Genomic DNA, 56,548 nt, shown 5'->3' on the forward strand with positions numbered 1-56,548 from the left:
CGTACTGATGGGCGGGAGACTCAACGAAGCCATGGACGGCAGCGATGTTCCAATTGATGTTACGGATAAACTGATCAAAATGGGCGTCAATGCGGACAACGACATCGATACTATTGTTGGCACAGTCGGTTCCTATGCAGGAATCAGCTTTAAATCGGAGTAAAGCCTGATAAGCTCGCTTAATCAGGCGGCGACGATTGCAACCGCCGCAGGGGGCTTTGACATCTGCGGCAGGTTATCATAATATATTTGCAAAGGAGAAAATGAGAATGGCAAAGAAAGGTGACTGGGTGAGAATTCATTCAATCGTATTAAAAGCGGACGAAAGAACAGCAAAGCTGCCCGAGGATACACAGAAGTGCGATCTTCAGCAGTGGACAAAGGGTTATCTGCAGGAGGAATCGGCAGAAATCGGTGACGAAGTATCTGTAGAAACAGCAGTGGGCAGAATTGTAAAGGGTACCTTGCTGGAAGTAGGACCTTATTACACCCACAGCTACGGAAAATTCGTACCGGAAATTATAGAAATTGACAAGCAGCTCAGAGAAACAATGAGTGGTACAATGGACGGAGGTGACAGATAATGACATTAGCAAAAGACTACGATTCCGTAATGGCAAGATCCAACGAAATCAACTTGAAAGCCCTGGGAATCGACTACAGCGAATTTGAATCAGGATCAGTAGCCTTCGACTATGAAGCCCTGATGTCCTCGACAGGATATACCCTGGAGGAAGTGGCAAAGATTCAGTCAAGAACAGCGGTCGGCAATACACCGCTGATCGAGCTTCGTAACTTGACGGAACTGGCGAGGAAGTGTGCCGAGCCAGGAAAGGGCGCGAGAATCTTTGCAAAGGATGAAGCGGCAAACGCTTCTGGTTCGTTCAAGGCGAGAAGAGCAGCTTGTGCAGTCGCCCATGCTAAGAAACTGGGCTATAAAGGCGTTATGGCGGCAACTTCCGGCAACTACGGTGCTGCTGTGGCATCCCAGGCGGCAATGCAGGGACTCAAATGTATCGTCGTGCAGGAATGCTATGACTCTCATGGAGTCGGCCAGCCGGAAATCATCGAAAAGGCCAGAAAGTGTGAAGCATACGGCGCAGAGGTCGTGCAGCTGACTGTGGGACCAGAACTGTTCTACTCCTTCCTCTCCATCATGGAGGATACCGGTTTCTTCAACGCTTCTCTGTATTCTCCATTCGGCATTGCCGGCGTGGAAACCCTGGGCTATGAGATTGCTGAGCAGTGCAGGGCAATGACAGGAAAGAATCCGGACATGGTTGTATGTACCACAGCAGGCGGCGGCATGATTACAGGAACCGCAAGGGGACTGATCAAAGCTGGCGCTGCGGACACAGAAGTGGTCGCCGCATCTATCGACTTGACTGGTCTTCATATGGCTTCTGATACACAGTTCAACAAAAAATCATGCACTACTGGACATACGGGCTTCGGCGTGCCTCACGCAACCGGTCCGGATCATTCTGATACACCGCGTTCTGCCGCAAGAATCTTGAGATATGCAGATAAATACGTGACAGTCAAGCAGGGCGAAGTCATGTATATGACAGAAGCCCTTGCAAACCTGGAGGGAATTGAAAGAGGACCAGCAGGCAACACTGCATTGGCAGCAGCCTTCTCTCTGGCACAGGAACTGCCAGAGGATGCAATCGTCGTCATCAGCGAAACAGAATATACAGGTGCAGGAAAGCACATCCAGCCACAGTTGTCTTTCGCAAGAGACAACGGCATCGACCTCAGATTTGGAAATCCGCAGGAAGAGGATCAGCCGGGCGAGAACATCATCTTCCCGGCAAGTCCTGCCATGATCAAACACCAGGTGGCAGATATCAACCGTTTCAGACAATCCATGATCAGAAGAGCGTGCAAAGAAGCAGGCGTGTCACCGGAAAATCTGACAGCGGAGGACATCGCATATCTTGCAGAAGAAACAAAGACATACGAAGCCTTTGTTAAAAATACACTGGAACTGAAATAGGAGTGAAAAAAATGAGCAAGAAAATCGTATTCTGCGGCGGCGGAAATATGGCGGAAGGCGTCATGAGAAGCCTGATCCAGAGAGAAGTAGTAAAAAGTGAAAATATCTCTGTCAGCGAACTGAACCCGGCCCGCTGCGAATATCTCAAAGAAACATACGGAGTCAATGCCATGGTGGACGCCAAGGAGGCCATGAAAGAGGCGGACATGATTATCATCGCCGTGCTTCCGAAAATCGTACCAGTGGTGGCAAAGACAATAAAGGAAGCGGCAAAGGCGGAGACGGTTGTTCTGTCTATTGCAGCAGGCGTCACCATCGCATCCATGGAAGAGATGCTGGGCGCTGACAGGAAGATTGTACGCGTCATGCCCAACACACTAGGGCAGTCAGGCAACGGGCACAGCGCGGTCTGCCTGAACGGCAATGTGAATGAAGAAGAAAAGGCTTTTGCCCTGCAGGTGTTGGAGGCACTGGGGCAGACCATCCTCCTGCCGGAGAACATGTTTGGCGAGTTTACAGCATATAGCTGTTCCGGTCCGATGTGGCTCTATCAGATGGCGGACGTTCTCATCGATGCAGGCGTTTATGCCGGCTTCAGCCGCAGCGACGCCAGAAAGATGGTCATTAAAAACATGCTGGGCGTCGCCATGATTCTCGATGAAAGCGGCGACGAGCCGAAGTCGAGAGTCAGCGAGATGTGCTCTCCTGGCGGCGTAACCATCGAAGGCTACAAATCCCTCGTAGACGAAGGGTTTGCTTCTGCTGTCATGACTTCTGTCGATAAGGCGGTAAAGAAAGCAAATGCAATTTAGTAAATAATCAATCAGATCCGGCGCAAATTCCTTGTTTTCAGCATATGCGCGCCGGATTTTTTTCTTAATAGGAGTCTTATTATGACAATACAGAAAACACCAGTTGTCGCTGTCCTGGCTCTGTTTTGCTGCCTTTTATGGGGAAGTGCGTTTCCCTGTATCAAAATCGGCTATGAATGGTTCGCCATCGAAGGCGCGGGCAGTCAGATGCTCTTTGCCGGATGGAGATTTTTCTGTGCAGGTGCAATGACCTTTCTCTTGTTCAGCTTCAAAGAGAGAAAACCTCTGCAAATGAAGAAATCGTCCATCCCTTTTGTCTTCGGACAGGGGGTGCTGCAGACGACGATACAATACTTTTTCTTTTATCTGGGTCTTGCCAATACGACAGGAGCCAAGGGATCGATCATCACCGCATCCAACGCGTTTTTTGCCATCATCATCGCCCATTTTCTGATGAAAGAGGAGCGTTTTACCTGGAAAAAAGCAATCGGATGCATCGTCGGCTTTTCCGGTGTAGTCGTGGTAAATCTTACGCCTGGAGCCTGGGACAGCGGCTTCGCATGGAACGGCGAAGGCTTTGTCCTACTATGCGCGATCGCCTACGGTGCCAGCACGGTGACGACAAAGCTGATCTCAAAGAGGGAAAAACCGGAGACCATCACCGCATACCAGCTGATGATGGGCGGTGCGATTCTGATCCTCATGGGCTATCTGGCGGGAGGGACCATGGGCGAATTTACGCCAAAGTCGGCATGCTTGTTTTTCTATCTGGCGTTTCTGTCCACGATTTCTTTTACCATCTGGGCGATTCTACTGAAGCACAACCCAGTCGGCAAGGTGGCACCCTTTGGTTTTACCATTCCGGTATTCGGAACGGCATTATCGGGACTGCTGCTCCATGAGAACATTCTGACGTGGAACAACCTGGCGGCGCTGCTCCTGGTTAGCAGTGGCATTCTTTGGGTAAATAGGAGGGAACCATGACAAAGGAACAATTTTATGAATCGCTTGACGGCAAGTTTGACGCGCGGCAGCGTCCCGAAGAAATTTTGAAATGGCTGGAAGACGTGTACGAACAAAGCCAGGATAGTGGAGAAGTACATATCGCCTGTACCAGTGAGCTGGCAGCGTTTTGCCGCAGCGTCAGCGACTACCAGAACTCTGTCAAGTATTACGAAGAAGTTTTAGAGGCTCTGCGCCCGGCTTTTGGGGAGGCCTCTTTCGAATATGCGGTGAGCGTGAACAACCTGGCGGGCACCTACAGGCAGATGGGAGAGATGAAACAGGCAGAGGAACTGTTTCTGCAGGCGAAGGCACTTTTTGAAGCGTGCCAGGGGGAAAAGCATTTCCTGTACGCTTCTGTCCTCAACAACCTGGGGCTGCTCTGTATGGACACACAGCGAGAGGAAGAGGGGCTTGCACTGATGCAGCACTCCATGGCGATTCTGGAGGAACTGGGCGGACATGAAGAGGACGTGGCCACAGGGCTTTTGAATCAGGCCTATTATTATGCGGGGAAAGATCAGGATCAGAAAGCGATGGATTTGCTGATGAAATCGATTCGGATGTTTTCTGCCCTTTCTTATCAAAATCCGCACATGATTTCTGCCAAAATGCTGTACGGACAGCTACTGGCGCGAGCGGGTAATGAGAGAGAAGCGATAGACTGTCTTCGCCAGGTGCTGGAGGAGATTGAAGCGGTTTTCGGAAAGAACAAGGATTATTTCACTGCGCAGGAGATTCTGAAAAAACTTTGCAGAAAGTAAGGAGGGATTCATGGGAAAAGGAATGGAATTGGCAAAAGGATATTATCTGGAATACGGCGCGCCGATGCTGGAAAAGAAATTCCCAGAGTACGTATCCCGGATTGCCTGCGGCTTTGCCGGGGAAGGCTCCGATGCCTTTGGTTTTGACGATCAGCTCTCCCGCGATCACGATTTTGGACCGGGGTTCTGCCTCTGGCTCGCCGATGAGGACATGGAGCGAATCGGCCCCGCGCTGCAGGAAGCCTATTTGGCGCTGCCGCAGACCTTTCAGGGTTTTGAGCGAAAGCGGGACGAGGGGATGGCTTTGGGCAGAACCGGCGTCATGAGGATTTCTGACTTTTATGCCAAATATACCGGCATGGCGGAGGGGCCGATCGAGCAGGATCAGTGGATGCGGATTCCAGAGCAGTTTCTGGCGACCGCCACAAATGGCTCGGTCTTTACCGATCCTCTGGGGGAATTCACGAGAATCAGAGAGAAGCTGCTGGAATTTTATCCAGAGGACGTGAGGATAAAGAAACTGTCCTGCAACTGCCACAAGATGGGGCAGGCTGGCCAATACAACTACCCACGTCTTCTGCAGAGAGGTGATTTCGTGGCCGCGATGCTGGCGCTGTCAGAGTTTACAGAGGCAGCCATGAAAGCGGTGTATCTTCTCAACAGGCGATATACGCCCTATTATAAGTGGACGTTCAGAGGAATGGGCAACCTGTCCAAGCTGACGAATATCGCGCCGCTTCTTTCTCGGATCTGTAAAGATCCATGCCGAGAGGAGAACGTGCAGCTCATCGAAACCATCTGCATCGCAATCAGAGAAGAACTGATGGAACAAAAGCTTACAGAGACGACCAGTGATTTTCTCTGTGATCAGAGCTTTGCTTTGCTGAAGCATATCGAGGACCCGCATATTGCCGGATTGCCACTGACTGTGGGCTGAGGAGAGAAAGGGAATGCTATGGATATCATAGAAAGAATTATTGAAAAAGAATACAGAATGTTTGACAAGGTCAATGAAGGAGGATCCAGAGCTTCCTGTCAGGACGACAGAGAAACTTTCTACGCCATGCGCAGATGCCAGTTTGCAGCTTGGAATGAGGAGATGCGTGAATCCTACCTTGAGGATCTGACCTGTGCTGAGGAGGATGGGTTTAACCTGATAACTGAAAAATATGCACGGATGATGAAATATACGGCACCGGAGGAATACGCCGAGATGGAACCGTTTCTCCGTCCGGTGACTTGCGAAAAAGAAGCGCTGGTGGAGCAGATTCATGGGATTTCTATGGACTGGAGCCGCAAGCTGCGTGACCAGTATCCCCATATCGCCTCTGGCGGGCGCAGCCTGGAAGACGATGAGGCCTCTCAGTTTGGCGGTACATCGATTTCTACGTATCTTCGGGGAGAACTGCTCACCTATTCGGAAAAAACCCTGAGCGCTTATCTCAAGTGGCAGCAGGAGCTGCTTGCCAAAGGTGAGAATATGGATCTGACGATTCTGGAAGAGACGGTAAAACTTTATGGATTTGCCTCCCTTGAAGAAGCGGAAGCAAATACGCAATGTTAAGTTATATGACTAGGAGGTAAAAAAATGTTCAACTTACATGTATTTTATACGGCAAAAGATAAGGCAACTTTAAACCAATTTTATGATGAGGTCTTAAAGGCTGGCATCATCAAAGCAACCCACGAGGAAGAGGGTAATATTCGATATGAATATTATTTCTCTGCAGAGCGAGACAACGAGATTCTGATTGTGGAACAATGGAAGGACAGAGCATCCCAGGAATATCATGATACACTGCCCCATCTCGTCAAACTTGGCGAAATAAAGAAGAAGTATGGAATTGAGACAGTTATAGAAGAAATCAAATGAGTAGAGAACGAGAAAATACATTTTTGATGGCACTTGGCGTTCTTTTGGTAAACATCTTCGTATTGCTCGCTGGTGTGGTTTTTCTAAAGCTGGAGCCCCATGTCCCTATTTTGGTGAACATCGGCATAGTTCTCTGCTTTGGCATTTTTCTCAGGATTCCATGGAAGGAACTGATTGAGGGCATGCACAAAGCGGTGGCAGATGCAGTGGGCGTGTTTTTGACGATTCTCATGGTAGGCGTGGTCGTTGGAACCTGGACCATGTGCGGTACTGTGCCGGTGGTTATCTACTACGGGCTAATGCTCTTCTCACCGCAGTGGTTTTTGATATCTATTATGGTCTTGTGCTTCGTCATGGCTTTTGTCACCGGGTCGTCCTGGACGACGGCAGGGACCATCGGCGTCGCCTTTATGGGGGTCGGCATCAGCCTTGGCATTCCTGTGGGGCTGACTGCCGGATGCATTATATCGGGGGCCATGTGCGGCGATAAGCAATCACCCCTTGGCGCTGCGACCAATCTGACGGCGGCAATTTCTAAGGTGGACTTGTATGAGACCCTGCATTCCCTGGTTTATGTGACGATCCCTTCTATTGTTGGATGCGGAATCATCTATACGGTTCTGGGCTTTCGATACGCAGAGGCGTCAGCGGATACCAGCCAGGTGACGAAAATCATGAATGGGCTTGCAGAGACTTTTCACCTGAGCCCGATTCTGCTTCTGCCAATCATCGTTTTGCTGGTTCTGATCTTCCTCAAGATCCCCACTGTGCCGACGCTGATTGCCGCTTCCCTGTGCGGGGTGGCTTTGTCTGTCTTATATCAGGGCAATTCCCTTTCGGAAAGCCTGACATCGATGTATGCGGGTTATGTTTCGGATACGGGAATCGAGCTTCTGGATACGCTTCTCACGAGGGGCGGGCTGATGGCGATGGCATCGACGATTCTGCTGATCATCCTGGCGTTGGCTTTGGCAGGGTGCCTGGAGCGGACAGCGATTATGACTTCTGTCGTATCGAAGATCAGCGGGATTCTGCAGAAACGTTTCTCTGTGATTACGGCGTCTTATGTGATGAGTACAGTTTTAGGATTCTTTTCTGCGGACTGTCACATGGCCATCGTACTGACGTCAAACGCTATGGGGCGCCGCTTTGATGAACTCGGAATTCACAAATGCGTGCTGGCGCGAACTGTCCATGATGGGGCGACAGGCCTTGCGCCGCTGGTGCCGTGGACCACGGCTGGCGTTTACTTCAGCGCAACCCTGGGCGTTGCTGCCGCAGAATATGTGCCATATTATATGCTGGCGCTGACCATGACGGCGGCGACCTTGTTTTTCGCAGCGACAGGCATGACGATTCGCTACAGTAAGGAGTGAAATCATGATAGGATAAAAAAGAGAAGCGTCTGCATAATACACAGACAGCCTCTCTTTTTATGGCATTTGCAGCGCGACCATAATTCTTTCTCAAAATCTTTACTAAAATCGATGGCGAACTGAATCATTTCTTTAATAATCGGAATCTGCAGTTTGTGCTTGAGTACTCCTATCCCCATGGTCCGGTAAACCGGTTCTTTAAATTTTATTTTCTTTGTGTTATTTCCAAGCCGTATGCATTGGAGTTCAGAGATGATATATGACCCAAGCCCCAGGTCGACCATTGAGATTGCACCCACATCACTGTGCACACTAAATGGTGAAGCAAATTTAAAGTCGTAGACTTTTTTAACTGCTTGAATTACGTCGTTCCCGATGTCTGGGATATATATTAAATCGCACCCGTCCAGTGACTCAGCAGAAATTTCGTCATTGGACGCCAAAGGGTGGTTCGATGATACGATTAATCGAGCGGGATATTTGAACAGAGGAATAAAAGCAACGTTTTTATCGGAAAAGACACTGGTAATACCTAAATCAACATGTCCTTCAACGATAGAATTGATGGGACTGGTAGCACTTGCCTTTATCAACTTTGGAGGGATTTTCACGGTAAGACGTGTTCCAATTCTGGCGTCACTGCCAGTATACGTCATTACCGCAGTTGCAATCTACTCTTTCGTCAAGTTGTTTTTCACTAAGAACAACCATATCCTGACCCATGAAGGGGTATATCAGGTATCTGAAAGTGCGGAGGATAATTAGTAAATAAGCAATCTGTTATGGTAAAGCAAAGGAGTAGTTATGTTTATCAATGGAAAAGTATTTACAGAAGAACAAGCGAGATAAATTCATTTTAATGCGCTTGAGCTTTTTGCAAAGGAAGGTATGTTAGTTACCGAAAAACGCACAAGAGAAGATTTTCAAAAAGCGGGATGCTCGGTAAGAGAAGAGAGAATATATATTCCTCACTACCTTGTCGAGGAAACCATTAAGTATACACCAAGAAAATTCAGCATGTACGACTCTTACGGCAAACGATTTCTCAGCGTCGGTGGAGAAGAAACCAGCTTTGGACCTGGCGGATTCAAGGCCCCGTATTTAGACTGGCGTGACGGCCAGGTGAAAGATAGTGATTATCAAGGTCTTGCAGACGAAGCAAAGATTGTAGAAATGACGGATGAGATCGGCTGGATGAAAACCTCGGTACAGCCTGTTGAAAAACCTGCGTGCGTACAAGATCTTTGGATGGCTAAGGGTGGATTTGTATATTCTCGTAAGCCCCTTCACACAAGTCCGTTCGGACAGCTGGGCGCTCAAGGATTGATTGAAATGGCGGCGGAAATAATGGGCGGAGCGGATGTGCTGAGGGAAAAACCGCATCTCATGTTCAATATGTGCACATTATCACCGCTCACAATGCGTAAAGATATGAGCGAGGCGGTCAGAGAAGCAGCGGCCTACGGCGTTCCGTGTTTTTTTACTTCTGGGCCTATGGCTGGAGCCACAGCGCCGGTAACTTTGGCAGGAGAACTAACCCAGGCCTGGGCAGAGATTCTGGGACATAATACATATCTGCAGATCTGTAAGCCGGGTTCTCCAGATGTTTTCGCCAGCTGGAGCAGAATTTTTGACATGAAAAATGCCACTTGTACGGTGGGCACACCTGAATACGCCCTCATGAGGCAGGCGATCACCCAATTAGGAAAAAGAATTGAAGTTCCAACGGGCGGAGATGGCTTCCTTACGGATTCCAACACCCTTGATATGCAGTGCGGCTGGGAAAAGTTTATGAACGGTCTGGGAGATATGAGAGCAAATCAGAACTTGATCTATGGTCTGGGTCTAATTTCGCAGATGAATATTTTTAGTCTGGAATCAATGGTGATCGATTGCGAAATGATCGGTGTGATACAGCGGCTTCTGCAAGGAATTGAAGTAGATCCAAGTCACCTTGCATATGATGAAATTGCCGCCCACAAGGTGGATGGACGTTTCCTCAGCAGCAAGCATACAAAAGCAAATTATGTAAGTGAAGTCTATTGGCCAAAGTTCTCTGATAGAAGGACTTATGGAACCTGGGAAAAAGATGAGCGCAACAATGATATAAGAAAGAGGGTTCGTATTAAGATTGAAGAGATGCTTAACCAATACAGTTACAGTCTGGGATTGGAAAAAGAAGCGGAACTGGACAGAATTATAACAAAGTATGAGGCTTTCCACCTTTAATAGGAGCATTCAAAGATTGAATAAACCTCCAAACTGATGTAAGACACAATTATCCAGTTTGGAGGCTTTATTGACATCGGCAGAAATTTCTGTATAATGCAGCTAGAGGACTAATTCTCTGCAACTTGCAAGAACCCCATGTATCGGTATTCCAGCAAGAGATGATGATTGAGGTGAATTATATGGATATTACGAAATACGAAGTGCTATTGAAGGTGGTCGACCGTGGCGGTCTCAGTCAATCTGCAGAGGACCTGGGCTATACAAGATCAGCCCTGTCAAAAATGATTGCCAGCATGGAGAAGGAAATTGGGTTTCCCCTGGTTAAGAGAACGAGAAAAGGAATCGTCTTGAACAAAGAGGGGGAGCGGGTCGTCCCTTTAATTCGAGAACTGCTGAAGGTGAATACGATATTAGAAGAAGAGTATCTGATGATTCGAGGGATGTCTCAGGGGAAGCTGCGAATTGGCAGTTTTCCGACAATGGCCTATTTGCTGATGCCAGACATTCTGAAGGGTTTCAACGAAATTCATCCCGGCATACAAATCGAGGTTGTGGAAGAGCATAGCCTGCACCAGTTGGAGACTTGGCTGAAACAGGGCATTATCGATGTAGCGCTTTTCAGTAGGGAATCATATCACGAGTTCGATTGGATTCCGTTTATGGAGGAACCATATGTTGCATTGATTCCAAAGGCCTGCACTTTAGCAGAGAAAGAAGTGATTTCTGTCGAGGAGATGTTTGATCATAAGCTGATTTTATTTAAGACACAAGAGGGCTATGATCAGGATATGATGAAATTTCAGGAAATCACAGCAGGAACTAAAGAAGCGGACTATAATACAAACTCCATCTATTTGGTGCAGAAGATGGTTGCTTACGATAACTGTGTGTCCATCATCCCTCTGTCAGTTGCTGAAGATACGGCAAAATGGTTTCCGGTGGAATTCCGTAAGCTTAATACGGAAGTAAAGCGAACAATAGGTTTTGCCGTGAAGCATAAAGAAAATGTCTCTCTGACACTGCGCGAGTTCCTGCGATATGTGAAGAAGGCACGACAGATGTATATTGGAAAATAAAAAGACTGTCACAAAAAAGACTTGCCAATTAAGTAGACAAGCCTTTTTTGTATGTTAATATCTCTGCTAAAAATTAATAGAAATAGACTGGCGATGCTAAGTTGTTTAAGAAAGACACAACGCTCCAACCCGTTAAGATCTGGTTCTTGGAATATATCTTAAACTTCATGTCAATATGCTCTGAATGGACTCTGATATTCACATCATCGTCATTGTGCGGCATATCGGGATCTCCTGTGATTTTAATATATGTATTTTCGGGACCGATGGTTGCCAGTGAAGTGGCGACGCCGATATTGATCATCCTTGGCAGTAATTGAATGGCTTCTGCTGCAGTGCCCTCAAACAGGGTATCTTTTACGCCCGTCGCTTCGATTTCGGGCTTGTAAACCGGCGTATCCTTGTAGGAACCTGCCCAGCGGTTCAGGGTTAATTCTGCTTTGGCGCCGCCTATCAGAGTGATCGACTGCATTGCGTCAAATGCACCAATGGTTCCCGAGGAAAAATAAATTTTTACATTATTCTCGGAAGCGGCTTCTTTGGCTGTTTCATAAAAGTGAGAGTCAGCAAATGCCCCGATGGAGAGTGCCATGAAGGAAACTCCGCTTTTTAGCACGTCGATACAATATTCCTGTACCGCTTCAACGGCAGCCATTTCTGCGACGATTTCAGGCTCAGTAGCGAGAAGTGCATCAAGAGTCTTTACGGCTTTGCAGTTGCATTTTGTTGACAGTTCGTTAAGCCTTTCGTCAATTCGCCCGAGAATGCAAGTCAGTTCGTAATTTGGCATTTTGCCGTGAGCATACGCATCGGCAACGTTTGCTGCTAAGAAGCCATCTCCGATGATTGCGAATTTTTTCTTTATCATAATATTTCATCCTCCATAATCTGCATTGCGGCACCTTCTTCAGGCGGTCTCGCAGTTGCCTGGTAAAGTGCCAGCAGCCCTGATTTTACTTTTGGTTCCGGTTTGATCCAGTTTCTCTTTCGCTCTTCTAAAATTGCGTCATCTACGTTAAGGTTAAGATAACCTTCTGTAATGTCGTATTCAATAATATCGCCGTCTTCAATGAACGCCAGTGGTCCGCCGATATATGCTTCTGGTGAGACATGGCCGATAATGGAGCCATGGTTAAACCCGGAAAAGCGACCATCGGAAATAAGGGCAACTTTTGATTCAAGCCCTTTAGCGAGAAGACTGTCGGTAGCCTTCATCAGTTCATTCATACCAGGAGATCCTTTGACACCTTCGTACCTTAACACGACGACTTCTCCACCTGTAATTTCGTCATTTATAATGGCGTCACGTGCGGCTTCGTCCGAGTTGAATACTCTGGCAGGGCCGCTAAAGTGCCACATGGATTCAGGAATCCCCGTAGGCCTGCATACAGCGCCTTTTTTTGCCAGGTTTCCATGAAGAATTCTCATGCCGGGAAGTACGCTGATTGGGTCGTCTAAAGACTTTATTACATCGTGATCGATAGGCGATGGAACAGCCGCCAGATATTCTCCCCAAGATACATCGAGAAGTGTCATAGTATCGGTATAAAGCTTGTTTTGAATCTGTTTCATGACAGCGGGTACGCCGCCGGCGTTATATAAATCCACTACTGAATAGGAGCCGGTAGGAATGACGCCTACGATACACTTGATTTCATTAGCCAGTGCATCAAAATCGTCAAGCGTAAGTGGTATGCCCAGTTCTGTTGCATAAGCGAGAATGTGAATGACTGCATTGGTGGAACCGGCAATTGCCATGTCAACCATAATCGTATTCAGCAAAGATTCTTTCGTAACGATATCCTTTGGTGTAATGCCCTTCTTTGCCAACTGCACGATATACATCCCGGCTTCCGTACATTTACGAAGTCTGAGACTGTCTCCGGCAGGGATTGTCGCAGTACCGGGAAGCACCATGTTAAGCGGCTCGCCAAGAATCTGCATGGTGTTTGCTGTGCCCATAGAAGGGCATGCACCAAAGGAAGGGCATCCAAATTCTTCGGCCATTTTGAGAATTTCTTCATCGCCTCGGATGGAAGCAATATCCACCTCGGCCTGAACGATCTTACGACCGTCGCAGCTGCCTTGATACATGGGACCACCGGTCACAACGATACAAGGGATGTTAAGGCGCATTGCGGCGAGATATGCACCAGCAATAATGTTATCACAGGATGCAAGAATGACGAGTGCGTCGAAACTGTGAATCTTTGTAACGCCTTCGATAGACATCGCGACGACATCCCGCATTGCAAGCTCATAACGAAGGCCTACTGAGCCTGTTGCTACATTGCCGCAAGTAGCCGGAACTCCAAATTCTAAGGGCATGCCACCTGCTGCCCAGATTCCGTTCTTAACGTGATCTGCAAGTTGCCTGAGATGACCTGTTCCGGGAGATCCTTCAAAAAAAGTATTTGCTACGCCGATATGCGGCTTTTCCTTTATATCGTAATCACCAAAACCAGCGGCTTTGTACATGGTCCTTCTGTTACCGGCCTCGGAACCTTTCCAATAATTTCTATTTGAATCCAGGTTATACATGTTTTCCTCCCAATTCCAAGAAATGCGTTAACACGACTCATAAATGATTTGTGATAATATATTAATATCACAGTAATTCACGGATGTCAACTGTTTTTTGAGAATTGACAAATGAGTTATGATGTATTATCATGTATATGAGAAATAAGTTGTGGTGACGCAATGGTGATATAGGGAATATTAACGATGAAAAAATTAACAATGACAACATTACTAGAGACAATCAAAGAGTGTATTTCTCCGGTAGGAGCGGCGTACCTGAGCAAGCAGTTAGATGCATCTGTGGCGACGATAGGACGTATGCTGAAACAGGCAGAAGAGAACGGCTACATTACGAGTATAAGTAACAAGGGACGTATCATTACCCCAAAGGGCGAGACATTTCTTGAAAGCCAGATGACGCAAGTGGAGCTTCTGCAGAATGCAGAAGAAGTCATTGCTTTAGCATTTAGCGAAGATCCAAAACATTCAAAAGATATTTTGGAATTTCGTAGATTAGTTGAGCCTTATGCAGTTCGCTGCGCAACGATCCGTGCGACAGAAGAAGATCTGCATGAGATGAGAGATTTAGATTTTGAACATAGATACGTTACGAGGAAGGGCGAATCCGGATCAGAGCAAGATTTAAAAATGCATTTAAAATTTGCGGAACTTTCCGGAAATAGTGCGCTGTTCCAAGTGCTTCGTCTTTTGCTTACGGAAAACAATGTGTACCAGTATTTTTCGGCAATTACGACAATGGGAGAGGCTGGATCGTATAAGGATCATGAGGTGATTCTCAAGGCAGTTTATGAAAGGGATGCAGACGCTGCTGCGGCGGCAATGGAAGAACATCTCGACAACCTGATAAAGATCGTATCAAAAAGTATGGAGAATTAGAAAAGCAATAGGAATAAGGGCAGTTGTGTGATGGATACACAGCTGTCATTTTTTTATGCAGGCAGAAAAGCGAGCCACAACTCAAAATCAAAAATGAAGAAAATGCTAAATATTGCGAAAACAGAACCAAAATTCATTTGACAGAAAAACAAAAGTGTGGTATACATAATATAACATAAATCATTAATGAGCTGTGATTGATCCTTTTGTGGATAAGTGTGAGACTAATTGGCAAATCATAAACGTATGATGTAATAGGAGTGACTATGGATATCAAATTTAACAGGAGGTTTCATGAAAAAGAGCTTCCGGATATGAAAACAATCAGAAACGATGCGAAGAAAATCGCAGATGGTATCGAGATAACGGAAACGCTATTTATGAAAAAGTACGGTGTAAAATCAGAGACTGAATACAAACGTAAGATGATGAAAGCCGGGAAAATAATGAAACACGGCGTCATCGGCTGGAATTCCTGGCAGGCAACAGCGGAAGGCGTCAGAACGGTATATGAAACTTTGGAAAAAGAGGGTTCCCATATTGATCGGTTAGGCATGATTTGCGACTGGATAATGGGTGTTCCAGAGGAATACCGGAATCGTTTTCAGGCAAGCGGCAGTTTGATTTTCAACAATCCTGATGAGTGGAAGCAGATTGGACAGATCGCCCCCATCAATCCACACCTTGGCGACCATATGATTGGGTCGTTGAACAGCGTGGAAAATGTAAAAAATGGTTTAGGTGCAGGTGCTACTTCCATCGGGAATCTTGCCCAGTACTTTACTTATGAATATCCAGGACTTGATATGGAAAGCTACCGTACAGAAGACTACATTAAAGCGATGGCTGTCATGGGTGAATTTAAGGATCGGGGAGTCTGTATGCACTGCAATCTTGACGATGGATACGGCGCTCAGTTTCATGATGTTGCCAACCTTCTCGGATGGGCCAAGCTGGAGCGGTATATGGCAGAGGAACTGGCGGGAGGAAGAGTGGCTCATTGCTATGGTAACTTGTTCAGCGACCCGATGCTGAGGATTGTCTTTAACAGAGGCATAAGCAAAATCGACAAATATCAGACCCCGGGGACTTTTGTAAATGGAAATACTATTGATTATGGTATGAGTATGGCAAAAAACTATTCGGTTATGCCGACTTACGCACTGGCTGATATTGCATGTCAGTTGAAATATCCGACAGGGTATGCGATTAATGCGATACCATATTCAGAGGCTTTGAGAATTCCCAGCGCCGAAGAGATCATTGAATGTCAGCTTTCCATGGACATGGTAATCGAAAAGGCTCCGTATTATGCAGAATACATTGATTGGGACAGAATTGAAGAGGAAGCTGACCAGCTCGTTGCCGGGGCAAATGTATTTTTTGAAAGAGTCATCAATGGATTAGATGATTTAGGCGTCGATATTGAACACGCAGGTGAGGTAGCAGCCGTATTGAAGGCCATAGGGCCAGAGCAGCTTGAAACAAACTTTGGTGCAGGCGAAGCAAGGGAAAATGCAATGCGAGGCAGAGTGCCGATCAGAGGAACAAGCATTGTACAGACAATTACTGCGATCAAAGACGACGTTCTATCAAAGATGAGTGCAGAAAATCTAACTGCGCTGAAGGGAATCAACGTGGTAGTGGGAGCTTCTGATGTACATGAATTTGGTAAAGAAGTTGTAAAGAATGTGCTGAGCGAAGCGGGCGCTAACATTTTTGACTTAGGCACATCGGTTGCAATTTCTGAGGTTATCGATACGGTTACAGAATCTGGAAGCAGGGTCGTATGCATCAGCACCTATAATGGTATGGCATATAGTTTCGGCAAAGCGCTGATCACTGCGCTGAATGAGGCTGGCATGGATCATATAAAAGTGCTCATGGGCGGCAGGCTCAACGAGGCGATGGATGGAAGTGATGTTCCCATTGATGTCACAGATAAACTGATTGCGTTAGGGATCAGCGTGGACAATGATATCGACAAATTAGTGGATACTGTTGTGAAATTCAATGATGAAGCGAATAGATAAGGAGGAAAGACATGAGTAAAAAGGTTCTATTCTGTGGCGGAGGAAATATGGCAGAGGGAGTACTTCGCAGCGTTTTAAAAAAGGGAGTAGTGGAGCGGGAGCAGGTGACGGTGAATGACCTTGTTCAGGATAGATGTTCCTATCTGGAAGCTACATACGGGGTAAAGGCTGTGGTAGATGGAAGAGCCGCGATGATGGAAGCGGATGTTATCGTGGTCGCGGTGCTGCCGCAGATTGTTTCCGTCGTGGCGGAGAATATAAAGAAGCACGCGAAAGAGGATGCACTCGTGATATCTATTGCTGCAGGAGTAACCATTGCTACGCTTGAACGATTCCTGGGCGGTAATAGAAAAATTGTCAGGGTCATGCCTAACACTATGGGACAAGTGGAAAATGGGCATAGTGCTGTAAAATTGAACCACAATGTTGAGACCGATGAGAAGAGTTTCGTCAATGCCTTTCTCAGTGCGCTTGGACAGGTGATGTACCTTGACGAAGATCAATTCGCAGAGTTTACTGCTTACAGCTGTTCCGGACCGATGTGGATCTACCTAATGGCAGATGCTTTGGTGGATGCCGGCGTCTATGCAGGCTTCAGTCGTGCACAGGCAAAGGAGATTACAATAAAGAATCTGCTGGGGGTTGCAATGATCCTAGATGAAACAGGTGTGACGCCAAAATCTCGTGTAGACGAAATGTGTTCTCCCGGCGGGGTTACCATTGAGGGGTTCAAATCGCTGCAAGAAAATGGTTTCACCTATGCTGTAATGGAATCGGTAAATGCAGCGGTACAAAAATCAAAGAAAATACAGGAGGAAAATAATAAAAATGAAGGCTAAAAAAGTATTTAGAACCATTGAAACACATACCCTGGGACAGCCAACAAGAAATGTTGTAAGCGGCTTTCCAAGGGTACCGGGAAAGACAATGGAGGAAAAGATGTCATACATGAAGAACAATGCCGACTGGTTCAGAAAAGTTCTGATGTTTGAACCCAGGGGCAATGACATTATGTCAGGTACTCTGATCACCGACCCGTGTACGCCGGGTACTGACGTAGGTGTGTTATATTTTGAAGCAAGTGATTGGATGCCTATGTGCGGACATGACACGATGGGCGTTACAGTGGCACTGATTGAAGATGGCCTTGTAGAAGTGGAAGAACCGATTACCCGAATCAAGCTGGATACAGCGGCAGGGGTTGTGAGCGTGGAAGCAAAGGTCACTGATGGTGTTGTGGAAGAGGTATCCTTTACCAATGCGCCTGCTCTTGTTCTCAACAGAGCGGTGACGGTAGATACAACGGAATATGGCAAGCTCACTATGGATATCTGTTGGGGCGGAAATGTTTATGCGATTTTATCTGCGAAAAGTGTCGGTGCCGAAATTTGTACGGAGAATTGTGGTAAATTTATTGAGATTGCGAACTCTATTGCAAAGGATATTAACGAACAGATCGAAGTCAAACATCCGACCCTTTCGTTTGTAGATAGGGTAACTCATGTCGAGTTTGCAGGACCTCCGCAAACGGAGGGTGCGGATATTCAGAATTGCGTAGTGGCGCTGCCTAAGGTCGTTGACCGATCCCCTTGTGGCACGGGAACCTCTGCCAAGTCAGCACTTTTATTTGCTGAAGGAAAGCTAAAAGTCGGGGAGCACTTTGTGCATGAAAGTGTGACGGGATCCCTGTTTAAGTGTGAAATTGTAGAAGAAACCCAGATCGGCGGCGTGCAGGCAGTTATTCCGAAAGTAACAGGAAATGCGTGCATTATCGGATTTGCAACATGGATTCTGGATCCGAAGGATCCGTTCCAGGAAGGCTTCCTTCTGGGCGTATAATTTTGTTTTAACGAAGTCTCACAGCAGCCTCTAGGCTACTCCTATAGGGGGGATAGGGGCTGTTTTGGATGTGCAGAAATAGCTAACACAGCTCAAAATAGAAACGAGAATTGTTATTGTTATAAAGTTGATTAAATACGTAAAATTTTGAAAATTTTTCAGTAAAAACTGATTGACATAGATATAACAATGTGGTATAAAGAATATAACACAGACCATAAGTGAGTTGTGTTAGCTCTGAGATGAAAGGGCGATGCGAAATTATTTTACCTGCTGAAAAATAAAAGGAGGCTAATATGTCAACAATCACTATTGTAATGTTGCTAGTATATCTAGTTGCATTTGGCGGCGGCGGAATCTACATGATTTCTAAGTCAATGAATGGAGGAAAGTCAGGCGCTATCGAAGGAAAATCTGAAGGATTTGGGTCGAGATTTGGATTTGTCCTCTCAACAATCGGAATGTCCGTAGGTGTAGGCGCTATGTGGAGATTCCCGATGATGTGTGCAAAGTGGGGCGGCGGCGCATTTGTACTTGCCTTTGTCGCTATCTGTATCTTAATCGTAATACCTGCAGGTTTTGCTGAGATCGCAATGGGGCGTAAACTGCGTGAAGGAAATGTAAGTGCTTTAGGCAGCGTTGCAAAAACCCCTGGTAAAGTTCTTGGCTGGGCATGCTCGCTGGAACAGACGATACAGTTCGGTTACTTCCCAGCAATTATTGCGATCGTAGTCGTTTACTTTTTTAAGTCCTTCAAAGGCATGTCCTATGCATCTGATGCAGAGGGATTGTTTGAAAGTATTAACGGAAATCGTCTGTTAATCTATGCGATCGTAGTTGTCCTGCTAATCGGAGTTGGATTGATTTCAATGAGAGGGATACAGGGCGGTGTTGAAAAAATCTGTAAAATTATGCTTCCTGGATTGTTCATTATCTTAGTCGTATTAGCTGTTCGCGTATGTTTCATTCCGGGAATTGCAGAAGGCATTGAATACTACATAAAGCCTGATTGGTCACAGCTGGCGAACCCTGAGATGTGGGCACAAGCAGCAGGTATGGCATTGTTTGCCGTAGGTCTTGGGCCTGGTATCCTGCTTGCTTATGGGCGTTATACAGATGACAGTATGGATATCGCAACAGACTTCGTTACTGTAAACGTCGTACAGCTCTTCATCTGCCTGTTATCAGGATTCATCATTATTCCTGCAGTAAAGGTGTTCGAAATGGATCCGCTCATGGGTAAGGGAATCATGTTCGTAGCACTTCCTAAAGTATTTGCTACTATGAGCGGCGGAGCAATTTTCATGGGATTATTCTTCCTTGCAGTTTTCTTCGCAGGCATCTCCTCACATATCAGTCAGCTTGAAGTGGGGATTCAGGCATTTGAAGATAAACAGGGAATGAAATTAACTCGTAACAAAGCGATTATTTCAGTTATCGTTATTGCTGCAATTGCCGCTATCCCTTGTACTTGGAGTGATACCCTGTTTGCATTAATTGACAATGTATGTGGTAATATCCTTTATACTGTAACTGCACTTGGCATCGCAATTATCGGAGCTTGGGTGATTGGAGCCAAAAAGATCAGGGAAGAATGGTACAATAATACGTCGGCAGTCAAGTGGGGTGCATGGATTGACGTACTTTATAAGTATCTGGTGGTTGTCGTCCTGGGTTACTTCTCAATCACTGCAATCATCTCGCTGTTCTAACCAGGCACGCGAATTGAACTAATAAGTTGATAAAAATCTTGGATGAGTTTTAAATGATAAATTACCTCCTAGATAGACCGTTAAAAAACGTCTATCTAGGAGGTTTTCTTGATTTTTGGTGCAAAAAAGGAAACAAATGATGTCCTTTTGTTCGCTTTTATCGTTTTGAGAATTCTGATAATATTGCATTAAAGAAAGACGTTAGTAGATTGAATATGAAAAAAGGAAAGGAACGCGGAGTTATGAATTTATTAAAATCACTTAACTACAAAATCTTTACACCTGTGGCGATTTTCATAGTGGCCTTTGTCATTTATGGAATTGCTGCACCCTCATCCTTTGCCTCCTTCACGACGACGGTGAAGGACTGGGCGGGGACACATTTTGCCTGGCTGGCGTACTTTATCATCGTAGCGTGCGTATTTGCCTGCATTTATATGTGTATTTCAAAATTTGGTAAAACAAAAATCGGTGGGGAGGACGCAAAACCGGAGTATAAGACCTTTACCTGGCTGGCGATGATCATCTGTGGGAACATCGGGATTGCCATGATGTTCTATGCAGTAGTGGAACCGGCAAGCTTCTTCAGCAGCACACCGGTATTCTGGAATCTTGAATCTGAGACGACGGCTGCAGCCAATATGGCGGTTGCACAAGCCACATTCCACTGGGGAGGCTTTAACTGGGTGGCAAATATGGTCATCGGGTTTACTAGTGTATATCTCTTTACCAATCACGGAATGCCATTCAGGCCAAGTACGGGGCTTTATCCTGTTTTGAAAGAAAAGACTTTTGGCCCGCTGGGCACCGTATATGATGTAATCTGCCTGATTGCTATCATGGGCGCTATTATCACTGGCTTTGGATTTGGCGTTATGCAGTTCTCAACTGGTCTGGCATATAACACTGGACTGGAAGTAAACAATCTGATGTATATTATCGTAGTTGCAATCACTTTACTGATTCTCTGCTTCTCCAGCGCCAGAGGATTTCAGAAAGGACTGGCTGTACTTAGCAACATCAACGTTGCCGGATATATCATCCTTCTTGTAGTCTTATTTTGTTTTGGACCGACTTTGAAACTGTGTGAGCTTGCTCTAGGGTCAATGGGGGCGTTATTGGACAACTTCCTGCCAATGGCATTCAACGGCGATTTTATGGGTGACGGAGATGGATGGAATGTAAACAACACTGGCTTCACCTGGTTCTGGACCTTGGTATACTCACCGTTCTGCGGAATGTACCTGGCAAAGATTTCAAGAGGCCGTACTATCAGACAATTCATCGCTGCCAGCACAGTCGTACCGACCTGCTTCCTGTTCCTATGGTTTTGCTTCTGGGGCGGAGATGCGATGAACATGATGTCCTTCATGAATATCAATGTTATGGATGTCATCGGCGATTGGGGAGCACCTGTTGCAAACTTCGTTGTTCTTAAGTATCTTCCGCTGAAATGGCTGACAATCCCTATGATTTTATTCTGCGTCATGATCGGATTTGTCACATTGGTAGATGCAGAGTCCAATATCATTGCAGGAATGTGTCAGAAAAAAATTAAGAGAAACGGTGAAGCGCCAGTTGCTCTGCGTCTTTTCTTCTGTGCAATCCTGGGGCTGGGCACGCTGGTGTGCTTGTTCGTATTAAATGAAGTCGGTATGGCTTCCCTGCAGAGCTTATCAGTAACCTTCGGAGCGATATTGGCCTTTACATCGATTATCATCATCGCAGGCGTATTTAAACTGGCAAGCGGCAGTGTAGAGGAAAGATTAAAGACGCCGGCAGGCCAGGCAGACTTGGAAAGAGCCCTCGAATTCGTAGAGGACTAAACAGTATATATCAAAGAATAGAAAGGCGGAACAGATATGTATTATGGAGAAAAACTCTGGTCTGATGAAGATGCTAGAGAAGTTCATGAAAATACATTGAACATATTGGAGAAATTAGGTATTGAAGTTCAGGAAAAACAGGCTAGAGAAGATTTGGCAAAAGCGGGCTGTACGGTAGATGAGAAAACCCGAAGAGTATATTACCCGCGTGCTCTTGTGAAAAAAACCCTTGTTGACGCGCCGGCAAAATTTGATATGTATGACGCAAATGGCGAATATTATATCACTTTGGGCGGAGATGATGTTACCATCGGAACCAGTGGTTTTGCAGCGTTTTATCTGGATCGAAAAGATGATATGATCAAGACGGGTACTTATGAGGCGCTGACCGAAGAAATTAAACTTTTAGAGATGCTGGATGAAGCAAATCATGTGCAGACTTCTATCCAGCCGACTGATATGCCGGACAATGTGCAGGAATTATATATGACCAAATGCGGGCTGATGCATACGAGAAAACCGCTACATCTGTGGCCGACCAATGAACGCAGCGCACGGGCAGAAATTGAGATGAACGCAGTTGTCATGGGCGGACACGATGTGCTGAAAGAAAAACCTCATATGATGTTCAATATCTGCACGCTGTCCCCATTGAAAATGCGTGATGATGCCTGTGAAGCAATCAGAGAGGCCGCAAAAGTAAAAGTGCCATGTTTCTTTTCTTCCGGCCCTATGGGAGGTGCAACCTCTCCTGCAACTTTGGCAGCGGAGGTGTCTCAATCCTGGGCGGAACTGTTAGCACATAATGTGCTCCTGCAAATTTATCAGCCGGGCAGCCCTGTTGTGTTAGCATCCTGGAGCCGTATTTTTGATATGAAGACGGTAACCTGTACTGTTGGCACGCCAGAATACGCTCTGATGCGAGCGGCTATCACACAACTGTGCAAATTAGTGGAGGTACCGGCTGGCGGCGGAGGTTTCCTAACAGATTCCAACACCATAGACGCACAGTATGGCTGGGAAAAGTTCATGACTGGAATATGTGGGCTGCAGGCAAAACAAAACCAGACCCACGGTCTCGGAATGCTGTCCCAACTCAACGTTTTCAGCCATGAGGCGCTGGTCATTGACTGTGAAATTGTTCGCTGCGTGAAGAGGGTCTTAGGGGGTATCAAAGTAGATGAGGAACATCTGGCCTATGATGTTATTGCAGCAGAAGGCGGCGTGGACGGAAGCGGCTCCTTCTTGAAGACGAAGCATACTCGTAAGCACTACAAAACGGAGTGGATGGGGACTACGGTAACAGATAGAAGGACTTTTTCCACCTGGGAGAAGGAAACGGAAACCAATGATATCCGCAAGAGGGCATGCAGCAAAATTGACAAGTTATTAGAAGCACACGCCTATTCTATCGATGAAAAATTGATAGAGAAACTTGATGAAATTATTGCTGAAAATGAAAAGATCGTCAAAGAAGGCAAAAAATGAATACCAAAAACGAGAGGCTGATTTCAGTCTCTTTTTTTGATTGAGTTGTTGACTATTGAATAGAAGTAATATAAAATTACGTTTAAAAGTAAACAAAGTGGAGAGGTGAAATAATGACGATAAATCAAGATCTATATGAGGCGATCAAGAAAAATAATAATATGATAACGACAGCACAGGTACTCGCTTTAGGATATTCAAAGCAGCTTCTTACAAACTACGTAAAAGCAGGGCTACTGGAGCGTAGCAGGCATGGCGTATATACCTTGCCAGATGCGGTGCATGATGATATGTATACAATGATGCTGCGCTCAGACAACATTGTGTTTTCTCATGATACGGCACTTTTTTTAAACGGATTGTCAGAGAGAACCCCATTTACTCATACGGTTACGATTCCCAGCAATACGTCGCTGCCCAATTCGCTTAAAGATGAATGTAAGTGCTTTTATGTTAAACCACAACTTCACTGCATAGGGGTTATTGTACGAAGCACAATTCTTGGAAATACAGTCAGGTGCTATGACTTGGAAAGAACGATTTGCGATCTCCTAAGATGTCGAAAGCGCTGCGATGAAGAAACCGTTATCAGTGCGGTCAAAAATTATGCGGCATATGATAAAAAGAATTTAAACTTGCTTTCTGTGTATGCAAAACAGTTTAAAGTTACTTCAGAATTGAAAAGATATTTGGAGGTTCTGTTATGAGTTCAAAAGCGATAAGTCTTAAAGCGAGGATCAATAATTATGCGAAAAATCGATCCATAGCTGCCCAGACGGTACTTCAGAATTACATGTTTGAGCAGTTCTTGGAAAGGCTGTCGCTATCCGACTATCGCGAGAAATTTGTAATGAAAGGGGGAATGCTGATTGCGGCAATTGTGGGCCTGGATATCAGATCGACAATGGATTTAGATACCACTTTAAAGAATCTGCCCCTGACTGAAGATAAAATATTGACGGCGGTAGAAGCTATTTGTGGGATTGATCTTGATGATGGAGTGACTTTTGAGCCTACCTCGATAAAGCCTATTCGTCAGGATGATGTATATGTCGGATACTGTGTAAAAATGAACGCAATTTACGATACGATCATAACGCCTCTTGCTATAGATGTATCTACGGGAGATATCATAACGCCTTCTGCAGTTGAATACGAATTTACTGGTATTTTTGACGATGAAATATGTATCCGTTTATGGGGATATAATATCGAGACGGTTATGGCTGAAAAAGTAGAAACAATATTAAGCCGTGGTGTGTTTACGACCAGGCCGAGGGACTATTACGACATATATATCCTTGCAACAACACAGAAATATGATAAAGAGCTGTTCATGAAAGCCCTTACGGAAACTGCGGAACATAGAGGCAGTGCTGAAGCCATTGTTCATGCAAATAAAATTATCTCCCTGATTGCAGATAGTGATGATTTGCAGGAGATTTGGAAGAAATATCAAGACAAGTTCCCTTATGCAAAGGGAATTTCATATGAGAGCATCATAGAGGAATAACAAAACAGCAGCAGTGTTTAGCTGCCGCTGTTTGAGCGAGTAGTAATCGTTGCAATAAAAGCTTACGCCTTCCCGTGAATCTTGTTCTGAATCTGGTCGATGGCGTCGATGACTGCAAACCGGAAGCCGTTCTTTTCCAAAGTTGAAACCCCGACGATTGTCGTTCCTGCAGGGGAACAGACTGCATCCTTCATCTGTCCGGGATGATCTCCAGATTTGAGGGCCATTTTCCCGGTTCCTGCCAGCATCTGTGCAATCAACTTATAGACGACAGGTCTGGTGAGACCGTGTTTGCATCCTGCGTCTCCCAGGGCTTCCATGAACATGGCGACAAAGGCAGGGGTGCAGCCTGCGATGACACCGCCGATTCCCATGTGATCCCGATCCATCCAGAGGACAAGTCCCAGGTTCTCCAGCAGTTCATGAACAAAAGCTTTCTCTTCTTCTGTCAAAGTGTTTTCTTCTTCACAGATGAAGATGCCTTCACAGGCAGAAACAGGTGTATTAGGCGCTGTCGCCACATGATGAGCGGACGGCATGATTTCTTCAAGGACATCGTCATATGTATTTGCGGCAAGAGAAATGATGATTTTGCCGTGGAGCACGTCCTTGAGAGGAGACATGACACCCTCGACCATATATGGTTTTACACCGATAAAGATTACATCACATGTTTCTACGACCTCAAAGGATGTCTTACATGGATGGATGCCATCAGCTGCCGCTTTTCTGCAGAGCTTGTCATAATCGTTTGCACAGGCGTAAATCTGCTCTGGCTTAATTGCCCCTGAAAGCATGAGACCACGAGCCGTAGCCCCCGCCATATTGCCGTAACCGATAAAACCGATCTTTGCTGTATTTGTATTTAGCATATTTAATTCCTCCTTGATATTTTAGTTTATTTTCTTAACTTTGCATACATTTCCAGGTCGGCCTGCAGGTGCGCATAAGCGATTCTTCTCGCTTTTTCACCGTCCCTCGCTCTAAATGCTTCCACAAGTTCTCTGTGCTGCTCCAGGGCATTATCTCTAAAACTCCCTACACGTTCCTTTAGAAGATAATAAATCGTGTCGATGATCTGCTTGTTAAAAATATCATAATATGCGGTTAACGCGCTGATAACAAGGCTATTTTTTGCTTGCATCCTGATAAATTCATGAAATTTGTAATTGGCCGTGTTCAGCGCTGCGGGATCCTCCGCGTTATATTCACATTCTGCCATCAGATGTTCTAATTGCTTAATCCCTTCTTCGTCAATTTTTTGGGCTGCCAGACATGCTGCCTCTGGTTCAAAGGCGGAGATAAATTCAACCATTTCCTGCTTTGTCGCCAGTTCCAAGCTTGCAGAGAAGTTACCCTGCATGGCAATGGTTTCCTTACATTTCACGTAAGTGCCCTGTTTCGTTCTTTCTATGAAACCTTGCGTGTCTAGCTTTTTGTATGCATCTCTTAGGGTTCCCCTGCTGACATTGAGAATTTTGCAGAATTCATTTTCGTTGGGGAATATGAATCCATCTTCGAATTCCTCACTGGTTATCATCTGCTTTATTTTGTCTGCCAGATAGTCTGATTGCGTTTTAAACTGCTCGAAAGCAAGTTTACCTAATAATTCTGTTTTATCCATGTATTCCTCCCTATAAGACAAACACGTATGACGATCCTAATTCGTAATTATTATATCTACTAACCAATTTGTCGTCAAGACACTTTTAGTCAGATGTCTAACAAGTAGAAATATTTCCCAAAATTAACCGCTTATTTTTGCAGAATAAAAATGATAAAATAGAGTCAGGATTGAATGCGTTTCATCAGGTAATAGGCCATTTACAGGCTTTGAAACCCTATTGTTAACGTTTTATCAAGGAGGCCTTGACGAAATGCGAATTGTCAGAGAATAAATTTTGGGATATTATGTTGTTAAACAACATGCATGTTGAATATTTGGACACAGCGAGTGTCCAAATTGTATCAGGCCGATTAGGCTGACGATGTTTCTTTTTCAGACAGATCAAAGGAATTATACAAGCACTCTTTGATAAAACGGTTATTAATTAGGAGGAAAAATGGACAAGAAGAAAATTAAAGCTCCATCCTTTATTCAAGCTTTAGTGATATTGCTGGTGGTAGTTGCAATATTAATGCTGAGCGTCACTTTATTAGACGTATCTATTCAGATCGCATTGCTATTTTCAATCATTATCGCATCCTGTTTTGCGATATTCTTAGGCTACAAATGGGATGACGTTCAAAAAATGATGATGGACGGCGTTATGAGTATGCTGATCGCAACATTTATATTGATGCTGATCGGCGCAGTTATCGCTACATGGATTGCGTCCGGCACCATTCCGTACATCATTTACCTGGGATTAAAACTGATATCCCCGAAATTCTTTTTACTCTGTGCATGCCTGGCAGCAGCATTCATGTCCATGGCGTGCGGCAGTTCCTGGTCATCAGCCGGGACAGTGGGTATCGCATTTATGGGTATCGGCGCAGGCCTGGGAATCAATCCGGCTATGACAGCAGGCGCTATCGTATCCGGTGCATATTTTGGTGACAAACAGTCCCCATTCTCAGATACGACGAACTTAGCATCAGCTATGGCGGGCACGACATTGTTTGAACATATGAGCTCCATGCTTTGGACGACAACACCGGCTCTGGTTATTTCTCTGATCCTGTACACAGTTTTAGGATTTACCAGTGCAAGCGGCGGTGCGGTTGATACGACGACAGCGGATTTGTACATAGATAATCTGTCAGCACACTTCAACCTTTCACCGGTATGCCTGATTCCAGTCGTTGTACTGATCGTAGTTATCGTTAAAAAAGCGCCGGCAATTCCGGGACTTGTGGTATCAGCCCTTCTTGGCGCTGTGATGGCAGTCATCTTCCAGGGCAGCAACCCAATCGACGTTGCAAACCTGATGTACGACGGATTCACCATCGACACAGGTGTTGAGCAGATCGACTCCCTGCTGAACAGAGGTGGAATTTCCAGCATGCTGTGGACAGTAGCCCTTTACTTCATGGCCTGCATCCTGGGCAACATTCTCGACGTTACGGGCATTCTGAGAACGGTTCTTTCAAAGATTGCAGCGATTACAAAGAGAGCAAGCACACTGATCACTTCAACCTTAGTTTCCTCCTTCGTAATGTGCGGACTGACAGGATCACTGGAAAGCTCTATGCTGATCACTTCAAAACTTTTTGGGCCTGCATATGACGACCTGAACATCGACAGAAAAGTTTTATCGAGAAGCTTGGAGGACACGGGAACCATGTGTGCGGCACTCATTCCTTGGAACTCAAACGGTATCTTTATGGCGACGACCTTAGGTGTTGCGACTGTACAGTATATCCCATATGCATTCCTCGGATTAATTACGCCAGTCGTTGCAATCGCATTTGCATTCCTCGGCATCGGTGTATTCTACAAAAAAGATAAAAAGGCTGCATAATAAATAATAAACAGCGACAAAAACATCTCTTCCTTTTGGAGATGTTTTTGTGGTTGTCAGGGCACCATAAGGGGAGATATAATTGGTTTAGAGCAGTATCGATATTTGACGTAAGACAGGAGATAACTTATGGATATGGTAAAATACGAGATATTTTTAGATATCATTGAGAGAGGCAGCTACAGCAAAGCATGTGAAGACCTGGGATATTCGCTTTCAGGAATTTCCAAGATGATGAAAAGTATGGAGGAGGAAATAGACATTCCTCTGATTACCAGAACAAATAAGGGCATCAGTCTGACCCCGGATGGAGAAAAAGTGCTGCCCCTAATCAGACAGCTGATCAACTACAAGGAAGTCATAGAAGAAGAATTCGCCCTGATCAGAGGCGTTGAAACCGGTAAGATCAGGATTGGCTGCTTTCCTACCGTATCCTTTGCCTGGATTTCTACTTTAATTGCTATTTTTAAAGACAACCACCCCAATATAGCCATTGAAGTCATTGAAGAAAATGGTATAAAGAACCTTGAGCAATGGCTGAATCAGGGAATCATCGATATCGGGGTATTCAGCAAGCAGCCCTATCACAATTACGATTGGGCTGGTGTGAGGGAAGATCATTATGTAGCATTATTCCATAAGGAACACAGGCTTGCAGCTCTTGAACAGGTGCCTGTTAAACAACTGTTTGACGAGGATCTGGTTCTCTTTAAATCTCATGAAGGCATCGATCAGGATGTGGTAAAAGTCATGGAATATGTGGAAATGGATAAGGTGCCGAAGTATACATCCAATTCAGACTTTACTGTCATTCGCCTGACGGAACAACTGGGATTTGTAGCACTGATTCCTGAGTTGATTGCAAAAATCGCAGTTAATTTCTTTGATGTGACCTATCGGCCTATCGACGTAAATGTATCGAGAGAGCTGGGGTTTGCCGTGAGAGATGTCAAACGCGTTTCTCCTGCGGTGAGACAGCTGCTAAAGTATGTGAAAGAAGAAAAGTTTTAAATAGATAGTTTGAACAGAGCCGCACGGTTGAATTCCTGACAGCACGTCAGGGAACGCAGCCATGCGGCTTTTGATATGTTGGATCTGTTGTCATCTTGTGCTTCCACATCACATGCAAAATTTGAATAAGTAAAATTGAAAGCTGGCATGAAAAAAATGACAAAGGACTGAAATATCTGATTTTTTCATGTATTTTTGCCTACCTGTTGTAGATGCTTTAACTTATTCCATTATGGAATGAATTTAATAAGGTATATTCATTTTACAACGTATTTATCATCCGATAAACTGGTTACAAAAGAAGCTATTGCGGTGTTATATTTTGGAGGTACATTATGTCAAGCCAAGCAGTTCCCGCCCTGGAGTCGCGGGACAATTTCAGCAGCCAGTTTGGTACGATGATGTCAATGGCGGGTCTTGCCATTGGTCTCGGTAACTGCTGGCGATTCCCCTATCTGTGTGCGCAGTGGGGTGGCGGTCCGTTCTTATTTGCCTATTTATTAGTTGTGATTCTCCTTGTCATTCCATTTCTAATTGTTGAAATCGGTATGGGAAAAGGACATGGAAAGGGGGTTGCCGATTGTTATGAAGCATCCTGGCGCAATCGTCCCTTCTCCATGATTTTCGGAAACTTCTTTGCAGCTGAAAATTGGGTGCAGAATTTCTTTGTTGTCGGCCTTGGATCGACCCTGCTTTATATGCTCTATTCTGCGATAACCACAAAATGGGACGACATTCCTGCAGATCAAATCTATGGCGAATTCAAAGGCAATACAGCGCTCTGTGTCATTTTGTTTCTAGTCGTCATTGTGATGATTGCGATTGTCGCTTTCCGCGGAGTCAGCAAAGGAATTGAAAAAATCAGCTCAATCGTAATTCCGTTAATGTTAGTCATCTTTATCCTGGTGTTTGTTCTGGTCTGTATTACGACGCCTAATATTACTACAGGACTCAACTATTATTTGAATCCTAATTTTGGTAAACTGAAAAGTCCACAGCTTTGGAGCGACGCTTTGGTACAGGCATTGTTTTCTACCGGCGCAGGCCCCGGACCTGTCCTCGTCTATGGGAGCCATATCGCAAAGCATCGTGAGTCCACTATGATGGGGATTTCCCTGGGACTCATGGATACCATGGCCGGCGTTCTAGCGGGCCTTGCAATCATCCCCGCGTGCGTTGCTATGGGAATCGACCCCCAGTCAGGCTCCAATCTGATTTTCCTGGTATTCCCGACGGTCTGTTCAAAAATCCCCTTTGGGGCAGTGATCGGGGTGCTATTGTTCTTCGGAATCTTCTGTGCAGGTGTCACTTCCATGATCTCTAATCAGGAGTGTGCAATTACGACTTTCTCGGATTCACTCAAGAAAGCGCGTACCAAGGTAATTCCTTTTGTCATTGCCGCCACAGTTATCTTCGGCCTGCTGGACATTCTAAATGTAAAAGCAGATGCCTTCTTCCAGTACATGGCAGGGGACCTGACCTTCCTGCCGGGGGCTATGATGGGTTCGATTACATACGTATATGCCTTTGGGGTAAAACGCGTTCGTACAGAATTTCTCAACCCGACAGCGAAGGTAAAACTTGGACGCTGGTTTGATCGTTGGGTACAGTTTGTCGTAGTACCGATTTTCATATTCTTCTGCGCCAGATCGTTTATCATGCTGTTCATTTAACAGAAAGGAGAAAACCATGCAACCTGGAGCTATTGTCATTCTCATATTTATCATTGTGCTGCTCTTTGTAACCATTTTCTGTGTTAGAAAAAGTATTTCCGATGATAGGGAGGTACAGAAAGAGTACCAGAAAAAACAGTCGGATCTGCACAATCACTGAGCCAATTTCTATAAACGCCGCATGTCTGAAAATGAAACATGCGGCGTTTTTTATAACATAGGAAATATCGTCCGAAGGACGTATTTCCGTATGTTTCATCGTTCGCTTTGCTCACTCCTCCAGTCGCTAATGCTCCTTTCGCTGTCCGTTTCGCCTAGCCAGCTAAAGCTGGGGCGAAAAGGCAAAGAACGTACCTTACGAAGCGTCGCCCCTTGCGGGCGACATGTGGAAATAGAAATCTTTGATTCCGTCATTTCCACGTTTTTTATTTACATATTTTTTGCTGTCTGCTCTGCCAGTTTTACGAATTCTTTTGCTGCGGGCGAGGCATGTTTGAAGGAACGAAGACAGATTCCGATCACTCGATATAAATCTTCTGCAAACTCTTTTGCAATGGCACCGTCGGGAAGCTTTGTAAGTTGCAGAGTCGATGTGACGTATACACCCAGATTCTCTTTAGCCATGGCGATACCGGCTGCATCGCTGGCGGTGTGAAAGGTGATATGGGGCGTAAATGGATATTCTCTCATGATTTGGTTCACAATGTCATCGCACCCGTCCATAGGCATGATGAAATCACAGCCATTAAGCTTTTTTACGGGTATTTTGTCGTGAGCAGCGAGGGGATGATCGTGACTCATGATGACACAATAGGTATCGTGAAATAGCGGACGAAACTCATACTTGTTAGGCGTAGGCGGACTCATAAAGGCTAAGTCCAGGTTGCCGTTTATAAGACTATGAGCCAAGTCAGAGTGGGAATACTCCTGCACAGAGATATTGATCTTGGAATAGGCGCGACAGAACTTTGCAATTAGAGCAGGAACAGAGGACAGCAGCGTAGAGTTATAAGCGCCAATATGAATAGACCCAGAAAGTAAGCCGTTGATGGCATCAACCGTTTCCTGAAAATCGTTGGAGTTTTTAATAATCTGTCTGCAATAATAAAGGAGCTGTTCTCCCTCGTCCGTAGTCCTGATAGCATCTTTACTTCTGATTAAAAGGGGAAACCCGACCTCTTTTTCCAGAGAATCGAGCATATGGCTGATTCCTGGTTGGGAGTACCCCATAGACTGCGCTGCTTTCGTGATGCTTTTCATTTCTACGACTTTGATAAATGCCTGATATTTTATAAGATTCATGGACCCTCCTTATCTCATTCAAGATTGGAATAAATTATATTGATTTATGGAATGGTGAGGAGATAAAACACTTGAAAGCGCCAGTGTTTTTCCCGATGAAACCCCTTCTCCTGAGAAAGATCTTCTTCATTCACTACTTGAATAAATAACATATGATATATTCATTTTACACCTTTATATTCCCGTTGTAAACTGATTACAAAAGAACGGTAGAAAGGTAATCAAAATGGATTTCACAAACAAAATTTTTGATGGCCCGATAGCGACGCATTGCCGAGCTACATATAAGGGCAGCGGATATGATCCGCAGGATTTGGCCAATCGCCCACATATAGGGATTGCCAACGCATTTTCTGAGCACAGCCCAGGCCATAAGCCTCTCCGGGAGCAGGTGCAGGCGATTAAAAACGGCATCTGGCAGGCGGGAGGAATTCCCTTTGAGTTTGGCATTCCATCGACTTGCGCCGAGGTTGCCATCGGACATTGCGGAATGGAGCAGGACATGGCTATGCGGGATTTGGTGGCTGGCAGCTGCGAATTGGTCTCCAACATTCAGCATTTTGATGGATTGGTTCTGGCGGCCGGATGTGACAACATCGTCCCCGGTACATTGCTGGCAGCAGCCAGATGCGATAAGCCGACCATCTGCTTTGTCAGCGGTCCGATGTTGTCAGGGAGACTTGACAGAGAGCCGCTGGCATTAGGAGAGGTTTTAGAAATATCTGTCGGTGAGTTGAACAAAAACGGTGGGACTGTCGATGCGCGGTATATGGAAAAGCTGGAAATGGGCGCGTGTCCCACTGGCGGCGCCTGCCCGCTGTTTGGCACTGCTAACACGATGCAGGTTCTTGTGGAAGCTTTGGGAATGACACCAGAATACTCCTCGACGATTCCGGCGGCATATACCGACAAAATGGTCAGCGCTCAGCGCATAGGCAGGCGCATTGTAGAGATGGTCTTTGAGGATCTGAGACCGTCGCAGATTATGACCAGAGAAGCCATTGAAAATGCCATCAGACTGGATCTTGCCATCGGCGGTTCTCTCAATGCGATTCTCCACCTGCTGGCGATTGGCAATGAATTGAACATCCCGGAAATCAATTTAGAGCTCTTTGACAGGATGAGCCATGAGACACCGTGTATCGCAAATATAAAACCTTGCGGAGAGCATACCGTTGACAAGCTATTCTATCTGGGAGGGGTTCCGGCCATTATGAAACAGATTGAAGGACAGCTGCATAAAGAGTGTCTCAATGTATCAGGTCACACTATGGGAGAAATCCTGCAAAGTGCACCTGCTGCCAGCAATGAGGTGATACATGGAATGGAGAATCCTTTGACCAAAGACGGAGGCCTTGCCGTACTCAAGGGTAATCTGGCACCTAACGGCTGCGTCATGAGGTCGTCCTCCGTGGCTGCCTCCATGCATCATTTCTGCGGTCAGGCTATGGTATATGACAGTGACGCGTCTGCCTATGACGCACTGATGAACGGGGAGGTAAAGCCGGGTTCCGTAATTGTCGTCCGCTACGCAGGTCCTATTGGTGCGCCTGGTATGGTAGAGGTAGAATGTACGGCCTCGGCGATTATCAACCTAAGGTTAGATGAAAGTGTTGCGTTAGTAACGGATGGCAGATTTTCCGGCTTTAATCACGGTCCTATTGTAGGACACGTATCGCCAGAAGCGGCGGCAGGCGGTCTGATTGCCTATGTAGAGAACGGTGATTCTATAGAAATCGACATTGAAAAGCGCTCTATCAGTCTCTTGGTTGATGAACAGATTATCGAAGAGAGAAAGAGACAGTATGTGGCACCGCCTCCGAAGCTGGCGAGAGGATTTATGCGCACTTACGCAAAAAATTGTCTTCCGGCTGAGCTTGGCGGAGCGATGCAGCAATGGGATTAAATTTGAAAGGACACATAAATATGAAAAAAATAAATGAATACGGCTACATGACGCCGTCCCACAAAGAAAATACATGGATGGAGATGAAAAAGGGACAGAATATCGCAGGTTATGGAATCGGCATCTTGCTCCTCGATAAGGTATGGTATCCGATTGTACCGGGTAATGTGGTCAATGCATGGACCTATAAGTATCCAGTCCGCTTTAAAGCCGTAAAAGGTCTTGATACGCCTACGCTGCACAGTGGGGCGCCAGAAGCTTATGACGCAATTTTGGAAGCGGCAAAGGAACTGGAAATGGAAGGCGTCAGAGCGATTTCCGGCGCATGTGGATTCTTTGGAAACTTTCAAAAACGCCTTGCCGCAGATATGAATATTCCGGTAGCAATCTCCAGCATGGTGCAGGTTCCGTGGATTCGCACCCTTCTGAAGCCGGGCGAAAAAATCGGTATCATGACTGCCAATGCCATCGCCATGAGTGAACAGATCTTTGAAAGCTGCGGTATTGATAAGACAGATGATCTGGTCATAGCAGATCTTCGTCACGGCGAAAACTTCCATAACATTATGGAGGATCAGGGCAGCTTTGACAACACAGGGGTTCGCGATGACGTGGTAAATGCTGCGATGAAACTGGTAGAGGAAAACCCAGATGTCGGTGCGATTCTTCTCGAGTGCAGTGATATGCCGCCTTATGCCTGGGAGATTCAGAAAGCGACAAAGCGTCCCGTCTTTGATTTCATCACATTGATCAACTGGATGGAAAATGCCTGTCAGCAGCGGCCATACGATGGCTGGATATAAAAAACGCCCCAGCTTTAGCTGGCTAGGCGAAACGGACAGCGAAAGGAGCATTAGCGACTGGAGGAGTGAGCAACGCGAACGATGAAACATACTGAAATACGTCCTTCGGACGATATTTCCTATGTTATAAAGAAAAGGAGAATTGATTATGGGAAAGAATAAATTTGCAATGATTGGTAATGGATTTTTGGCCAGCACGATCGCAGACGCATACTGCAGAGGTGCGATGCCTGAGTATGAGCTGACAGCGGTCTTTGGCATCGGTGACGAAAGGTCGCAGCAGATTGCAGAAAAATGCAGCTGCAAAGTGGCGCAGACAGTAGACGAACTCCTTGAGACAAAGCCGGATATTGTCGTAGAGGTAGCGTCCATAGAAGCCGTACAGGAATACGTGATTAAAGTATTGAAACACGGGATTCCGTTCGTAGCATTGTCCATCGGTGCGTTTGTTGATGCTGCATTCTATGAAAAAGCAAAGCAGACAGCCCTGGATCATAATACGAGAATTTATTTTTCATCAGGAGCCATCGGCGGATTTGACGTTATGCAGACCATCGCTTTGATCGGCGGAGCACAGGCGGAGCTGACTTTGACGAGAGAGGCATCGACATACAGAGACACGCCTGTATTCAGTCAGGAGGTTCTGGACTCCGGCGAAAAAGGGCTGCTGTTTGAGGGCACTGCATCAGAGGCGATTCCCCTGCTGCCGAGAATGATCAACATCGGGGTTGCAACGTCTCTTGCCACCATCGGTCCGGACAAGACACGCATTAAAATCTACGGCGATCCCAATATGCCTAATGATGATGATGTGTATATCAAAGTGGCTTCCGACCAGGCGTCGGCAGAAATGAAGATCTACTCAAAGTCATCAATCCTGGTAGGATGGAGCGTCGTATCGCTTCTGAACAATCTGGTATCGCCGGTATACTTCTATTAATTGATTGAGAATAGAGACCGGGCACTAATAAGCTGAAAAGTCCGCAGTATCCACGTTTGAGAGGGAAGGCTGCGGACTTTTTTCTTATGAGCTGAAAATGCGGACTGGGCGAACAGCTCCTTGCCGACGACGTGATGGGGGTATGGCAGCCCGCAAATACCATAGTTTTAAAAAAAGTGTAGTACATTTTTCCTGGGGAATAAGATTGCAAGCTGCTCCAGTGCGAAGGCTGAAAAAAGTCAGCAAATGCCATATGCTATTTCAGCATTGACAATAGATTCGGAGGCTTTTAAAATGAGCATAGTGGAACTTATCTCTTAACGCCAGGAAATGAGACGAAAGGGCAAGAAAATGGACTTAAAGAAATACGAGGTACTGCTGAAAGTAGTAGACCGGGGCAACATCAACAATGTAAGCTACGATTTGGGCTACACCCATTCTGGCATATCGAAAATGCTCAACAGCATGGAAACAGAGCTGGGCTTTCAGATCGTCAAAAGAAACAACAAAGGCATCACTCTCACGCCGGAAGGCGAGAAACTGATGCCGATCATTCGCAATATTGTAAAAGAGAACGAGAAGCTGGAAGAGGAGATTTCTTTAATCAACGGCCTTGAGAAGGGTACGGTGCGAATCGGCTGCTTTCCAACGACGGCCTTTGTACTGATACCTGGCCTGCTGAGAAAATTCTATGATAAGTATCCGCGCATTCAGATCGAGGTTCTCGAAGAGCACAGCCTCGAGCAGCTTGAGCAGTGGCTCAATCGCGGCATCATCGATATCGGTATTTTCAGCCGGCAGCCTCACCATCACTTTGAATGGCTGAAAGAAATAGACGACGAATATGTCGCCCTTCTCCCGTCAGGCCATCCGCTGTGCAGCCGCGAGGTAGTTCCTGTAAAAGAATTGTTCAAAGAAAGAGTTTTGCTGTTCAAGTCCCACAAAGGCCTGGATCAGGACATCGTTCAGATCATGAAGTATGTGGATGTAAAAGAATATGAAGGTTATACCTCCAATTCGGATTTCACGGTCATTCGCATGGTGGAGCAAAACGGCTTTGTTGCCATCATGCCGAAACTGATTGCAAAATACGCCGTATCCCTCTTTGATGTGGAATACAGACCCATCGACGTGGATATGAACCGGAAGATCGGTTTTGCCGTCAAATCAAAAGCAGATATCTCCCCGTCACTCAAACGATTCCTCAGCTGCATCAAAGACTGACAGCGCAGGGCTTCGTACGGATTGTCAACGTGATATTGACGTTTGTCCGCTACCATTATGACTGGTTTTCAAGTATGATTTATGTAAGATATAAATCATACTTTTTTTGATAGAAAGAGGAGCGGAAAATGAACAAAGATAGAATTGATATGATGAACGAACGTCTCAAAGATTCAAAGCCACAGCTTGATGTAGAAAGAGCAAAGCTGGTGACAGAGGCCTATGAGATTTATGCTGACTGCACACCGGTGCTTCGCAGGGCGCACGCATTTGCATACATACTGGACAACATGGAACCGAACATGCAGGAGGGAGAACTCCTCGTCGGAAGTCAGACAAAGAGAGTCAGAGGTGTACCAGTATTCCCTGAATTCGGCGCCAAGTGGGTCATCGACGAAATCGACATGTTCCCTACTCGCGGTACAGACCCTATCGTCGTAACACCAGAGACAAAGGCAGAAATCCTGCCGATTCTGGAAAGCTGGGGAGACAACACTTTTGACATGCAGTCAACAGCAGTGCTCGATCCATACGTATTGAAAGCACAGGAATGCGGCGTATTGTCCGTAGGCGCGAGAACGACCGGTATGGGACACATCTCACCGGATTATCCGAGAATCCTGCCGATGGGACTTCGCGGCGTCATCAATCAGGCAAAAGAGATGATTGAAAAGACACCGGTTTTGACGCCGGAAGACATGAGAAAAGTGGATTTCTGGAATGCCAACATCATCTCCTGCGAAGCAGTGATCCGTTTTGCCCACAAGTTCTCAGACCATGCGGCAAAGCTGGCTGAGGCGGAGACAGATGCACAGCGCAAGAAGGAATTGCTGAAGATTGCAGACGTGTGCTCCAATGTACCTGAAAATGAACCGAGAGACTTCTGGGAAGCACTGCAGTTCGTATGGTTCTTACAGCTGACGATTCAGATTGAAGACAACGGACATTCCATCGCAGTGGGCAGACTTGACCAGAACTTATATAAATACTACAAGAAATCAGTTGTCGATGGCGATATGCCTGCTGAAGATGCAGAAGAATTGCTGGCGGCATTATACATCAAATGTACAGAGATTCTGAAGCTGAGAGACGCTTTTGACTCTCTCGGATTTGCAGCTTATCCGATGTGGCAGCAGATGGCAATCGGCGGCCTTGGCAGAGACGGCAAAGATGCGACCAACGAACTGACTTATTCCGTATTCAAGGCATGGGATCTGGTGCAGACCGTACAGCCTACCATGGCCTTACGTGTCAACGACAACACACCGGATGAATTGATGGACGTTGCCCTTGCAATGGTACAGAAAGGTTATGCAATTCCGGCCTTCTATAACGATAACCTGGTCGGAAACCTGCTCAAGAACAAAGGCGCAACCGAAGAAGATTCCAGAGATTGGACGGTTCACGGCTGTGTAGAACCTTATGTTATGGGTAAATCCGACGGTCGTCCAAACGTAGGCTATGTCAATGCAGCAAAATGTATTGAGTTGGTTATGAACAACGGCTGGGACCCGGTGGCGAAATGCGAAATGGGCCTCAAGACCGGTGATCCAAATACATTCACCAGCATCAAAGACTTTGAAGAAGCCCTGCACAAGCAGATCGTACACTTTGTCAAAATCATGTGCGAAGCTTACACAAAGGTCTGCGCAATGCACGCAGTCTATGTACCAAAGGGATATGCATCTGCTTTGGTAACTGATTGCATCGCAAGAGGAAAATCCCTGGAAGAGGGCGGCGCCCTTTATAACAGCTCTGGGGTCTTCCTCGTCGCCATGGCAAATGGAGCTGACTGTCTGGAAGCTATCGATTATGTAGTATTCCAGGAAAAGATGATGAAAGCCGGCGAGTTTAACGAAGTTCTGCAGAATAACTTTGAAGGAAACGAAAGACTGCGCAACATCATTCTCAACAAGATTGACAAATATGGTAATGACAGAGACAGAGTTGACGGATATGCAAATCGCATGATTCGCGCATATAACGAAGAGATGGTGAAATACCGCGACAGCCGTGGAGGCACTTATGAGAACTGCATCCTGTCCACATCTTTCAACGTGCTGCAGGGTAAGACCATCGGCGCTACACCAGATGGAAGACTGGCAAGCGAACCTGTTTCCGACAACGCTTCCCCAATGGTGGGACGCGATGTAACAAGCCCGACTGCAACCATCAAATCTGTCGCATCCATCGACCAGAGCGACTGCAACAACGGCGCACTGTTCAACATCAAATTCGATCCGAACATCGTACAGGGTGAAGAGGGCAAACAGATTCTGAAGAATGTCATCAAGTCCTATTTTGATATGAACGGTGAACACATTCAGATCAACGTCGTAGATGCAGGAACTCTTGAGGCTGCACAGGAAAATCCGCAGGATTACAAGAACCTCCTCGTCAGAGTAGCTGGCTACTCCGCATACTTTATCGAGCTGGACAGAGATGTACAGAATAATATCATCGGCAGAACTGCTCACAAAAACGTAGGCGGATGCTGCTGCTAAGAATGGTGAGTATTTAATGAAAAAAGGAACGATTTTTAATATACAGAAAATGTCCATCCACGACGGTCCGGGCATCCGGACGACGGTGTTCTTTAAAGGATGCCCCTTGAACTGCCTCTGGTGTTCCAACCCGGAAAGCCAGAAGGTGGAAAAAGAAGTGGCTTGTTTTCAAAGCAGATGTGTAACATGTGGGTATTGTGCCAAAGGTTGTCCGAAAGGGCTGATCGAGGCACAGCCTCCTTTTGAAATCACAAATCGCGAGGAATGCGATCTGTGCGAGATCTGCGTGAAAGAATGCTGCACCAATGCAAAAAAGGTGGTAGGTGAAGACTACACTGTGGATGAGCTGCTGAAAGAAATCCTCAAAGATAAATCCTTCTACGACTCATCTGGCGGCGGCGTCACCTTTTCGGGCGGCGAGCCGCTGATGCAGTCAGCTTTTCTGCAGGAGATTTTGACCGCCTGCAGGGAAAACGGTGTACATACAGCCATAGAAACCACAGGAATGACAGATACCGAAACGCTGCTGGAAACTGCTGAACTGCTGGATCTGGTCTTCTACGATGTGAAACACATGGACGACGAAACCCACAGAGACATTACAGGCGCTTCCAACGAAAAGATTCTGTCAAATCTGGCGGCGCTGGCGAAGGTGCACCACAACATCGTAGTGAGAATACCGGTGATTCCGGGCATCAATGACAGCGTAGAGAATCTGCAAAAGACAGCGGAATATGCTGCATCTCTCGAGATCCCGACCATTGAGCTTTTGCCGTATCACAACCTGGGCGAGGTCAAATACGGTCAGTTGGGACGGGAGTATGCCCTGACTGACACGGAGAAACCGACGGAGACACGCATGAAGAACTTGGCGGATGCTATGAGAGAGACGATCGGCCATAGAAATACAGAAATCACCATTATGAAATCCATGTAAGGAGATGTGTTTATGGAATACGGATCAATCGGCCAAAATATGACCTACAGCTATTCAAAGATCATTCACGAGGCGCTGGGCGCATACCCTTATGAACTGCGCTCCCTGGAAGCGGAAGAACTGAATGCACTTCTTGAGAGCAGGGATTTTAAAGGCTTGTCGGTCACAATACCGTACAAGAAAACAGTGATCCCCTACTGTGACCATCTCTCGCAGCTGGCCGCAGAAATCGGCGCGGTCAATTGCCTCTATTTTGATGAAGACCATGAACTCCATGGAACCAATACAGATTATACAGGATTTCTATATGCCATCGATACGGCGGGGATTTCTGTCCGCGGCAGGAAGGTGGTCATTCTGGGAAATGGCGCCACCTGCCAGACGATTAAGAAAGCGGTGACGGACAGAGGGGCGTCCGAGCTTGTTGTCGCATCGCGTAAAGTGGAGACATCCTTCGAAACCTCTGCAGGCAGCAGTACCTGCCTCATGGTGAACTACGAAGGGCTTTGCGATCACGCTGACGCTGAAATCATCATCAACGCAACTCCGGTGGGTATGTACCCGAGTGTTTCTGATTGCCTGATTGATCTGAAGGCCTTCCCTTGCTGCAAAGGTGTATTCGACGTGATATATAACCCATATTATACGGCTCTCATTAAGCAGGCAGTTGACCTTGATATTCCTTTTGCCAGCGGTCTTTCCATGCTGGTGGCGCAGGCCACAGCCGCCGCAGGTTATTTTACAGGAAAAGGAAGTTTCTACGAAAAAGAAAATGAGCGAATCATCTCTATGTTGAAAAGGGAGTTTGTTCAAAATAATTAATGTAGTGATCAGAGGATTCCAGCCAAATCTTCTGTGTACTAATAGTCAAAAGCGCGGCAGTTGCTCTCCATCTGCCGCGCTATTTCTTTATATCTTATTTTTGAGACTTTTGACTGAGCAGGTAGAGTATCACTTCTACATTAAATATACCTTTATCGAAAGAGATGTCCAACGTTCCTTTATACTTTCGCACCACAGACCGCACGTTTTTTAGTCCAATGCCGTGACACTCTTTGTCTGCTTTTGTAGTATTGAGAGATTTTTCCAGCTTGCCAATATAAGAATTTTTTAACTGTATTACCAAACGCCCCTTATCATAACTGATGAGCAGAGAAAGTTCTTTCTGACCGCAGGGTACCTTTTCGAGGGCTTCCAGGGCGTTATCGATCAGATTGCCGAGAATGATGATCAAATCAAAATCATGAATAGGTATGTCAGACGAAATATGCGGCTGATAAGTTATTCTAATATCTTCTTCGCTCAAAGGCCCTAGTTTATAATTGATCAAGCTGTCCAGAGCGAGTAACCCGGTATTGGAAATACTTTGGTTATCCTGTAATTGTCGCGTCAAGGATTGGGCATATTGGCTCAACCCCTCTTTGTTTCTTTCATCTGCCAATGCATCCAGGGCAGCTAAATGATTCTTCAGGTCATGCCTTAGGGCACAAGTTGCTTCTTCGGAATCCTTCATGATTAAAAGTTGTTGCTTGTAAGATCTATTCTGTTGCAGCATCATATAGTTTTCAATCTCCAGCCTGGCAAGACGAGAGATCTGATCATAGGTGTAGAACCAAAGAATATTGATTCCTAATATGATGATGGAGTCTATGATGACCTGATTCGGTTTTGTATGATCGGTTAAGTTGTTTAGGATTAAAGTCAGGCTGCCAAGAGGTATCAGGATAATCGAAATCCAATAAGAAGGCGCTATTTTGGCACCATTCTTTAGATTGACAAAGTTCTCCAGCAGAAGGACGATAAAGAAAGTTAAAATGGTGATACCTGTAATACCAACGACAGAGTCATAATTAGTTACAGTGCCTAAATTGTGAATATAATAGCCAGAGGCATAGTTGACGGTGAGTTCAACACAGGTCATTATGATATAGGCTAACATGGTGCAAGCACAACGTTTTACCAAGGTAGAAGTATATAGAAAAGTTAGAAAAAAATATGAGCCTGCACTCAACAGCAAATATACTAGTGGTGGTGTATTAAAGAAAACAGTAATGCTGATAATTACTGCATAAAGGCTATAGGCAGTGAGTTCAATTGATTTCGCTGTCCTCTTATCGGCATAAAAAATTCTGAACATACGGTAGAGCACATAAGCATAGAAAAAATTATTGATGATGTAGGCTGTCGTGTATGCATTCATTTTAGTAGTCCTCTTGCTTCTAGCTCACTTTTTTCGATTTCTTTTAGTCTGTGCTTGTAAGTCTGACTGACCATAATTTCGGTGTCGTTTTGCATCAGTACAGAATTACCTAAAAACGCTGTAACTTTTTTAATGTTTATGACGTAGGAGCGGTGTATCTGAACATAATACTTTGGAAGATCCGTGATTAGCTCATTAAGATTTCTATAGAATTCATAACTTTTCGTTTCTGTTACAAGAAGAATCTTCCGCAATCGACTCTCAAAGTAAAGGATTTCGCTAAATTTTAGCTTATAATCCGCGCCTTTGATTCTAAAACGAAAATAACCCTCCAATTCATCTGAAAGACGAAGCGCCAATTCTAATGCTTCGATGATTGTTTCATCTGCAAAAGGTTTTTCTATGTAACTTAAGGGGCGCATATCCAATAACTGACGAGTATATTGACTGGTTCCAGTGATGTAAATAAGTTCCGTAGCATAATCACTTCTCTTTTTGCGAATTTCATATCCTACATCAATTCCGCTCATCACAGTCATTTCAATATCTAAGAAGATAAGGTCAAATTGTGATTCTGTATTAAGATGCCGACAGAGATCCTCTCCATTGTAAAACACTTCTGTTTCAATAGATAATTTATTCTCATGTGTGTAATTGGCAATTATTTGGTCTACATGATTACATATGGCTTTATCGTCATCGCAAATGGCTATTCTAAACATTTTATCAAATCCTTAAATTTTAACTTCTGGAGTTATTCTAGCACAAGACTTTGCAGGTGTTAAGTAGTTTTCCTATTTGGTTACAAAATAGCATAGCGTTGGTTACAATCCTTCGCACAGCAATCCATAATATGTATAATAATATTTACAGATATACTTAAGGAAGAGGTGACAGAATGAACGTGTTAAAAAGAAAATCCATCGAAATGCTTGCGAAGGAAGCCAAGTTGATGACGAAGTTCAGTGTGAATTCAACCTGCAGGAACATTATGTATCAACCGCAGATGCCTAAAGATGCGGACAAGCTAAAGAAACATGACTAATATTTCAGAACGACTGTTAGGCGGTATGATTAAAGAGGGTATTATTTCTGCGGAAGATAGGGAAATATATTTATTTGGAATAAAAGAGTTGTTTTCGCAGATTTTTACCTACTCAATTATGCTTGGAATTGGTGCCGCCTTTGGGATGTTGATGGAGACCATCGTTTTTCTCGTGGTCTATATGTCCCTGCGGGTTTATGCAGGGGGATATCATGCGTCGACACAGCTTAGATGCTATATCTTGTCTTTTGGCATGGTAATCGCAGCATTGATGCTGATTCGCGTAACAAATGTTCCTGAGACGATAGCCCTGATCGGCATTATTTTAATGAGTGGACTTATTTATTTTATGGCGCCGTCTGGACATAAGAATAAACCGCTGTCAGAAAATGAAAAGAAGGTTTATAAAAGAAAAGTAGGAAAAAGGGTTATTGTTTTTATTATGCTTTCTTTCGTGGCGGCGATAACTAGTATGGGGGAAATACTGATTACGATAGGAATTGCGTTGATGTTTCTTAGCGTTATGATGATCTGTAATCGACAAAAAGTGTAAATGTGTTAAGTGTGTGGATATTTGAATAGACTGTCGCTGCAACGATGAAATAGATGTTGCAGCGACAGTTTTATATTGTTTACAATTTTCCATCCGCTAAGTCTTTAATTTTGATCTTTACATCCTTGTCTTTGTATTTAATGACAAGGATGTCCTCGTCTGTCAGCTTACGTTTGCTGCCGTCTTCATTATATACGATGCTGTCGTCGATGAATGTATAGCCGTAATATGCTCCCTGCCTCATAGATTTTTTAAATGGGTTGGCATGCCGTGCATTTAAGGTGATCTGTTCTGAGCCGTCTTTTGTAGAATAGTCTAAATAAGCAGTCATAGTGACGTTTTTATCTTTATTATAAAAACTCAGGGTTACGACATCGCCTACTTTCTCACAGGTCATGTTGACGTCTTCAGACGATGGAATCCATCCGTGATTGTAGTAATAAGTGACGCCTCCGAAGACCAGGGCGCAGATGATCACTGTAACACCAATGGCTCTCCAGGTTTTCTTTTTCAGTTTCTTAAAAGGCTGAATTTCTGCTTTGCTTGCAGCGTCAATTTCTGGCGCAGTAATGCTGGCCTGCATTTCTTCAAAATATTTTTTACATTTAGGGCAAGTCTTTAAATGGTCCTCAATGCTCTGATTACTTTCCTCGCTTGTCAGTCCTTCAATGTAACTTGGCAGTAGGTCTCTAATTATTTCACACTTCATCTCTATTCACCTATCCTTTCGTGATTTTCTGTTTTGCTCGGTAAAAAGTTACACGCGCCCAATTTTCGCTTTTTTCAAAGATGTCTCCAATCTCTCTAAAAGAAAAAGCCCCAGTTAGCCTAAGCAGAACAATTTCTTTTTCAGCTTCTGATAGAACATGGACCTTGCGGAATAATTCCATCTTGTCGTCTCTTAGGCATGCTGCACTTTCTGGCGACCCCTCTTCTGAAACGATACTTTCTGTCAGCTGCGATGCTTCACAGCGCTTTCGTTTATCCAGCTCCTGGTACCAAAGGTGCTTTGCAATTTGGCAGAGCCAGGTGGAGACTTTGCATGTTCCGTTAAATTTCCCGGCACATCTTACAGCTTGATAAAAAGTCTCCTGGGTCAGTTCCTCAGCAGTATGCTCATCGTGACACAGCGTCATTAGGAATTTGAATACAGTCTGTGCGTAGTCGTTGTATACGACGTCCATGTCTAACATGTTATCACCTCTTTTCTGCTTTACCCATATATCGTCAAAGGAAAGGTTTCGTTACAGAGAAATGTAAAAGTTTATTTGCGCTTCAGCGGACAATCTGAATTCCCCCATTGGTTAGACTTCATAGCGAAGCAGTTTTTCCGGACATGCTCTGGAATATCCTGTTCTCTTTATGGCCTTATCCCGTGCCTGATATGAGGTATTTATCTTTGAATAAATAAAGCTTACGTTCGAGAGGGCAGGACTCTGTTTTTTGGCATCAGGTCCTCGGCTCTGAACTGCCTGCTTTTTTTCGCCAACCAAAAGCGCCCCGGTTATGCATAGCATGCAGTGCAGGGCTAATTTGCTTAACAGAAACGGCAAAAAGGGAAGAATCTGCGTAACAACCTGCCGTCAAAAGCGCCCCGGTTATGCAGAGTATGTAGTACAGGGCTAATTTGCTTAACAGAAACGGCAAAAGGGAAGAATCTGCGTAACAACCTGCCGCCAAAAGCGCCCCGGTTATGCATAGCATGCAGTGCAGGGCTAATTTGCTTAACAGAAACGGCAAAAAGGGAAGAATCTGCATAACGACCTGCCGCCTAGAATGGCCTGTGACCTGATCTCGAACTTGGGACCGGGTTTGCCGCCACTCTTTTCCAGGCCGCAAAAAAACAGGCCGTGTGTAACGGCCTGCTCATACAACTCTTAAAGTCCTAGCTGAGCAATCAGTGCAGCCTTTGGAAGCGCACCCATAGTTTTTGCTTTGATTTCACCATTTTCAAATTTGGCAACGGTCGGGAGACTCATGATACCGTACTGCAGTGCGATTTCCTGCTCGTCGTCGGTGTTGAGCTTGCATACCTTTACTTTGCCATCGTACTCTTCGGCAATCTGGTCGATGGTGGGAGCCAGATTGATGCAGTGTCCGCACCACGGCGCCCAAAAATCTACTAATACGGGAACATCGGATTCTAAAACTTCCTTCTGGAAAGTGTCTTTTGTTAAGTTAATAATCATATTCTCTACTCCTTTTCCTTTGCAGCCGCTTCTCTTTTTTCAATTAGCTGCGTTAGTGTTGTCCTAATAGTATTATCAACTTCGTGAGTTATATTCGCAATCTGATGTCTGTCCAAGGACGCGGTATCGATTGCCGGATGGATTACAACGTCGATGACGGCGCCGCCAGTGATGATGCTTCTCGTTTCAAAGAGATCGTAGGAGCCGTTGATGGTAATCGGGACAATAGGAACCTTCGCTTTTGTAGCCAGTTTAAAGCTTCCGGCTTTAAACTCAGCCATTCGAGGTCCGCGACTTCTGGTCCCTTCAGGAAATATGACCAGTGAAAAACCATCTTTCAGTGTATCCACTCCAGCCTGTATGGACTTGAGCGCTTCTCTTGTATTGCCTCTTTTGATAAAGACGCCTCTGATTGCCTTGATCCATTTGCCGAAGTAAGGAACGTTCTCCAATGCGTCTTTCGCAATAAAGCCGATCTGCCGTCCTTCCAATGCCTTAAATAATACTACTATATCTCCATACCCTTCGTGATTGGAAATAAACACACACGGACCATTATCCGGGACATTTTCTTTGCCGCTGATGTTGACGGTCAGATCGAAAATATCGATGACCCTGTCTACCCACAGAGCAGTCCAATATGCGATTAGTTCACGCTCTTTTTCGTTATCCCCTGCCTCTCTTGCTGCAGCGATATCTTTCATATGCTTATTAAATATACCTACGGACCTGAATAGCCGGATACCGTTGGGAATGTTTCTAAATAATTTCAAATTCGTATACCTCCCAGATAGAATTCTGCTCTCTATTAATATAACATAAAATTGGTGGAAATATCTACTCAAAAAGAGTATAATATTAGCATTAATGGCGGATGAGAGGAGAAAGCGATGGATAAGAGATATATTGCTCCAATTATCATTACAATATTGGCTGTCATATATTTTCTGCTGATGGGAATTGGTTTTGTATTTGCGCTCTTTGAAGGCATGCCTGCTATCTGCTTCATGCTTTTGCTTTTTATTCCCATTGGAGCGGCAGCTCTCACAGTATATATGTTAATTGAAAGACTCAATGAGATTAAAGGAGGCGAAGAAGATGAAGCTAGTAAATATTGATTATATCCCAGGGCAGGAATTTGATGTACTGGGCATGGTAAAAGGAAATGTGGTACAGTCCAAGAACTTAGGGAAAGATATCGGTGCTGGTTTTAAGACTCTGGTGGGAGGAGAATTGAAGGGCTATACGGAAATGCTGCAGGAAGCGAGACAGATTGCGACGAAGAGAATGGTGGATGAAGCAGAAAGCCTAGGTGCAGATGCTGTCGTCAACGTAAAATTTGCCTCGTCGGCTATCATGCAGGGGGCTGCAGAAGTCATCGCTTATGGAACCGCAGTAAAATTCAAATAAAACGAAATCAAAAGGGGAAATTTGATGGAGAGAATTGACAGAGAAAAATTTATTTTACGGTCCATTATCATAGGCGGAGCATTGATATGCTTCGCCTATATTGCATACACCATTTCTAGCTACGATGTGCTGACATTTGATACTGTAATTAGAGAATGGGCATACGCCCAGAGATCTCCGGTGCTGAATAAGATTTTGATTGGAATCACATATCTGGGCAACTGGCAGACCATTGTCACTCTCGGTTTTGTTTTACTGGTCCATCCGGGGACCAGGCAGAAAATCGGCCTGCCTTTTGCCATCACGGCGGCGTCCTCCACTATAATCTACAAAGTAGCGAAGTCGATTTTTCAGAGACCGAGACCAGATCTTTCTGTGCGAATTATCAAAGAGGGCGGTTATTCCTTTCCCAGCGGACATTCTATGAACTGTATCGTGATTTACGGGATTTTAATTTATTTGACTAGGCGTTATTGCAGGAATAGGATGGCAGCTAACTTGATTACAGTACTGCTCAGTCTGCTGATTTTGGCAATCGGCTGCAGCAGGGTCTATGTAGGGGTACACTATCCTACCGATATCCTGGGCGGCTGGAGTCTGGGCATCGCGGTGTTGACCGCAGCAATTATTATAATAGAGCAAATAAGAGGTAGAGAATATGATAATTAATTCAGTTACAGAGGCCATAGGGAAAACGCCCTTGATGCGGCTTTCCAAAATAGAGGCATCCCTGACGGCGGGGGCGGCTATTTATGGAAAGTTGGAAGCCATGAATCCGGCCGGCAGCATTAAAGACAGGGCTGCCTTGTGGATGGTGAAAGACGCAGAAGAAAAAGGGCTTCTCAAGGAAGGCGGTACCATTATTGAGCCGACCAGCGGCAATACAGGGATCGGATTAGCGGCTATCGCGGCGGCAAAGGGGTACAAAGCAATCTTTGTACTGCCTGATACCATGAGTATTGAAAGAAGGAAATTGCTGGCGGCGTATGGCGCGGAACTGGTTCTTACGGAAGGGAAAAAAGGGATGCAGGGGTCTGTAGAGAAAGCGGAAGAATTGCAAAAGGAGATTCCCGACAGCATCATAGCGGGGCAGTTTGTCAATTTTGCCAATGCGTTATCCCATATCGAAACGACGGGCCCAGAAATCTGGAATGATCTCGACGGCAAGGTGGATATCCTGGTAGCCGGTGTCGGCACCGGAGGCACCATTACTGGTACAGGTAAATTCCTTAAGGGGAAGAATCAGAATGTACAGATTGTCGCAGTGGAACCGAGGAACTCTCCCCTTTTATCAGAGGGAAAAACCGGAGCTCATAATCTTCAGGGCATCGGCGCTAATTTTGTTCCTGCATTGCTGGAGAGAGACATCATCGATGAAATAATGACGGTTCTCGAGGAGGATGCCTATGATTTGGCCAGAAAACTGGCGAGAGAAGAAGGCTATTTAGCTGGCATTACCTCAGGAGCAGCCCTTTGGGCGGCTGTTCAGTTATCAAAGAGACCAGAAAATAGGGGCAAAAACATTGTCGCAGTATTACCTGATTCAGGGGAGCGCTATTTATCGACAGTTCTCTTTGATGAATCATAAAGAGTAAGGAGGGAATATGGCAGTTACAGTAAAAGACCTGTTGGGACTGGATATCATGAAGAATTTCAAAGTAATTGCAGGCGGCGGGGGACTGACAAAGACCATCACCGCTACAGAAATTCTGGATTTTGAATTCGTCCAAGAGGGCTACCGGACGCGCACTTTTGACGGCAACAGCCTCGTCCTATCCAGCCTGCTGTTTGCCAAAGACCGGCCGGAGCTGATCTTTGAGGCGATTAAAAAACTGGTGTGCCTCAATGTGCACGCTTTTGCATATAAACCGGTCTTTTTTAGTGAACTGCCAAGAGAAGCTCTGGAGTATGCGGAAAAAATGAATTTTCCTATCCTGGAGTTCGGAGACGACGAATTTTTTGAAGAAATTATTTTCAGTATTCGCGGTTTAATCGAAAAAGACAAGGCACTCGGTTTTATCGAGCCTTTACTGCAGGAAATGCTCGACAGAGAGTTTACGAAAGAAGAAGCGGATGCCGCCAGAGATCGGATCAATCCTCTGCTGCGTCCAGTTGTGGTAGCCCTGTGCGTCAAAGTAAAGGACATGGATGAATGTCAGGTGATGCAGGTCATTCGGCGCAGCAAACCGGACGAGAGGCTTCGCGGCAAAACCTTTGTAGGAAAGCTGAAAGACCAATTTATAATCCTGCTTTCCCATGACGAAATGAACCCCGCCAGATATCGGGCGATTTTTGATGATTTGCTGGTGGCATATGGTTTGTCGGGAAACGATCTTACGATAGGAATCAGCCAACCTAGGAATATAGATGATCGTTTTGAATTAAATATTCGAGAAGCCTATTGGTCAGAAAAAGTGGCAGAAATTGAAAATGAAAATGTTAAACATTATAAAAATTTGGGTATATACAAGCTAATCGTAACCCATATTAATTCTAAGGGAACCGAAGAATACATGCGGGAGTATCTGGCGCCGATCTTTGAAGAGGAAGACAAAGACGGTGATTTGCTCCAGACTGCAATCGAATATGTTCTCGCAAAGGGCGATACGATCAAAGCTGCAGAAAGGCTTTTTTGTCATAAAAACACGATAAGATATCGAATTGGCAAATTGCAGGAGAAAGTAGATCCTCTGACTAACGAAAAAGAGTTCTATCAGAATCTTGCTGCAGCAATTAAAGTATATTTATTATTAAATAAGATAAAAAAACAGGAGGAAGAGAAATGAAAGTATATGTATGTGGAGCGTGTGGATATGAGTACGATCCGAAAGTAGGGGATCCAGATAATGGAATCGAACCGGGAACGGCATTTGAGGATCTGCCGGAAGATTGGGTATGCCCTCTCTGCGCACTTGGAAAAGAAGTCTTTGAAGAAAAGGCAGAGTAACGAGGTGTGTCTATGAATGCAATGCATAAGTTCAGTTATGGACTTTTTGTTCTGACAGCAAAGGATGGAGCAAAGGATAATGGCTGCATTATCAATACTGCAATACAAGCCGCCGACAAGCCGAAACAGGTGTCTGTCTGTGTAAACAAAGCCAATTATACCTGTGAAATGATAGAAAAGACGGGTCACTTTACGCTGTCGTTTTTGACGGAGGAAGCCGATTTTAACCTGTTTCAGCACTTTGGCTTTCAGTGCGGACGAGACGTAGATAAGTTTCAGGACTTTCAGGATGCAAAAAGAGGAAAGAATGGAATTTTGTATCTGACAAAGGCGGTCAACGCTATGGTCTCCGTCAAGGTAAATCAGACTTTGGATTTGGGGTCTCATCTGCTATTTGTAGGTGAAGTAACAGAAGAGCAGGTTCTTTCTGACGTTCCATCTGTGACATATCAGTATTATTTCGATCATATCAAACCGAAGCCGGAAGAGCATCCAAAGGCAAAAGGCTGGGTCTGTAAAATATGCGGATATGTATACGAAGGGGAAGATTTGCCATCTGATTTCATCTGTCCGATCTGTAAACACGGCGTTGAGGATTTTGAACCGATAGGCTAAACGTATTAATATCGTAGGGAAAAGAGTGGAAAGGTTGATGAATCTAACCACTCTTTTTATAATATAAGAAAAAGAAATCCTTGATTTCGTCATTTTCACGTTTTTTCTACACGTTTCTTGTTTTTAGAATGAAAACTTGCTATACTTGAAAAGGTAAATAGAGTATTGGTTTAAGTGATCTGGAGCGTGATAGAAAATGAGAGAAGACATTGCGAAATTAAAAGCAGAAAATGAACGATTGAGCCGTATTGCTGAGACAGACTGGCTGACAGGTTTGTATAATCGCGGTGCGGTGGAGAAAAGGGTTAACCAGTCATTGGCAAAGACCGGGACAGGCATTATGCTGGTATTTGACGTGGACTACTTTAGACAAGTCAATACCCGCTGCGGTCATATTACTGGCGATCATACCCTGCAGGAAATTGCGAGGATTTTGCGTGTTATGGTGTTGCCGCGAGACATTGTCGCCCGAATCGGCGGCGACGAATTTGTTATTTTCATGCCTGTAAACAGAGACAGCCATTTTGCTCAAGAACGGAGCCAGCAGATTAAAAACCGCCTTGCATCGATTTCTTTGCCTGATGACGCTGTCATGTTATCTGTCTCGGCAGGATGGGCAGTAGCTGAGGAGAATGACAATTACCAGAGTGTTTTTGAACGTGCAGATCGAATTTTGCTGACAGCAAAACAAAAATGGGACGAAGGAGAAACGGAAAAAAGCTGCCCGGCCAACAACGGAATCGAGATGGATATCAAGCAGATCAGAGAAGAACTCTCTGAACACGACTTAATTAAAGGCGCTTACTGCCAGGACTATGAGACGTTTAAGGGCATTTACCGTTTTATGGAACGAAGATTACACAGAACGAAAAGCAATGTTTATATCATTCTCTTCACATTGACAAATGGTGAAGGGGATTTGACGTCTTTGGCCGACCGTGAAGCTGGTATGGGATATCTAAAAGATAGAATACAAGGATGCCTGCGCTCAGCAGACGTCTTCACACAGTACAGCAGTGGGCAGTTTTTGGTCATGGTCTCTGACGTCACATGTGAATTGGCCGAGATGATTGCCGAAAGAATTGAGACCGCTTTTTACAAAGACCAAAAGCGCGGAACAGAGGACCTGCTGCTCCACCATTGCTATCCGTTAACGCCTGTAAGACCGGCAATTACCGTGCGGCAGGAGAACGCATAAATTCAATTTTTCTTCTCAGTTTTGGATAAAATATACAACATGTATACGTATCCTGTAAATGTAAAGCGTTAGAAATGTGTAAGAGCAGAGGAAATACAAAAAGTTTTTAGAATGAATTGATAAAAAAATAACAGTTATTATGTAAAAAACAGGTCTTGTCCAACAGATAAAACCTGTTTTTGTATAAAAAACAAAGAATTTTCCCAAAATTTATAAAATATTACAAAGACATAATTATTCGTTTTTGCTAAAATATAATCATTATAGAGAAATAAGAAACGTTTGGGAAATTGTTTCTACCCATAATAGAGTCCGAAAAATAAAATAAAATCCTACACTTAATTAATCCATTAAAAAAATCCAAAACACACACACATACACAGAAATGTTTCCCAAACGTCGCTTATTCTTTTTTTATTTATCGTTTTTAAGGCTCAGAACCTTTTTCGCAGGTACCTTATTTCAGAACAGCTCCGGGACCTCTGTCAAAATAGATGCTCTTGGCGCCGGTATATAGAGGGATACCGTAACAGACTCTGACGTCTTCTGGAAAAATGTCCATTCTGACAGCGCCTCTGCCAGCGGAGTACATGACTCGATTATCAATTCTATGGTTGGCAGCGACGGATACCGCTGAACCGACAGCTATACCTAGATCCGTCACATTAAATGCGCAGTTCGCCCCTGCCTTTTTCATCTCGCTGCAGTTTTTAAAGCCGCACATACTGCAGTTGTTCAGACCGAAGGGTTCGGAAGTCACCCCGATCAGGACGATGCAGTGGCTATTCTCTACGTTAATAGCGTCTCTTTCAATAAATTCTTCCTGATACTCTTTCGCCGCTTCATGCATTTTCTGTACCAGTAGATCCTTGTCTTCTCCTGTCAAAATAACAGTGATAATCTTATCTTTACCGCTGCCCTTTGGCGCAGTTCTCGCTGCAGCTGCCATCAGGTCCGCAACCTGTAAGGCGGCATCTCGTTCTGCGTCTTCCATGATTTTTATCATAATTCAGTTCCTCCTTTTATGTATGGCAATATTGTATCATATTGTTAGCGGCTTAGAAAGACGCAAAAGACTGTTCTCCCGTTAGAGGAACAGCCTTTCTCGTTATATTAAGTTTAGATATTGAAGCCGCATTTGATTAAGCTGCTTTACCGCCATAATCACGGTCCGCCGCATTTGCATCTTTCATATTCAGCATGGAAACTGTTGCAATAACGCCAACTGCAACGACGGCGAGAAGGATGATGTAACCGGTATTGGCATGACCGCTTTCAATGAAGCCAGCCATCATTTGACCGGCAAAGGCTGATGGAATCAACTGAATCGCCATGATGATTCGGTTAGCTGACTGATATTCTCTTCGGCCGTAGCAGTACGCTGTGATACAAGGATGCATAGTTGGAACCCCGCCAGTCATGCAGGCTACGCCAAAGCCCCACATAACCATGAGAGGAACACTGCCGCCTTCTGGCTGTAACATCAGACCCAGCACCGGAAGCAGTTCACAGAGCCCCAGGATAATGGAGGTCTTGACAGATCCCAATTTGTCGTCCAGCCAGCCGAAGACGTAGGACATTGGTATTCCCAGAATTGCACCGACAGATAACCATTTTAGTGCTGCAAACCATACATATGGGCCGCTTTCATCCATGCCAAGGCTCATATAGCGGGCGGCCATGGAACCCATGCAGGCATTGATAATAAAGGTAAATGCACCGAATGCGATGATCAGTTTCCAGCCCTTTACTGATGACAGTACCTGGCTGACTGTAAGCTGTACTTCTTCGACTTCTGATTCTGATTTAGGCGGCTGATCTGCTCCGTCAGGATAGAGGCCTGCTTCTTCAGGCGTATCCTTGAGACCGAACCAGGTAACGAGCGCCATAGCAATGATGATGACGGCGATGCCGATGTAAAACGGTCTGTAGTCACCGCCCAGGTTGTTCTGAATAAATGTAGTCATAACGGAGGTGCCGATGACGGAAAATAAAGGAGAACCTACTGTGATGATCCCCATGACGCGGCCGCGGTATCTGATAAACCAGTTGGCACAGAGCATAAAGCCGCCCATCTGGAAAATCATGCAGGTGCATCTGACGACAAACATGGAGATTGCGTAAAGCGTATAATTGCCTTCTCCGCCAAAGGCGGTTAAACCGTTAGCCATGGCAATTCCTACGCAGCCTGCTGCTGCCAGGATAAAGCACGGCATCAAGGTTTTTCTGACGCCGAACTTGATAAAGAAGGTGCCGTAGATAAAGGTCAGTACGATGCAGGCAAAGTTTCCTGCAGTTAATGGCGACATAGTCTTGTTGCTGTCCCATGCGCTGAACGTTTTAATAATGTTGATGTGGTCATTTTGCAGACCGGAGTACATGAACATGTAGACGATACCCAGTATCATGAACAGGATCGCATACTTTGCGAATTTCTTATTCTGTAACATTTTGATTTCTCCTCTCAAAATAAGGTAAATAATAGCAAATATATATTGAAGCGCTTCTTAATATAATCAAAGGTTAATTGTTCTGGATCAGCTCGATGAGGACGCCGGAATTATCCCGGATGAACATGACGTTGTTTCCTTCCATCATGACTTCATGAGCAATATCCACGTGATTCTTTAGCAGACGTTCTTTCATTTCTGCCATATTGTCGACTTCGAAGGCGACGTGTTTGGTGCCTACAGTCTGAAGATCGTCGTTGGGCATCCTCCTGCTGTCTGGCAGGGGGGTCGGGAAATCATACTGAAACAATTCAATCTGATAATCTCCTTTTTTAATGAAGCAGATTCTCGCGTGAAGAGGTTCCGCATAGTTGTCACTAACCAGGGAAAAGTCCAGGTTCTCTTGGTACCAATTCAGCGCCTCATCCATATTGAGAACGCTGATTCCTGTATGTAATGCTTTTATAATTTCTGCCATGTTCCTGCCTCCGCCTATTTTTCTGTCACGACAAATTTACCGCCGCTGGCAAGGGTATATTCCGCCGTCTCTGAGGCGATGGCCGTAATGGTCACACCTTCTGGCGCATCTATTTGTGCTGTATTGATATCTGTAATCAAAGTAATGGCTGAGTCGGCTGTGGCAACCCACTTGCTGCCCGTATTCATAGCGAGAGTTACGTTTTCCATCTTGCCTTTTATCAATGTGGAGGTTAATTCAACCCACATCGTTCTCTCGCTGTCTTCATGAATCAAGTCACCTTCGATTTCCATGTCTTTCATTCTGACATTGACGCCGTAGACGTCTTCGGTCACTTTGGTTGTACATGGGTCGTCGTTAATGATTGTTTTGACAAGGATGCCTTTGTCGGATTGAATATTAGTGTTCTTTAAGTCGATCAATGCGTTGTGACTCTTGATTAAAAATGCTTCTGCTGCTGTGTGGATTTCGCCGCCGTTGATTATCATTTCTGCGACTTCTTCCTGCCAGCCGTTGACGCAGTGCATTAGACCAAAATAGGTGCCGCATTCTGCCTTACAGTTGTTAAAGGTCATATCACTGTTTCCGGCAACGATGCCCATCATACAACTGGTGTCGATGTAACAGTTGTTGAATACATCGTGGCAGCCCGGGTCTGAATAAGCGCCGTAGCCGCTTTTGGTGCAGATGATATCACAGTCGTTGGCCTCTAAATAGACAAACCCTTCTGAGCT

The 56,548-nt window shown here is 45.1% G+C and carries 59 protein-coding genes (2 of these 59 only partly in view); 43 read left to right on the forward strand and 16 right to left on the reverse strand.

The window, feature by feature from the left end:
- From BN6539_RS03370 to nhaC (BN6539_RS03415), 10 genes are all read left to right on the forward strand, one after another.
- Positions 1–163, forward strand: partial view of a cobalamin B12-binding domain-containing protein gene (locus tag BN6539_RS03370; protein WP_067533898.1) — the final stretch only. It extends 1,610 nt beyond the left edge of the window; the window shows 163 of its 1,773 coding nt (coding positions 1,611–1,773); its start codon lies off the left edge, out of view; the stop codon is at positions 161–163.
- Between the two features lie 106 nt (positions 164–269).
- Positions 270–584 carry a 2-amino-4-oxopentanoate thiolase subunit OrtA gene (gene ortA / locus BN6539_RS03375; RefSeq protein WP_067533901.1) on the forward strand — a complete coding sequence of 105 codons (315 nt, stop codon included), beginning with the start codon at positions 270–272 and terminating at the stop codon, positions 582–584.
- Positions 584–1,999 carry a 2-amino-4-oxopentanoate thiolase subunit OrtB gene (gene ortB, locus BN6539_RS03380; protein ID WP_067533904.1) on the forward strand — a complete coding sequence of 472 codons (1,416 nt, stop codon included), beginning with the start codon at positions 584–586 and terminating at the stop codon, positions 1,997–1,999. Before ortA ends, ortB begins: the two co-directional genes overlap by 1 nt.
- An 11-nt stretch (positions 2,000–2,010) precedes the next feature.
- Positions 2,011–2,811: a pyrroline-5-carboxylate reductase gene (proC, locus tag BN6539_RS03385; protein ID WP_067533907.1), complete on the forward strand. Its 801-nt coding sequence runs from the start codon at positions 2,011–2,013 to the stop codon at positions 2,809–2,811.
- An 81-nt stretch (positions 2,812–2,892) separates the two neighbouring features.
- Entirely contained in the window at positions 2,893–3,795 is a 903-nt protein-coding gene (locus BN6539_RS03390) for a DMT family transporter (RefSeq protein ID WP_067533910.1), read from the forward strand.
- Positions 3,792–4,577: a tetratricopeptide repeat protein gene (locus BN6539_RS03395; protein WP_067533913.1), complete on the forward strand. Its 786-nt coding sequence runs from the start codon at positions 3,792–3,794 to the stop codon at positions 4,575–4,577. The genes BN6539_RS03390 and BN6539_RS03395 overlap by 4 nt, the downstream gene beginning before the upstream one ends.
- A gap of 10 nt (positions 4,578–4,587) precedes the next feature.
- Positions 4,588–5,514, forward strand: a complete 927-nt coding sequence (locus tag BN6539_RS03400; RefSeq protein ID WP_067533916.1) for a DUF4037 domain-containing protein — start codon at positions 4,588–4,590, stop codon at positions 5,512–5,514.
- A gap of 18 nt (positions 5,515–5,532) precedes the next feature.
- Positions 5,533–6,141 (forward strand): DUF4125 family protein, encoded by a 609-nt coding sequence (locus BN6539_RS03405; RefSeq protein WP_067533920.1) that lies wholly within the window; start codon positions 5,533–5,535, stop codon positions 6,139–6,141.
- A 24-nt stretch (positions 6,142–6,165) separates the two neighbouring features.
- Positions 6,166–6,450 (forward strand): putative quinol monooxygenase, encoded by a 285-nt coding sequence (locus BN6539_RS03410; RefSeq protein ID WP_067533923.1) that lies wholly within the window; start codon positions 6,166–6,168, stop codon positions 6,448–6,450.
- Positions 6,447–7,826, forward strand: coding sequence for a Na+/H+ antiporter NhaC (gene nhaC / locus BN6539_RS03415; RefSeq protein ID WP_067533925.1), 1,380 nt, complete (start codon positions 6,447–6,449; stop codon positions 7,824–7,826). The genes BN6539_RS03410 and nhaC (BN6539_RS03415) overlap by 4 nt, the downstream gene beginning before the upstream one ends.
- Positions 7,827–7,828: 2 nt before the next feature.
- Here nhaC (BN6539_RS03415) and BN6539_RS23405 read toward each other — a convergent pair whose 3' ends face one another.
- Complete coding sequence (locus BN6539_RS23405) at positions 7,829–8,482, reverse strand: LysR family transcriptional regulator substrate-binding protein (RefSeq protein ID WP_067533928.1); 654 nt, start codon at positions 8,480–8,482, stop codon at positions 7,829–7,831.
- Here BN6539_RS23405 and BN6539_RS22550 point away from each other — a divergent pair.
- The 3 genes from BN6539_RS22550 to BN6539_RS03430 all read left to right on the forward strand — a co-directional run bounded on the left by BN6539_RS22550 (position 8,391) and on the right by BN6539_RS03430 (position 11,134).
- The gene (locus BN6539_RS22550) at positions 8,391–8,591 is read left to right on the forward strand and encodes a hypothetical protein (protein WP_187375485.1); all 201 of its coding nucleotides are present in this window, start codon (positions 8,391–8,393) and stop codon (positions 8,589–8,591) included. The two genes, BN6539_RS23405 and BN6539_RS22550, sit on opposite strands and share 92 nt — an antisense overlap.
- Positions 8,592–8,675: 84 nt before the next feature.
- Complete coding sequence (locus BN6539_RS03425; RefSeq protein WP_276326618.1) at positions 8,676–10,055, forward strand: trimethylamine methyltransferase family protein; 1,380 nt, start codon at positions 8,676–8,678, stop codon at positions 10,053–10,055.
- 182 nt (positions 10,056–10,237) lie between these two features.
- Entirely contained in the window at positions 10,238–11,134 is an 897-nt protein-coding gene (locus BN6539_RS03430; protein ID WP_187375452.1) for a LysR family transcriptional regulator, read from the forward strand.
- 73 nt (positions 11,135–11,207) lie between these two features.
- Here BN6539_RS03430 and BN6539_RS03435 read toward each other — a convergent pair whose 3' ends face one another.
- On the reverse strand, positions 11,208–12,002 hold the full coding sequence (locus BN6539_RS03435) for an aspartate dehydrogenase domain-containing protein (protein WP_082907340.1): 795 nt from the start codon (positions 12,000–12,002) through the stop codon (positions 11,208–11,210).
- Entirely contained in the window at positions 11,999–13,675 is a 1,677-nt protein-coding gene (ilvD, locus tag BN6539_RS03440) for a dihydroxy-acid dehydratase (RefSeq protein WP_067533938.1), read from the reverse strand. Before ilvD (BN6539_RS03440) ends, BN6539_RS03435 begins: the two co-directional genes overlap by 4 nt.
- Before the next feature lie 201 nt (positions 13,676–13,876).
- Here ilvD (BN6539_RS03440) and BN6539_RS03445 point away from each other — a divergent pair, with 201 nt between their 5' ends.
- The 9 genes from BN6539_RS03445 to BN6539_RS03485 all read left to right on the forward strand — a co-directional run bounded on the left by BN6539_RS03445 (position 13,877) and on the right by BN6539_RS03485 (position 24,965).
- On the forward strand, positions 13,877–14,554 hold the full coding sequence (locus tag BN6539_RS03445; RefSeq protein ID WP_207645074.1) for an FCD domain-containing protein: 678 nt from the start codon (positions 13,877–13,879) through the stop codon (positions 14,552–14,554).
- Between the two features lie 266 nt (positions 14,555–14,820).
- Positions 14,821–16,587: a cobalamin B12-binding domain-containing protein gene (locus BN6539_RS03450; protein ID WP_067533944.1), complete on the forward strand. Its 1,767-nt coding sequence runs from the start codon at positions 14,821–14,823 to the stop codon at positions 16,585–16,587.
- A gap of 11 nt (positions 16,588–16,598) precedes the next feature.
- Positions 16,599–17,426 (forward strand): pyrroline-5-carboxylate reductase, encoded by an 828-nt coding sequence (proC, locus tag BN6539_RS03455; RefSeq protein WP_067533947.1) that lies wholly within the window; start codon positions 16,599–16,601, stop codon positions 17,424–17,426.
- On the forward strand, positions 17,416–18,426 hold the full coding sequence (locus BN6539_RS03460) for a proline racemase family protein (protein WP_067533950.1): 1,011 nt from the start codon (positions 17,416–17,418) through the stop codon (positions 18,424–18,426). Before proC (BN6539_RS03455) ends, BN6539_RS03460 begins: the two co-directional genes overlap by 11 nt.
- A gap of 296 nt (positions 18,427–18,722) precedes the next feature.
- Positions 18,723–20,138 carry a sodium-dependent transporter gene (locus BN6539_RS03465; protein WP_067533953.1) on the forward strand — a complete coding sequence of 472 codons (1,416 nt, stop codon included), beginning with the start codon at positions 18,723–18,725 and terminating at the stop codon, positions 20,136–20,138.
- A 242-nt stretch (positions 20,139–20,380) separates the two neighbouring features.
- Entirely contained in the window at positions 20,381–21,964 is a 1,584-nt protein-coding gene (locus tag BN6539_RS03470) for a BCCT family transporter (protein ID WP_182435564.1), read from the forward strand.
- A 36-nt stretch (positions 21,965–22,000) separates the two neighbouring features.
- Complete coding sequence (locus BN6539_RS03475) at positions 22,001–23,452, forward strand: trimethylamine methyltransferase family protein (RefSeq protein WP_067533959.1); 1,452 nt, start codon at positions 22,001–22,003, stop codon at positions 23,450–23,452.
- A 113-nt stretch (positions 23,453–23,565) separates the two neighbouring features.
- The gene (locus BN6539_RS03480; protein WP_074038058.1) at positions 23,566–24,159 is read left to right on the forward strand and encodes a type IV toxin-antitoxin system AbiEi family antitoxin domain-containing protein; all 594 of its coding nucleotides are present in this window, start codon (positions 23,566–23,568) and stop codon (positions 24,157–24,159) included.
- A complete protein-coding gene (locus BN6539_RS03485) occupies positions 24,156–24,965 on the forward strand; it encodes a nucleotidyl transferase AbiEii/AbiGii toxin family protein (RefSeq protein ID WP_067533962.1) in 810 nt (269 codons plus the stop codon). The genes BN6539_RS03480 and BN6539_RS03485 overlap by 4 nt, the downstream gene beginning before the upstream one ends.
- Before the next feature lie 62 nt (positions 24,966–25,027).
- On the opposite strand, the gene proC (BN6539_RS03490) is transcribed toward BN6539_RS03485, so the two are convergent.
- Both proC (BN6539_RS03490) and BN6539_RS03495 read right to left on the reverse strand, forming a co-directional pair.
- Entirely contained in the window at positions 25,028–25,837 is an 810-nt protein-coding gene (gene proC, locus BN6539_RS03490; RefSeq protein WP_067533965.1) for a pyrroline-5-carboxylate reductase, read from the reverse strand.
- A gap of 26 nt (positions 25,838–25,863) precedes the next feature.
- The gene (locus tag BN6539_RS03495; protein WP_067533968.1) at positions 25,864–26,589 is read right to left on the reverse strand and encodes a FadR/GntR family transcriptional regulator; all 726 of its coding nucleotides are present in this window, start codon (positions 26,587–26,589) and stop codon (positions 25,864–25,866) included.
- A gap of 439 nt (positions 26,590–27,028) precedes the next feature.
- On the opposite strand from BN6539_RS03495, the gene nhaC (BN6539_RS03500) reads away from it, so the two are divergent.
- The 4 genes from nhaC (BN6539_RS03500) (at position 27,029) to BN6539_RS22245 (ending at position 31,273) form a co-directional block, all read left to right on the forward strand.
- Positions 27,029–28,429: a Na+/H+ antiporter NhaC gene (gene nhaC / locus BN6539_RS03500; RefSeq protein ID WP_067533970.1), complete on the forward strand. Its 1,401-nt coding sequence runs from the start codon at positions 27,029–27,031 to the stop codon at positions 28,427–28,429.
- A gap of 129 nt (positions 28,430–28,558) precedes the next feature.
- Positions 28,559–29,440, forward strand: coding sequence for a LysR family transcriptional regulator (locus tag BN6539_RS03505; RefSeq protein ID WP_067533973.1), 882 nt, complete (start codon positions 28,559–28,561; stop codon positions 29,438–29,440).
- A gap of 335 nt (positions 29,441–29,775) precedes the next feature.
- Entirely contained in the window at positions 29,776–31,113 is a 1,338-nt protein-coding gene (locus BN6539_RS03510) for a sodium-dependent transporter (RefSeq protein ID WP_067533974.1), read from the forward strand.
- A 16-nt stretch (positions 31,114–31,129) separates the two neighbouring features.
- Positions 31,130–31,273 (forward strand): hypothetical protein, encoded by a 144-nt coding sequence (locus BN6539_RS22245; RefSeq protein ID WP_156524168.1) that lies wholly within the window; start codon positions 31,130–31,132, stop codon positions 31,271–31,273.
- Positions 31,274–31,542: 269 nt separating this feature from the next.
- Here the strand turns inward: BN6539_RS22245 and BN6539_RS03520 are convergent, their stop codons facing one another.
- Entirely contained in the window at positions 31,543–32,415 is an 873-nt protein-coding gene (locus BN6539_RS03520; RefSeq protein WP_067533979.1) for a LysR family transcriptional regulator, read from the reverse strand.
- A 226-nt stretch (positions 32,416–32,641) separates the two neighbouring features.
- Between BN6539_RS03520 and ilvD (BN6539_RS03525) the strand changes: the two genes are divergently transcribed.
- From ilvD (BN6539_RS03525) to BN6539_RS03555, 7 genes are all read left to right on the forward strand, one after another.
- Entirely contained in the window at positions 32,642–34,321 is a 1,680-nt protein-coding gene (gene ilvD / locus BN6539_RS03525; protein ID WP_067533981.1) for a dihydroxy-acid dehydratase, read from the forward strand.
- Between the two features lie 20 nt (positions 34,322–34,341).
- On the forward strand, positions 34,342–35,124 hold the full coding sequence (locus tag BN6539_RS03530; RefSeq protein WP_067538048.1) for an aspartate/glutamate racemase family protein: 783 nt from the start codon (positions 34,342–34,344) through the stop codon (positions 35,122–35,124).
- Positions 35,125–35,272: 148 nt separating this feature from the next.
- Positions 35,273–36,064: an aspartate dehydrogenase domain-containing protein gene (locus BN6539_RS03535; protein WP_067533984.1), complete on the forward strand. Its 792-nt coding sequence runs from the start codon at positions 35,273–35,275 to the stop codon at positions 36,062–36,064.
- A gap of 351 nt (positions 36,065–36,415) precedes the next feature.
- A complete protein-coding gene (locus BN6539_RS03540) occupies positions 36,416–37,288 on the forward strand; it encodes a LysR family transcriptional regulator (protein ID WP_067533987.1) in 873 nt (290 codons plus the stop codon).
- Between the two features lie 128 nt (positions 37,289–37,416).
- Positions 37,417–39,792, forward strand: coding sequence for a glycyl radical protein (locus BN6539_RS03545; RefSeq protein WP_067533990.1), 2,376 nt, complete (start codon positions 37,417–37,419; stop codon positions 39,790–39,792).
- Positions 39,793–39,808: 16 nt separating this feature from the next.
- Positions 39,809–40,729 (forward strand): glycyl-radical enzyme activating protein, encoded by a 921-nt coding sequence (locus BN6539_RS03550; protein WP_067533992.1) that lies wholly within the window; start codon positions 39,809–39,811, stop codon positions 40,727–40,729.
- A gap of 12 nt (positions 40,730–40,741) precedes the next feature.
- Positions 40,742–41,551: a shikimate dehydrogenase family protein gene (locus BN6539_RS03555; protein ID WP_067533995.1), complete on the forward strand. Its 810-nt coding sequence runs from the start codon at positions 40,742–40,744 to the stop codon at positions 41,549–41,551.
- 94 nt (positions 41,552–41,645) lie between these two features.
- Here BN6539_RS03555 and BN6539_RS03560 read toward each other — a convergent pair whose 3' ends face one another.
- Both BN6539_RS03560 and BN6539_RS03565 read right to left on the reverse strand, forming a co-directional pair.
- The gene (locus BN6539_RS03560) at positions 41,646–42,929 is read right to left on the reverse strand and encodes a sensor histidine kinase (RefSeq protein WP_067533998.1); all 1,284 of its coding nucleotides are present in this window, start codon (positions 42,927–42,929) and stop codon (positions 41,646–41,648) included.
- A complete protein-coding gene (locus BN6539_RS03565; protein WP_067534002.1) occupies positions 42,926–43,651 on the reverse strand; it encodes a LytR/AlgR family response regulator transcription factor in 726 nt (241 codons plus the stop codon). The genes BN6539_RS03560 and BN6539_RS03565 overlap by 4 nt, the downstream gene beginning before the upstream one ends.
- 176 nt (positions 43,652–43,827) lie before the next feature.
- On the opposite strand from BN6539_RS03565, the gene BN6539_RS22085 reads away from it, so the two are divergent.
- Together BN6539_RS22085 and BN6539_RS03570 are read left to right on the forward strand one after the other, a co-directional pair.
- A complete protein-coding gene (locus BN6539_RS22085; RefSeq protein ID WP_082907342.1) occupies positions 43,828–43,974 on the forward strand; it encodes a cyclic lactone autoinducer peptide in 147 nt (48 codons plus the stop codon).
- The gene (locus BN6539_RS03570) at positions 43,967–44,527 is read left to right on the forward strand and encodes an accessory gene regulator ArgB-like protein (protein WP_067534005.1); all 561 of its coding nucleotides are present in this window, start codon (positions 43,967–43,969) and stop codon (positions 44,525–44,527) included. The genes BN6539_RS22085 and BN6539_RS03570 overlap by 8 nt, the downstream gene beginning before the upstream one ends.
- A 79-nt stretch (positions 44,528–44,606) precedes the next feature.
- On the opposite strand, the gene BN6539_RS03575 is transcribed toward BN6539_RS03570, so the two are convergent.
- The 4 genes from BN6539_RS03575 to BN6539_RS03595 form a co-directional block, all read right to left on the reverse strand.
- The gene (locus tag BN6539_RS03575; protein ID WP_067534008.1) at positions 44,607–45,236 is read right to left on the reverse strand and encodes a zf-HC2 domain-containing protein; all 630 of its coding nucleotides are present in this window, start codon (positions 45,234–45,236) and stop codon (positions 44,607–44,609) included.
- 10 nt (positions 45,237–45,246) lie between these two features.
- Positions 45,247–45,720, reverse strand: a complete 474-nt coding sequence (locus BN6539_RS03580) for an RNA polymerase sigma factor (protein ID WP_067534011.1) — start codon at positions 45,718–45,720, stop codon at positions 45,247–45,249.
- A 684-nt stretch (positions 45,721–46,404) separates the two neighbouring features.
- On the reverse strand, positions 46,405–46,716 hold the full coding sequence (gene trxA, locus BN6539_RS03590; protein WP_067534016.1) for a thioredoxin: 312 nt from the start codon (positions 46,714–46,716) through the stop codon (positions 46,405–46,407).
- A 5-nt stretch (positions 46,717–46,721) separates the two neighbouring features.
- Positions 46,722–47,489, reverse strand: coding sequence for a lysophospholipid acyltransferase family protein (locus BN6539_RS03595; RefSeq protein WP_082907343.1), 768 nt, complete (start codon positions 47,487–47,489; stop codon positions 46,722–46,724).
- Between the two features lie 117 nt (positions 47,490–47,606).
- Here BN6539_RS03595 and BN6539_RS03600 point away from each other — a divergent pair, with 117 nt between their 5' ends.
- The 8 genes from BN6539_RS03600 to BN6539_RS03635 all read left to right on the forward strand — a co-directional run bounded on the left by BN6539_RS03600 (position 47,607) and on the right by BN6539_RS03635 (position 52,886).
- The gene (locus BN6539_RS03600) at positions 47,607–47,834 is read left to right on the forward strand and encodes a hypothetical protein (protein WP_067534019.1); all 228 of its coding nucleotides are present in this window, start codon (positions 47,607–47,609) and stop codon (positions 47,832–47,834) included.
- Positions 47,815–48,126: a YbjQ family protein gene (locus tag BN6539_RS03605; RefSeq protein ID WP_067534022.1), complete on the forward strand. Its 312-nt coding sequence runs from the start codon at positions 47,815–47,817 to the stop codon at positions 48,124–48,126. Before BN6539_RS03600 ends, BN6539_RS03605 begins: the two co-directional genes overlap by 20 nt.
- A gap of 24 nt (positions 48,127–48,150) precedes the next feature.
- Positions 48,151–48,795, forward strand: a complete 645-nt coding sequence (locus tag BN6539_RS03610; RefSeq protein WP_067534025.1) for a phosphatase PAP2 family protein — start codon at positions 48,151–48,153, stop codon at positions 48,793–48,795.
- A complete protein-coding gene (cysK, locus tag BN6539_RS03615; RefSeq protein ID WP_067534028.1) occupies positions 48,785–49,714 on the forward strand; it encodes a cysteine synthase A in 930 nt (309 codons plus the stop codon). Before BN6539_RS03610 ends, cysK begins: the two co-directional genes overlap by 11 nt.
- Positions 49,715–49,730: 16 nt before the next feature.
- On the forward strand, positions 49,731–50,912 hold the full coding sequence (locus BN6539_RS03620) for a PucR family transcriptional regulator (RefSeq protein WP_067534031.1): 1,182 nt from the start codon (positions 49,731–49,733) through the stop codon (positions 50,910–50,912).
- Positions 50,909–51,073: a rubredoxin gene (rd, locus tag BN6539_RS03625; protein ID WP_067534034.1), complete on the forward strand. Its 165-nt coding sequence runs from the start codon at positions 50,909–50,911 to the stop codon at positions 51,071–51,073. The genes BN6539_RS03620 and rd overlap by 4 nt, the downstream gene beginning before the upstream one ends.
- A gap of 12 nt (positions 51,074–51,085) precedes the next feature.
- Positions 51,086–51,688, forward strand: a complete 603-nt coding sequence (locus BN6539_RS03630) for a flavin reductase (RefSeq protein WP_067534037.1) — start codon at positions 51,086–51,088, stop codon at positions 51,686–51,688.
- Positions 51,689–51,884: 196 nt separating this feature from the next.
- Complete coding sequence (locus BN6539_RS03635) at positions 51,885–52,886, forward strand: GGDEF domain-containing protein (RefSeq protein WP_067534040.1); 1,002 nt, start codon at positions 51,885–51,887, stop codon at positions 52,884–52,886.
- A gap of 457 nt (positions 52,887–53,343) precedes the next feature.
- Here BN6539_RS03635 and BN6539_RS03640 read toward each other — a convergent pair whose 3' ends face one another.
- From BN6539_RS03640 to BN6539_RS03655, 4 genes are all read right to left on the reverse strand, one after another.
- Positions 53,344–53,892, reverse strand: a complete 549-nt coding sequence (locus tag BN6539_RS03640) for a ferredoxin domain-containing protein (RefSeq protein ID WP_067534043.1) — start codon at positions 53,890–53,892, stop codon at positions 53,344–53,346.
- Between the two features lie 136 nt (positions 53,893–54,028).
- Entirely contained in the window at positions 54,029–55,336 is a 1,308-nt protein-coding gene (locus BN6539_RS03645) for an MFS transporter (protein ID WP_067534045.1), read from the reverse strand.
- A 73-nt stretch (positions 55,337–55,409) separates the two neighbouring features.
- On the reverse strand, positions 55,410–55,814 hold the full coding sequence (locus tag BN6539_RS03650; protein WP_067534047.1) for a VOC family protein: 405 nt from the start codon (positions 55,812–55,814) through the stop codon (positions 55,410–55,412).
- 14 nt (positions 55,815–55,828) lie between these two features.
- A protein-coding gene (locus BN6539_RS03655; RefSeq protein ID WP_067534053.1) for a hypothetical protein crosses the window boundary here: on the reverse strand, positions 55,829–56,548 show its 3' portion. 687 nt of this gene lie beyond the right edge of the window; only the last 720 of its 1,407 coding nucleotides appear in the window; the start codon falls outside the window, past its right edge; the stop codon is at positions 55,829–55,831.

It is taken from the genome of Emergencia timonensis (assembly GCF_900086585.1).
GTDB classification, from domain to species: Bacteria; Bacillota; Clostridia; order Peptostreptococcales; family Anaerovoracaceae; genus Senimuribacter; species Senimuribacter timonensis.

Excerpts from the sequence above, each read along its gene's own strand:
- ortA (WP_067533901.1), top strand. The coding sequence starts at position 270 with ATGGCAAAGAAAGGTGACTGGGTGAGAATTCATTCAATCGTATTAAAA.
- ortB (WP_067533904.1), top strand. The coding sequence starts at position 584 with ATGACATTAGCAAAAGACTACGATTCCGTAATGGCAAGATCCAACGAA.
- proC (WP_067533907.1), top strand. The coding sequence starts at position 2,011 with ATGAGCAAGAAAATCGTATTCTGCGGCGGCGGAAATATGGCGGAAGGC.
- BN6539_RS03390 (WP_067533910.1), top strand. The coding sequence starts at position 2,893 with ATGACAATACAGAAAACACCAGTTGTCGCTGTCCTGGCTCTGTTTTGC.
- BN6539_RS03395 (WP_067533913.1), top strand. The coding sequence starts at position 3,792 with ATGACAAAGGAACAATTTTATGAATCGCTTGACGGCAAGTTTGACGCG.
- BN6539_RS03400 (WP_067533916.1), top strand. The coding sequence starts at position 4,588 with ATGGGAAAAGGAATGGAATTGGCAAAAGGATATTATCTGGAATACGGC.
- BN6539_RS03405 (WP_067533920.1), top strand. The coding sequence starts at position 5,533 with ATGGATATCATAGAAAGAATTATTGAAAAAGAATACAGAATGTTTGAC.
- BN6539_RS03410 (WP_067533923.1), top strand. The coding sequence starts at position 6,166 with ATGTTCAACTTACATGTATTTTATACGGCAAAAGATAAGGCAACTTTA.
- nhaC (WP_067533925.1), top strand. The coding sequence starts at position 6,447 with ATGAGTAGAGAACGAGAAAATACATTTTTGATGGCACTTGGCGTTCTT.
- BN6539_RS22550 (WP_187375485.1), top strand. The coding sequence starts at position 8,391 with ATGGGACTGGTAGCACTTGCCTTTATCAACTTTGGAGGGATTTTCACG.
- BN6539_RS23405 (WP_067533928.1), bottom strand. The coding sequence starts at position 8,482 with ATGACGTATACTGGCAGTGACGCCAGAATTGGAACACGTCTTACCGTG.
- BN6539_RS03430 (WP_187375452.1), top strand. The coding sequence starts at position 10,238 with ATGGATATTACGAAATACGAAGTGCTATTGAAGGTGGTCGACCGTGGC.
- BN6539_RS03435 (WP_082907340.1), bottom strand. The coding sequence starts at position 12,002 with ATGATAAAGAAAAAATTCGCAATCATCGGAGATGGCTTCTTAGCAGCA.
- ilvD (WP_067533938.1), bottom strand. The coding sequence starts at position 13,675 with ATGTATAACCTGGATTCAAATAGAAATTATTGGAAAGGTTCCGAGGCC.
- BN6539_RS03445 (WP_207645074.1), top strand. The coding sequence starts at position 13,877 with ATGACAACATTACTAGAGACAATCAAAGAGTGTATTTCTCCGGTAGGA.
- BN6539_RS03450 (WP_067533944.1), top strand. The coding sequence starts at position 14,821 with ATGGATATCAAATTTAACAGGAGGTTTCATGAAAAAGAGCTTCCGGAT.
- proC (WP_067533947.1), top strand. The coding sequence starts at position 16,599 with ATGAGTAAAAAGGTTCTATTCTGTGGCGGAGGAAATATGGCAGAGGGA.
- BN6539_RS03460 (WP_067533950.1), top strand. The coding sequence starts at position 17,416 with ATGAAGGCTAAAAAAGTATTTAGAACCATTGAAACACATACCCTGGGA.
- BN6539_RS03465 (WP_067533953.1), top strand. The coding sequence starts at position 18,723 with ATGTCAACAATCACTATTGTAATGTTGCTAGTATATCTAGTTGCATTT.
- BN6539_RS03470 (WP_182435564.1), top strand. The coding sequence starts at position 20,381 with ATGAATTTATTAAAATCACTTAACTACAAAATCTTTACACCTGTGGCG.
- BN6539_RS03475 (WP_067533959.1), top strand. The coding sequence starts at position 22,001 with ATGTATTATGGAGAAAAACTCTGGTCTGATGAAGATGCTAGAGAAGTT.
- BN6539_RS03480 (WP_074038058.1), top strand. The coding sequence starts at position 23,566 with ATGACGATAAATCAAGATCTATATGAGGCGATCAAGAAAAATAATAAT.
- BN6539_RS03485 (WP_067533962.1), top strand. The coding sequence starts at position 24,156 with ATGAGTTCAAAAGCGATAAGTCTTAAAGCGAGGATCAATAATTATGCG.
- proC (WP_067533965.1), bottom strand. The coding sequence starts at position 25,837 with ATGCTAAATACAAATACAGCAAAGATCGGTTTTATCGGTTACGGCAAT.
- BN6539_RS03495 (WP_067533968.1), bottom strand. The coding sequence starts at position 26,589 with ATGGATAAAACAGAATTATTAGGTAAACTTGCTTTCGAGCAGTTTAAA.
- nhaC (WP_067533970.1), top strand. The coding sequence starts at position 27,029 with ATGGACAAGAAGAAAATTAAAGCTCCATCCTTTATTCAAGCTTTAGTG.
- BN6539_RS03505 (WP_067533973.1), top strand. The coding sequence starts at position 28,559 with ATGGATATGGTAAAATACGAGATATTTTTAGATATCATTGAGAGAGGC.
- BN6539_RS03510 (WP_067533974.1), top strand. The coding sequence starts at position 29,776 with ATGTCAAGCCAAGCAGTTCCCGCCCTGGAGTCGCGGGACAATTTCAGC.
- BN6539_RS22245 (WP_156524168.1), top strand. The coding sequence starts at position 31,130 with ATGCAACCTGGAGCTATTGTCATTCTCATATTTATCATTGTGCTGCTC.
- BN6539_RS03520 (WP_067533979.1), bottom strand. The coding sequence starts at position 32,415 with ATGAATCTTATAAAATATCAGGCATTTATCAAAGTCGTAGAAATGAAA.
- ilvD (WP_067533981.1), top strand. The coding sequence starts at position 32,642 with ATGGATTTCACAAACAAAATTTTTGATGGCCCGATAGCGACGCATTGC.
- BN6539_RS03530 (WP_067538048.1), top strand. The coding sequence starts at position 34,342 with ATGAAAAAAATAAATGAATACGGCTACATGACGCCGTCCCACAAAGAA.
- BN6539_RS03535 (WP_067533984.1), top strand. The coding sequence starts at position 35,273 with ATGGGAAAGAATAAATTTGCAATGATTGGTAATGGATTTTTGGCCAGC.
- BN6539_RS03540 (WP_067533987.1), top strand. The coding sequence starts at position 36,416 with ATGGACTTAAAGAAATACGAGGTACTGCTGAAAGTAGTAGACCGGGGC.
- BN6539_RS03545 (WP_067533990.1), top strand. The coding sequence starts at position 37,417 with ATGAACAAAGATAGAATTGATATGATGAACGAACGTCTCAAAGATTCA.
- BN6539_RS03550 (WP_067533992.1), top strand. The coding sequence starts at position 39,809 with ATGAAAAAAGGAACGATTTTTAATATACAGAAAATGTCCATCCACGAC.
- BN6539_RS03555 (WP_067533995.1), top strand. The coding sequence starts at position 40,742 with ATGGAATACGGATCAATCGGCCAAAATATGACCTACAGCTATTCAAAG.
- BN6539_RS03560 (WP_067533998.1), bottom strand. The coding sequence starts at position 42,929 with ATGAATGCATACACGACAGCCTACATCATCAATAATTTTTTCTATGCT.
- BN6539_RS03565 (WP_067534002.1), bottom strand. The coding sequence starts at position 43,651 with ATGTTTAGAATAGCCATTTGCGATGACGATAAAGCCATATGTAATCAT.
- BN6539_RS22085 (WP_082907342.1), top strand. The coding sequence starts at position 43,828 with ATGAACGTGTTAAAAAGAAAATCCATCGAAATGCTTGCGAAGGAAGCC.
- BN6539_RS03570 (WP_067534005.1), top strand. The coding sequence starts at position 43,967 with ATGACTAATATTTCAGAACGACTGTTAGGCGGTATGATTAAAGAGGGT.
- BN6539_RS03575 (WP_067534008.1), bottom strand. The coding sequence starts at position 45,236 with ATGAAGTGTGAAATAATTAGAGACCTACTGCCAAGTTACATTGAAGGA.
- BN6539_RS03580 (WP_067534011.1), bottom strand. The coding sequence starts at position 45,720 with ATGTTAGACATGGACGTCGTATACAACGACTACGCACAGACTGTATTC.
- trxA (WP_067534016.1), bottom strand. The coding sequence starts at position 46,716 with ATGATTATTAACTTAACAAAAGACACTTTCCAGAAGGAAGTTTTAGAA.
- BN6539_RS03600 (WP_067534019.1), top strand. The coding sequence starts at position 47,607 with ATGGATAAGAGATATATTGCTCCAATTATCATTACAATATTGGCTGTC.
- BN6539_RS03605 (WP_067534022.1), top strand. The coding sequence starts at position 47,815 with ATGAAGCTAGTAAATATTGATTATATCCCAGGGCAGGAATTTGATGTA.
- BN6539_RS03610 (WP_067534025.1), top strand. The coding sequence starts at position 48,151 with ATGGAGAGAATTGACAGAGAAAAATTTATTTTACGGTCCATTATCATA.
- cysK (WP_067534028.1), top strand. The coding sequence starts at position 48,785 with ATGATAATTAATTCAGTTACAGAGGCCATAGGGAAAACGCCCTTGATG.
- BN6539_RS03620 (WP_067534031.1), top strand. The coding sequence starts at position 49,731 with ATGGCAGTTACAGTAAAAGACCTGTTGGGACTGGATATCATGAAGAAT.
- rd (WP_067534034.1), top strand. The coding sequence starts at position 50,909 with ATGAAAGTATATGTATGTGGAGCGTGTGGATATGAGTACGATCCGAAA.
- BN6539_RS03630 (WP_067534037.1), top strand. The coding sequence starts at position 51,086 with ATGAATGCAATGCATAAGTTCAGTTATGGACTTTTTGTTCTGACAGCA.
- BN6539_RS03635 (WP_067534040.1), top strand. The coding sequence starts at position 51,885 with ATGAGAGAAGACATTGCGAAATTAAAAGCAGAAAATGAACGATTGAGC.
- BN6539_RS03640 (WP_067534043.1), bottom strand. The coding sequence starts at position 53,892 with ATGATAAAAATCATGGAAGACGCAGAACGAGATGCCGCCTTACAGGTT.
- BN6539_RS03645 (WP_067534045.1), bottom strand. The coding sequence starts at position 55,336 with ATGTTACAGAATAAGAAATTCGCAAAGTATGCGATCCTGTTCATGATA.
- BN6539_RS03650 (WP_067534047.1), bottom strand. The coding sequence starts at position 55,814 with ATGGCAGAAATTATAAAAGCATTACATACAGGAATCAGCGTTCTCAAT.